Genomic DNA, 56690 nt, shown 5'->3' on the forward strand with positions numbered 1-56690 from the left:
CCCTTTAAGGATCTCCCACTCCAGCGCTTTCTGGCTGTGGTTCTGGATGATGAACTGCGTTTTCCCAGCGTTAACCGTGATCGTCATCGGCTCACACTGTTTGTCGTTAACCGTGACTTTCACCTGCGGAATATCGGCGGCTTGTGCAGAAAAAGCGGAGGCAAACAGCGCGGCAATACCCAACTGCAGCGCACTACGGCGAAAATTAAACGTCATAACCTATCCCTATAAATAAGTATGTTGTAACTAAGGAGTGTTCTGCATCGCGTTTTTATCAGGGTGCGGTACGCGATGCCGTAGTGCCTGAACGCGGCGGCAGTGCAAACATAATCAATGCCGGAATCAGGTAGATAAACCAAACGGCGACTTCACTGACGCTCGGCGCTTCCTGATAGCCGAAAATACCTTCCATCAATGTGCCAAACAGCGAATGCGTTGAAAGCACGCTGCTCATGTCAAACGCCACATCCTGAAAATGATTCCATAACCCGGCTTCGTGGAACGCGCGGATGGCCCCAGCGGCAAGACCAGCGGCCACCAGCAAAATGAACAGGCTGGTCCATTTGAAGAATGCCCCGAGGTTGAGGCGAATGCCGCCGAGGTAAATCAGATAACCCAGTACCACCGCGGTGGCCAGCCCCAGCATCGCACCTAACGGTGGCCAAATGCCTACATCCTGCTGGAATGCCGCCAGCAGGAAGAACACCGATTCCAGCCCTTCACGGGCAACGGCAAAAAAGACCATCATCACCAGCGCCCAGCCGTGATGATTGCCGCGTTGCAACGCGTTATCGACAGCCTGTTCAAGCTGGACTTTGACGTTGCGCGAAACTTTACGCATCCAGAACACCATCCAGGTGAGGATCACCACGGCAATGACCGCCACGATACCTTCAAACAGCTCCTGTTCCTTTTGCGGAAATTCACCGGTGGTTTCATTGATGAAAACGCCTAACGCCAGGCATAACACCGCCGCCAGCAGAACACCAATCCACATCACACCAATCCATCGACCACGCTGAGTCCGTTTCAGGTAGCTGGCAATCAGGCTGACTATCAGCGCGGCCTCTAACCCTTCGCGCAACATAATAAGAAATGGAACAAACATGCGAAGAACCCTTAAACGTTATTCTCAGTCAATTTATGAAAAGAAAAGTAAATTACAGTGATAGTGATTATCATTACAGTAAAGAAAAACTCAAGCAGAATGTTTTGAGAATGATGACTTAATGTAAACAGTTAGGCGGGTAACGATTAGGGCGGTTTTGCAGCGGGGACAAATAAAAAAGCCCGCACGCGGCGGGCTTATGGAGCGAGGCGGATTACTCTGCCTGTAAACGCGATGGCGGAGCTGTGTGATAATGCGCATCAGCCTCGGCAAAACGTTGCTGCATAGCGGCTGAAGGCGCTTTACCCAACAGGCTGAAGACCACAATACCGATGCTGCCGAAAATAAAGCCCGGGATGATTTCATACAGACCCAACCAGGCAAACTGCTTCCAGACGATTACCGTCACCGCACCGATGAGCATCCCGGCCAGCGCGCCGTTACGCGTCATACGCGACCACATTACGGAGAACAGAACCACCGGACCAAACGCCGCGCCAAAGCCGGCCCAGGCGTAGCTTACCAGACCAAGCACACGGTTCTCCGGGTTCGCCGCCAGCGCGATAGACACCAGCGCCACAACCAGCACCATGATGCGGCCAATCCATACCAGCTCTTTCTGGCTGGCATTTTTACGCAGGAACGCTTTATACAAGTCTTCGGTGATTGCGCTGGAACACACCAGCAGCTGGCAGCTCAGGGTCGACATCACCGCAGCGAGGATCGCAGACAGTAGAATACCGGCAATCCACGGGTTGAACAGGATTTGCGCCAGTTCAATAAACACGCGTTCGGCGTTCTGGTTAACGGCACCGGCAAGCTGTGGGTTGTTGTTAAAGTAAGCGATACCAAAGAAGCCAACGGCAACTGCACCTGCCAGACACAGGATCATCCAGGTCATACTGATGCGGCGAGCATGAACAATGCTATGGTGAGAATCAGCCGCCATAAAGCGCGCCAGAATATGCGGCTGACCGAAATAGCCTAGACCCCAGCCCATCAGGGAAATAATGGCAACAAAATTCAGCCCTTTGAACATGTCCACGTTCTCAATGCTCTTTTGTTTAATCACTTCCAGCGAATCGTCAAACCCACCCACGCCAATGACTACCATCACCGGCGTCAGGATCAGGGCGAAGATCATCAGGCTGGCCTGGACGGTATCGGTCCAGCTTACCGCCAGGAAACCACCGATAAAGGTATAAATAATCGTCGCGGCCGCCCCTGCCCACAGCGCTGTTTCGTAACTCATGCCAAAGGTGCTTTCAAACAGACGCGCCCCTGCCACAATACCGGAAGCACAGTAGATGGTGAAAAACAGCAGAATAACCAGCGCGGAGATAATACGCAGAATACGGCTTTTATCTTCAAAGCGACCGGTAAAGTAATCCGGTAACGTCAGCGCATTGTTATTGTATTCGGTATGCACGCGTAAACGTCCGGCCACCAGTTTCCAGTTGATCCACGCACCCAAAATAAGGCCAATAGCAATCCAACTTTCTGAAATCCCCGACAGGAAAATCGCGCCAGGCAGCCCCATCAGCAACCAGCCGCTCATGTCAGATGCCCCGGCGGATAACGCGGTCACGAATGGACCCAGACTGCGTCCACCAAGAATGTAATCGTCAAAGTTTTTGGTTGAACGCCATGCAATAAACCCTATCAATATCATGCCGAAAATATAGACACAGAATGTCACTAACATCGGTGTGCTAATAGCCATCAAAACTCTCCAAAATTATGTATCAGCAATGCCGTGGCTTGCCGTTTTATTACCCTGCCGGAACGTGGCAAAGATATCTATGTTTACCAGGGCGACCGTATCCTGCCGGAAGCGATGGTCATTCACAATCGATTTAACACACCATTTACATCAAATTTGATCCAGAGTAGATAGCATTTTTCTGTAGGTTGCACTCTCTCACACTTTTTTCGGTTGCACCTTTTAAAAGTGTTAACTACCGCAGAGAAAAAGATTCGGCAACTTTTATAGCCCCCGTCAAAACACACATGTTTATTAACATTTCATTCATTTCCAAGCTTGCAAACCAAGTCACATTTAACACGGTTGCACAAAGTTGCAACATAGTGGATATTTCTCGGTAACTATCAGACCCGTATTTCAGTACAACAGGAGTAAACGGCATGGGAACCACCACGATGGGGGTTAAGCTGGATGACGCCACTCGCGAGCGTATTAAAACAGCAGCATCACGAATCGATCGCACGCCACATTGGCTGATCAAACAAGCCATTTTTAATTATCTCGAAAGACTGGAAAATGACGACGCGCTTCCTGAACTACCGGCCCTGCTGGCGGGTGCTGCGAATGAGGGCGATGAGTCGACCACGCTGCAAAATGAAGCGCATCAGCCTTTCCTGGAATTTGCTGAACAGATCCTGCCGCAGTCAGTTTCCCGCGCGGCAATCACCGCCGCTTACCGCCGCGCCGAAACTGACGCCGTACCGATGCTGATGGAGCAGGCTCGTCTGCCGCAGCCTATCGCCGAGCAGGCGCATAAGCTGGCATACGATCTGGCAGACAAACTACGTAACCAGAAGACCGCTAGCGGTCGCGCCGGGATGGTACAAGGTTTATTGCAGGAATTCTCCCTTTCTTCACAGGAAGGCGTCGCGCTGATGTGTCTGGCCGAAGCCTTGCTGCGTATTCCAGATAAAGCGACCCGCGATGCGTTAATCCGCGACAAGATCAGCAACGGTAACTGGCAGTCGCACATTGGCCGCAGCCCATCCCTGTTCGTCAACGCGGCGACCTGGGGGCTGTTGTTTACCGGTCGTCTGGTTTCTACGCATAACGAAGCCAGCCTCTCACGCTCACTCAACCGTATTATCGGCAAGAGCGGTGAGCCGCTGGTGCGTAAAGGCGTCGACATGGCCATGCGCTTGATGGGCGAGCAGTTTGTCACCGGGGAGACCATCGCTGAAGCGCTGGCTAACGCGCGTAAACTGGAAGAAAAAGGCTTCCGTTACTCCTATGACATGCTGGGCGAAGCGGCCCTGACCGCCGCCGATGCACAGGCTTATATGGTTTCGTACCAGCAGGCGATCCATGCCATTGGTAAGGCCTCTAACGGGCGCGGTATCTACGAAGGGCCTGGCATTTCTATCAAGCTGTCGGCACTGCATCCGCGTTACAGCCGTGCGCAGTATGATCGCGTAATGGATGAACTCTATCCTCGTCTGAAATCGCTTACTCTGCTGGCACGTCAGTACGACATCGGCATTAATATCGACGCCGAAGAGGCTGACCGACTGGAGATCTCCCTCGATCTGCTGGAAAAACTGTGCTTTGAACCCGAACTGGCAGGCTGGAACGGGATCGGTTTTGTTATCCAGGCCTACCAGAAGCGCTGCCCGTATGTTATCGACTATCTGATTGACCTCGCCACGCGCAGCCGCCGCCGCCTGATGATCCGTCTGGTTAAGGGCGCCTACTGGGATAGCGAAATTAAACGTGCCCAGATGGACGGTCTGGAAGGTTATCCGGTCTACACCCGTAAGGTGTACACCGACGTTTCTTACCTGGCCTGTGCGAAAAAACTGCTTGCCGTACCGAATCTGATCTACCCGCAGTTCGCCACCCACAACGCCCATACGCTGGCGGCGATTTATCAGTTAGCCGGTCAAAACTACTATCCGGGTCAGTACGAGTTCCAGTGCCTGCACGGTATGGGCGAACCGCTGTATGAGCAGGTCACCGGCAAAGTTGCGGATGGCAAACTGAATCGTCCATGCCGCATTTATGCACCGGTCGGCACGCACGAAACGCTGCTGGCGTACCTGGTGCGTCGTCTGCTGGAAAACGGCGCCAACACCTCGTTCGTCAACCGCATTGCCGACACGACCCTGCCGCTGGATGAACTGGTTGCCGATCCAGTCGAGGCTGTTGAAAAACTGGCGCAGCAAGAAGGTCAGGCCGGTCTGCCGCATCCGAAAATTGCCCTGCCGCGTGACCTGTACGGTAAAGGCCGCGAAAACTCAGGCGGGCTGGATTTAGCTAACGAACATCGTCTGGCCTCGCTGTCCTCTGCCCTGCTCAACAGCGCGCTACAAAAATGGCACGCTAAACCCATTCTGGAGCACCCGGTTGCTGACGGAGAAATGACGCCAGTCGTTAACCCGGCCGAGCCGAAAGACATTGTCGGTTACGTGCGTGAGGCGACTCACGCTGAAGTAGAACAGGCGTTACAGAACGCAGCGAATAACGCGCCGATCTGGTTCGCCACACCGCCACAAGAGCGCGCCGCCATTTTGCATCGTGCCGCCGTTCTGATGGAAGGTCAGATGCAGCAGCTGATTGGCATCCTGGTACGCGAAGCGGGTAAAACCTTCAGCAACGCCATTGCGGAAGTGCGCGAAGCGGTAGACTTCCTGCATTATTATGCCGGTCAGGTTCGCGATGATTTCGATAATGAAACCCATCGACCGTTAGGACCCGTGGTTTGTATCAGCCCATGGAACTTCCCGCTGGCCATTTTCACCGGGCAGATTGCCGCCGCGCTGGCGGCGGGTAACAGCGTGCTGGCGAAACCGGCGGAACAAACCCCGTTAATTGCCGCCCAGGGCATCGCTATTTTGCTCGAAGCGGGTGTACCGCCGGGCGTGGTGCAACTGTTGCCTGGTCAGGGTGAAACCGTCGGGGCTCAGCTCACTTCCGATGAGCGCGTACGCGGCGTCATGTTTACCGGCTCAACGGAAGTCGCCACGCTGTTGCAACGCAATATTGCCACCCGCCTTGATGCTCAGGGGCGTCCAATCCCGCTTATCGCCGAAACCGGTGGGATGAACGCAATGATTGTCGACTCCTCCGCGTTGACGGAACAGGTCGTGGTCGACGTTCTGGCTTCTGCGTTTGACAGCGCCGGACAGCGCTGCTCCGCGCTGCGCGTCCTGTGTCTGCAGGACGATGTAGCCGACCATACGCTGAAAATGCTGCGCGGCGCGATGGCGGAATGTCGCATGGGTAATCCAGGTCGCCTGACCACCGATATTGGGCCGGTAATTGATGAAGAAGCCAAAACCAATATTGAACGCCATATTCAGGCCATGCGCGCCAAAGGACGCCCGGTGTTTCAGGCCGTGCGCGAAAACAGCGACGATGCGCGTGAATGGCAAACCGGTACCTTTATTGCTCCGACGCTGATCGAGCTGGAAAGCTTCGACGAATTACAAAAAGAGGTGTTTGGTCCGGTACTGCACGTCGTGCGCTACACCCGTAACAATCTGGGCAACCTGATTGAGCAAATTAATGCCTCCGGCTACGGCCTGACGCTGGGCGTACACACCCGTATCGATGAAACCATCGCCCAAGTCACAGGATCGGCACACGTGGGGAACCTGTACGTTAACCGCAATATGGTCGGCGCCGTCGTCGGCGTGCAGCCATTCGGTGGCGAAGGCTTGTCTGGTACCGGGCCAAAAGCAGGTGGACCGCTGTATCTGTATCGCCTGCTGGCTAACCGCCCAGAAAATGCGTTAGGCATTACGCTGGCCCGTCAGGATGCCGACTACCCGGTCGATGCGCAGCTTAAAGCTGCACTCGTTCAGCCGCTGGAAGCGCTCAGCGAATGGGCAACCGATCGACCCTCGCTGCATGCGCTCTGCCAGCAGTTTGGCGAACTGGCGCAGGCTGGTACCCAGCGTCTGCTGCCAGGACCCACTGGCGAGCGCAATACCTGGACGCTGTTGCCGCGTGAACGCGTACTGTGTATCGCCGATGATGAACAGGACGCGCTGGTACAGATTGCCGCCGTGGCTTCCGTTGGTAGCTTAATCCTGTGGCCAGATGATGCGTTCCATCGTGAACTGGCAAAACGTCTGCCAGCCGCCGTCTCCGGGCGCATCCAGTTTGCCAAAGCGGACAACATCACCACGCAGCCGTTTGATGCCGTTATTTTCCACGGCGATTCCGATCAACTGCGTTCACTGTGCGAAGCGGTAGCTGCCCACGAAGGGGCGATTGTATCAGTCCAGGGCTTTGCCCGTGGCGAAAGCAATATTCTGCTGGAGAGGCTGTACATTGAACGCTCCTTGAGCGTCAATACCGCCGCTGCCGGGGGGAACGCCAGCCTGATGACAATCGGCTAAGGTTGTGGTTAATTAAGGCTCCGGTAACGGGGCCTTTTTTTATGGATCCAGAGGGAAGCATGAAACGAATCGTACTGACATGTGCAGCGCTGCTGTTGAGCGGCCAGGCGCTGGCGGATGACTGCGCCAACGCGAACACTCAGATTGAGATGAACACCTGTGCGGCAGAGCAGTTTAAGGCGGCCGACACCAAACTTAATGACACTTATCAGAATGCGCTTAAGCGCGCCGCCCCGACCCAGCGCGATTTACTGAAAAAAGCGCAAATCTCATGGATAACCCTGCGCGATGCGGACTGCGCGTTAATCAGTTCCGGCACCGAAGGCGGTAGCGTCCAGGCGATGATTTCCAGCCAGTGTCTGACGGATAAAACCAACGAGCGTGAAGCGTTTCTCGCCTCACTCTTACAGTGCGAAGAGGGCGATTTAAGCTGTCCGTTACCGCCAGCCAGTTAACGCACGCGGATCCCTTCAATAATCATCCGCTGCACGCTCTCCACCGTTTGGTTAAAAAAGGCTTCATCACGCAGCGTTGCGCCCGTTACCGCCTCTACCTGTGGGGCAAAGTCGGCGTAGTGCTGGGTTGAAGCCCAAATCATAAAAATCAGATGATGCGGATCGACCGGAGCCAGTTTCCCACTTTTGATCCAACCGGCAATCAGCGCCGATTTCTCATCAATTAGCGTTTTGAGATCGCCCGTTAATTCAGCCATCAATAAAGGCGCACCTGCCAGCATCTCCATACAAAACAGTCGTGAAGCCTGAGGGTAATCGCGCGACACTTCCAGCTTAAGGCGAATGTATTCTTTAATGGCCACCAGCGGCGCAAAGTCTTCGCGAAAAGCCTTCAACGGAGCCAGCCAGACGTCGAGGATTTGCCGCAAAACGGCAATATAGAGCACCTCTTTTGACGGGTAGTAATAAAGCAGATTCGTTTTTGACACACCCGCCTGCTCAGCGACCTGTTCGAGACGCGTGCCGTGGATCCCATATTGGGAGAAGATATTTAATGCCGCGGTTAATATGGCCTGGCGTTTTGCACTGACGGCCTGCGAGCGCTTACCTGTTTTTTTCTCTGCGCGTTGGACCATGCGCCCTCTCCTTCTTGTGAGGGCGTCAGCATACCAAATCACGCGGTGAATGGTTAAATTAAAGCGACTCCGGCGGTGCCTCTTGCACTACCCCTTTTTTCTTTTTGAACTTCAGTTCGCTGACCAGCACGCCAACAATAATGAATGCTGCGCCGAGCAAAGCCAGTAGCGGTAAGCGTTCCCCCGCCAGGCGACCAAAGATCCCCGCCCACACCGGCTCACCGGTATAAATGACCGTCGCGCGCGTCGGCGAAACGCTGCGCTGTGCCCAGTTCATGGTGACCTGAATAATCGCACTGAAAATCCCCAATCCCAGCGCCACCACCAGCAATCCCGTAGACATCGGTGGTACGGTCTCTCCGGCCGGTCCCATCGCAATAAACGCCACTATCGAAGCGGTTGCCAGTTGTACCACCGTTACCCGCCGCACATCCACTTTTCCCGCCCACGCGCTAATCAGGATAATTTCTGCCGCAATCGCCACCGCGCCGGCGAGGGTGATCCACTCTCCTTCACCTAAAGCCAGCAAATTGCCTCCCGGTCCGGCGAGAAAAATCAACCCGATAAAGGCCAGCACAATGCCGACACACGGCATCAGGCCGGGCATACGCCCCAGACACAGCCATTGTAAAAGCGGGACCAACGGCACATACATCGCGGTAATAAACGCCGATTTACTGCTGGGAATAAACTGTAGCCCCCAGGTTTGCAGACTATAGCCCAACGCAATTGCGATACCGATCGCAACGCCTGCTTTGACTTCCAGCCACGTCAGTTTATGCAATGAGCGTAGTGACAAAAGCGCGACCGCCAGCGCAGCGGTGGCAAAACGCACGCCGACAAAGAAAAAAGGTCCGCTCAGGGTAACGGCATATTGCACTGCCAAAAACGTGCCACCCCAGAACATAGTGATCACAATGAGGATCGCTTCCTGAGGTTTAACAGAGAAGGAATAACGAGAAAGTAATGACATGAGACACCCGATTAACTGAATGTCGTTAGTCTGCGTTGCGTTTTGTTACAGTTCAACCTTGCAGACAAAAAAAACCGCCGGAAGAAACCGGCGGCGGTGGGTGGCTACGTAACGTCTGACTCTGATCCTCAGCCGTCACGGCATATCTGACAGCTAGCCCGGCAATTACGATTTGTTGTTGCCGTGGCTATTTTTGCCCCCTTTTTTGCCTGCCTCTGAAGCGCGTTGCGGGTCATTCTTAAAATTGCCCCCGCTGTGCTGGCCACCTTTTCGACCTGCTTCTGATGCTCTTTCGCGATCTTCCGCAAAGTTGCCGGAACCGCCTCGATGGTTTGCCATTACTGACCTCCGTCATTGATTAGACATCATATTGCATAGGTACTGAGGAGTGATACCTCACGCAGCGTTACGGGCGATACCCTGAAAATAACTGCGTGGGATTAAGCATAGTGAAGCGTGGCCTGAGCAGCCGCTAACTGTAATATCCTGCAACAGGATTGGCGGTGATAGAGAAATAATCACAGCGAGAAATCAATAAGTCTTTCTTATGACTACCAAATTCCACCCGGTTAAATATGTATCATTTTGCAACAAGAGAAGTTGTTATAAAAATTGTTATAAATCAAAGAAGTGATTGTGAAATTTGCACTCCTGACAGTACGTCATATCTTTAAAGGTAGGTAGCGAGTCGCTACGGACACGGTTAACTCGAGGAGTAGTGTAAAATGGCAAAAGTTCTGGTGCTTTATTATTCCATGTACGGACACATTGAAACTATGGCCCATGCAGTCGCAGAAGGCGCAAATAAGGTTGATGGCGCGGAAGTGATTATTAAGCGCGTACCAGAGACCATGCAGCCGGAGATTTTCCTCAAAGCTGGCGGCAAAACACAAAACGCACCAGTCGCAACCCCGCAAGAACTGGCAGATTACGATGCCATTATTTTTGGTACCCCCACACGCTTTGGCAATATGTCCGGTCAGATGCGCACCTTCCTCGACCAGACTGGCGGGCTGTGGGCTTCAGGCGGCCTGTACGGCAAACTCGCCAGCGTATTCAGCTCGACAGGAACCGGCGGCGGTCAGGAACAAACCATTACATCAACCTGGACTACGCTTGCCCACCATGGGATGGTGATTGTGCCTATCGGTTACGCGGCGCAAGAGCTGTTTGATGTTTCTCAAGTTCGCGGCGGTACCCCTTACGGCGCAACCACCATCGCCGGAGGCGACGGCTCACGCCAGCCAAGTCAGGAAGAATTATCTATCGCCCGCTATCAGGGTGAATATGTCGCAGGTCTGGCAGTAAAACTCAACGGCTAATCTTCAACAGGAGGATTCGAATGCCAACTCAAGAAGCGAAAGCCCATCGCGTCGGCGAATGGGCAAGTCTGCGCAATACATCGCCGGAAATAGCCGAAGCCATTTTTGAAGTCGCGCATTATGACGAGAAACTGGCGGAAAAAATTTGGGAAGAAGGTAGCGACGAGGTGCTCATCAAAGCCTTTAAGAAAACAGACAAAGATTCGCTCTTTTGGGGTGAACAGACTATCGAACGCAAAAACGTCTAGCGCTCAGACTCCCCCGCGAACACGGGGGAGTTTTTCTTTTACTTAGCCGCCTCATTCAACACGCTGTCGAACTTATCTATCGGGCAAAAGCCATCCGCATCTATCGGACACCCTTTCAGCTCCAGCGTTACACGCTGCGCCGGGGATTTCAGGGTCAGAACGTCTGCATTACGCAACTGCTGCGAGCTCTGATACACGTACTCGATTTTCATCAGATCACGATTCGCGTTGCTGTCATGCCAGCGCTGGAAGACAATCTTCCCGCCAATCGGCGTACGCTCGTTCTGATCGTGAAGCTGGTACGGTTTGAAATCCAGCGCGGTGAGCAGCGATGCGATGTTTGAGTCATGCCCCACCAGCACGGTTATTTTTGGCGCTTTTACGCGTTCAGTAACCAGCGCATTATCAATATACTTCACCAGCGGTTTGGCGACGTTCTGCGCCACTTCCGGGGAGGTGAACAGGCTGTCCTGATAGCCATTTTTCAGCTTCGACAGAACCTTCCACTGTTGATCGGATTTAATCTCGCCCCAGGCAACCTTATCCATCGGGAAGCCTTCGTAATATTGCAGCGTGAAGGCATCAACCAGCGAATTTCCGACCTTCAGCGGCCCCGAAACCCCAGGCTCCTGCTGATATTTCGCGCTAAACGTATCTTTGGCATCGGTCAGGGAACACTGCTGTTTTTCTTTGCAGGACGGAGAGTCTTTGTAGTCGGTCATTTGCTCAAGCAACTGATAGCTGTCGTTGAGCTGCATTTGGCTACGCTCTTTCTCCATTGCCTGAACCGCCTGCTGGCTGAAGGCGGCGGAATCATCGGTGATCACCGGGTTAAAGGTGGGATCCATGGTGCCCATTTTTTCCTGATGATGGACCGGGACGTCGCAACCCGGGAAAGCACCGGTGACAAAGAACTGCGCCGTCGCGACGGTACGCTGCAGGCTGTTAGCATAGGTATAGACCGTACCCGGCGCCGGACATTCGCCCGATTTCACCATCCCCTGCTCTGCCAGCCACTCTCGCATATAGTGGCCCATATAGATTTCCAGCACGCCGCCTTTGGTGGTGAGTTGTCCGCCGGGGACATCCCATTCTGGCCATTGTTTGGGGGTGGACTGCTCAAGAACACTGCCATTATTGGCTAAAGGTGCGCGTAAGTTATGCCGACTCATCATCAATACTTGCTGAAGCTGATAGCCTTCCGGCGCGGTCTGCGCCTGCGCGGCGGTTGACACTAATACAGCCCCTGCCACGGCTGCGGCGATTAACGATTTATTCATCCCTACGACCTCTTGTTGTTATCAATCACAACAGAGTGTGACAGAAATATGACATATTTCCCGGAACGCTTTCGCAAAACGAACCATCTACGGTGTCGTTTTAATACCGAACTCGGTTTCTAATTTGCGAATGCCAAGCGGGGTGAAGGTGACGCGGCGACCACTCAGCTCCGTTTTTATCCATCGTTTATCAATCAACCAGCGTAGCAGCGATGCGCCAAGCACGCCGCCGGGATGGTAACGTCGTTCACTCCAGTCCAGACAACCGCAGGTTAATTTCCGCCGCGATGCGCCCGCAGCCAGGACAATCCCCATTTGTGCCAGTTTTTCCTGCCCAAGAGAGGTCAGCGTTTCACCATCCGGCGTTAACCACTGACGGGAAACCAGCGTATCGAACAACCTCACCGCCACTTCGCCAGCGAGATGATCGTAGCAGGTTCGGGCATGTCGTAAGCCTGGCGGCGTCGTGATTTTTCGTGGCGTAGATGTAGCCCACGCCACGCCCATCAGGCGCTCCAGCAGTTCAGCGATATCGGAGCCTGCAAGGCGAAAATAACGATGCCTGCCCTGCGCGAGCGCCACAACAAAACGTTGTTCGCACAGACGCGCCAGATGCGCACTGGCGGTTGACGCTGATACATCCGCCACTGCGCTGAGTTCGGTCGCGGTCCAGGCGCGGCCATCCATCAGGGCGCACAACATTCGCGAGCGCGATTTATCGGCCATCGCCGCCGCGGTGAGCGCCATTCGTGACTCCAGAGCGCCCTCTTCCTCACTTAACATCACTGATGCCATAGCGACCTCTTTGACACTGAATGTCTGAATTAACGATGCCATGAATGCGTTCTAAAGTCACCGCACAGGTCACACCGCACGCAGCATCATCTCAATACCCAACCCGACCAAACAAAACAGAAAACAGCGTTTAAACACGAGCGGAGAAATAACCCGTCGTACACGGGTTCCTAACCACTGACCAATCAGCGCAGGAACAATGGCCAAAGCCGATAAGCTCAACGACTGTACGGGCAGCGCGTTGTGCCACCACAGACCAAGCGCCAAAGCCAATGTCGAAAACGTAAAAGAGATCCCGAGCGCCTGAACCAGTTCATCTTTCTCAAAACCCAATGACTGGATCCAGGGCACGGCGGGCATCACAAATACACCGGTTCCGCCAGTCAATAAGCCAGTAACAAATCCTATGACGAGGGAGTACGGTTTTTCATGCTGCGGAGCCACTGCGATTTTCTTTCCGGCCAGCGTCCAGATAGCGTAAGCCACCAGCGCCACGCCGAGCGCAAACTGGGTACGGGTGGTGTCGCCGCCGGTAATCCAGGCGCTGGCAAGCAATGTCGCCACCACCACCGTCAATAACATCGGCCACAGTCGTTTGACTAATTGACGCGTATTTCCGCCACCGCCAAACTGAAACAGATTGCTAATCAGCGAAGGCAACAGCAGCATGGCCGCCGCCGCAACCGGCGAAATAAGCGATCCGAGGATCCCCATAGCCACGGTGGGCAATCCCATACCAGTGACGCCTTTTACCATCCCGGCGAGGACAAACGTGGCGGCAATCATCATCACCAGAGCGGGCCCAAACGCTAACGAACTCGTCATGTTGCACTTTCCTGAAAAAGAGAAGATGACCCATTCTGGACGTTAATCGCGGTGCTCGCTTCGCCAGGCAACGAAATATGTCTTCCCGCTTACGGGTAATAATATAAAAAATGCCGGGTTTCCCCGGCACATTATCAGAACGTTTTTGCCCACCACAGCCGAAGCTTCATGCCCCAGTAGCTGGTCCAGCCGCTGGTTGTTGACACCACCCGACCTTGTGACACTACCACCAGCGTGGGCGTGACGCTAATCGCCCAACTGCGGGAGATTGCCCCGTTCGCATCATTGATGACCGGAAAGTTCACGCCTTTACGCGACAGCCAACGAGACACCTCAGCTTCACTGCCGGAGCGTAACGCAATGGTCATCACGTTTTCCCCTTCCGAACGCAGCCTGGCGACTTCCGGCGTTGTGAAGCGGCAAACGCCGCACCAGCTCGCCCAGAAATAAAGCAGCACCGGCTCGTCTTTGCTGAGCGCCGCCAGCGTGACGGTTTCACCATCCAGCGTTTGCAAAGGCGTGCTGTCAAAAGAGCCAGGGAGCTGCGGCGCGCGCCAGACATCCATCAGCAGCATCGCCCCTGCCAACAGCGCCAGTAAGATCAGCCCTTCGCGCAGCCAGCGGCGCAGTTTACTGAGCATTGGCCGCCGCCAGCTTTTCTTTGACCACTTCCTCAAGGGTTTCCCACGGCACCGCACCGGGAATAAGCTCATCACCAATAATCGTTGCGGGGGTGCCCTGCACGCCCACCAGTCGCGCCAGTTGCAGGTTAGTGCTTAGCGTTTCAGCGCTTTGGGCACCCAGCGTCACCGGACTGGCTCCCGATTTTTCCTGCGCCTGTTTGATACTGACATCGGTATGGTAACCCTTTTTCTGCATCAGTTTTTCATGTAGCGCCAGAAACTGCTGCGGATGCTCAAGCCAGGTGGTCAGCACGGTCCGCGCTGCCAGTTCCGAACTTTCCCCTTTAAACGGCAGCGGTTTAATCACTACCGCCACGTCAGGATATTTCTGCACAATTTTTTCCAGCATGGGATCCAGTTGCTTGCAGTACGGGCAGTTGTAATCGGTGAAGTTTATCAGGGTCAGTTTCGCCTGCTTAGCGCCAATCCGCGGGCTGTTGGGATCGTTAAACAGGGCCTCCTGGATTAATGCTTCAATTTGCTTTTCCTGTTCCGGTGTAAACGGTGCAGGCTCTTTCGCTACGCTGACGGCAGAAAACAGGGTTAACAGCAGAACAATCATTATTTTCATGGGGTTACTCCTTTGGCATCGGTCAACGTTTGCAATACCGCATCGCGGGTTAACAACGTTGGTAACGCCTGGCCTTCCGGCAGACCGGGGCCATAAATTTGGTTATACGGCACAGCAACCTGGCCGCGTTTTTTCAGAAATTCGGTGATGGCTTCAGAAGGGAGCGTCCAGTCGCCGCGCAGCGCCACTACATCCGGCTGTTGCAAAGCGGCCTGTACGTCATCTTTATGCAACACGTTGTATTTGTTGACCTTACAAGTGATGCACCAGTCGGCAGTGACGTCAATGAACACTCGCTTATGTTGCGCCAGCGCATCCTCAATCGCCTGCTCGCTAAGCGGTTGCCAGTTCACGCTCTCTTTAGCGCTAGCGTGTCCGGCCAGCCCTAAATGTGGGAGCAGCAACGTCGCAAGCCAGATAGCCGAACCCAGCATCATGACACCGAGAAGACGCCGCAAACTATTCATCCAGCGTCCCGGACGCGGCAAACGCAGCGCCAGACCGGGACGCAGAGCCACCAGCAGCCACGGCAAGCTCATCCCCAGGCCAAGTGCGATAAACAGTCCCCACAACGTTGGTAACGAAGCGGTCAATGCCACCGCTACCGCTGTTCCCAGAAACGGGGCGCTGCACGGCGTGGCGAGCAGGGTCGCAAATGCGCCTTGCCAGAAATGTCCCGACAAGCCGTTGCCACCGCGAGTCGCCAGCGTGGTGGTCATCGCCGAAGGCAGGCGGAATTCAAACCACCCGAACAGGCTGGCGCTAAACGTCAGCATCACCACGACCATGACGCCAATGAACCACGGGTTCTGAAACTGGATCCCCCAGCCCAGCGCCTGATTGGTTAAACGTAGCACTGTCATCAATAGCGCCAGGGCCATAAAGGAGACCAGGATCCCGGCTACCGATGCGAGGAACTGACGGCGGATCTGGCGACGGCTTTTTTCCTCAACCAGCAAAATAGAGCCCAGTTTCATGCCGAGAACCGGTAACACACAGGGCATCAGGTTGAGGATTAAACCGCCCAGCAGCGCCATTAGCACCACCTGCCACAATGGGAGTGAGGCGTTCTCAATAACCGGGGCTTCGCCAATCGCAAGACGACTTTCCTGGGCAACACCGTTATCTGCCAGCACCAGCGTGACCGACTTACCGCGTAAATCCGGCGCGCCTTCCCCCCAACCGTCATGAACGGGTACCGTGGCGCGTAACGTCTCACCTGCGACGTGAATTTGCGGCATGCCAAAATCAGCATCATCAACGGCGTCCAGATACAGCCCAGGCGCAGTCCAGCCTCCCGCGCGGTGAGCCTCGACGACCAGCTCGCCGGCCCGTGCGCCAGCGCGCAAAGTATCGGTCAGGCCGCTGGCAAGCGGGATCTGCCCCATTGCCTGCGCATAGTCATGCGCAAAAGTCGGGTCCTGGGTCGTGGAGGTCACGGAAAAAGGAAAATCCGTCAACAAGCAAACGTTGCTACAGGTGGATAGCGTCAAAACACCGCTAAGCGTGGCGGGCGATCTGCCGCGCACAACCATCGGGAACGTCACATTATCGTGATAGCCCTGGGTCGTGATATTAGCGACCTCAAAGCGTGCAGGGGTTGGCCAGAACCAGTCGACCGCAGGCATTTCCCCTTGCCAGGCGATAGATGGCGCGACGCCTCCCTCGCCCGGCGAACGCCAGTAGGTTTTCCAGCCGTCCTCCAGTTTAACATCCAGCAACAGACGAGTTTCGCCGCCTGAGGACGTATCAGCGCGTAACCGCACGCTGGCGTGATCGTTATCGGGTGAACGCAGCCAGCCGGGTTCAGCCGCCCAGGATACGGGCAGCCATAGCAATAACAGACAGAGCAGCGCCTGCCTGAAAACAGTCATCATATATTTTCTCCGTGAATAATTATCTAACAGTCAGCAACGGCTGTTCTGTCATTCACGGAAGACGCAAAATCGCAGATGTACCCTTAGCGTGGGCGGCGAGATGGCTCGCGGTGGGAAAAAAGGCAGACGAAACGCCCGCACTGGCGCCAGCAGCGACAGCAGCAGACACAGCACCAGAATAGCGCCTTCGAACAGTACCGGGGGCGCCGCCAGTAATGACTTCGCGCTCAGTTCACAAGGGGTAACGGACGAGGCCTCATCGGTCTGCGCTTGTGCGCTTACGACCACGCTTGTGGCAACGGTGTCCATCTGCAACGCGTGCAGGCCTGCCATGCGTTGTGCGGTACAAACCATCACCACAACACATGCCAGACAGAGGAACCACCATCCCATCCGTTGACGTTTCGCCATTATACCCTCACTGATTGATGCGAGTTATCTTAACCACTCACCAGGTTTTGGCAACCTTTGCGCTGTAAAGTTATGTCCTGTCATCAGCAGGATATACCGCGATTTCAATCAGATTGAGATCGGGATCTCTGACATAAACCGAGCGAATCGGTCCCATCGCACCGGTTCGTGCAACCGGCCCCTCAACAATATCGACCCCGTGCGTTTGAAACGTGGCAATCACCTCTTCCAGCGCACGCGTGGTGATAAAACACAAATCCAGCGCCCCCGGCGTTGGCGCGTAAGCTTTGGGTTCAAACTCCTTTCCCCGAATGTGGAGGTTAATTTTCTGATTGCCAAAGACGAAGGCTTTCCGCCCTTGCGCGAAGGTTTCCAGCCTCATCCCTAAAAGTTCGACATAAAAACGAACGCATGCCTCTTCATTATTGGAGGTCAATACCAGATGATCCAGGTGGTCAATCATAGCGATATCCATTTTGGTTGCTCATCACTGACACTTACCCTATTCATTCAAACGCTACAAGAAAAAGAAAATCTTACGGCTGCGTTGACAGAACATAGCGCAACGCGTTGCTGCTCACGTTTTATAAATTAAATGATAATTAATCATATTTTCGTTTTTATTTATTACAATATAACATTGCCAAAATAATCACGAAAATATCACGGAAGTGATCATTCACTATTTACGAAGAGTACCAAAGGATATTCGCAGAACAGTACATAAATACTGTCCCGCTACGTATTGATGCGTAAATGAAAGTAAGGGTCAGCGCATTTTTAGGTGATTATCGTATTATAGCCCGACGCAATGAAGAGCGTATTCATTCGCAGAAAATTTGTTTATTGAATGTTATTTAGAGTATATGGAAATGAAAAAATATTTATTACCCCTGATTGGGTTACTTTTTACCGTTAGCGCTCAGGCAGCACCATTTACCGACGGCAAAGAGTTTATCTCACTGGAAAAACCCGTCGCTTCAGCCCCGGCAGCGCTGAAGTTTTTCTCATTCTATTGTCCTTCCTGCTATCAGTACGATGAAGTTTTTGAAATCACTGATAACGTGAAAAAAGTTTTGCCTGCTGACGTCAAACTCACCGAATACCACGTCGACTTTTTAGGCCCTCTGGGGCAGGACATGACGCACGCCTGGTCCGTCGCCATGCTGTTGAACGTGCAAGATAAAGTTAAACCGTTGCTTTTTGATGCCGTGCAGAAAAAACAAACCATTAAATCGGCGGACGATATTCGTAACGTATTTATCAGCGCGGGCGTCAGTGCCAGTGATTATGATGCCGCATGGAATAGTTTTGCCGTGAAATCACTAACCGCCAAACAGCAAGAAATGGCTAAAGCTGTAGATTTAACCGGTGTGCCCGCCTTTTTTATCAACGGTAAATATATGATCAATCCGAAAGGACTGAAATCTGATGACCTTAACGCGTTCGTACAAAACTATGCTGATACGGTCCGCTTCCTGATCACTAAATCCTGATGTTTAGCTAATCTCACTATTCGCACCACACAACAGACGCCATAACGTCAAAAAGCGCTGTTGGTGGTGCAATGCCCGCTTCGTTTATAGCAATATCCTCCCTTCCCGGTTGGCATTCTCCGTTATCAGGATTACCCTAAACTTAGCGGTGATACCTATTGTCAGGGTTCACCTTCTGCAAGTGTTGATTTACACGAGAGAACGCTATGGAATTAAAGGATTATTACGCCATTATGGGCGTGAAACCGACAGACGATCTCAAGACAATCAAGACCGCCTATCGTCGACTCGCCCGTAAATATCATCCTGATGTCAGCAAAGAGACTGACGCGGAGGCCCGGTTTAAAGAGGTTGCTGAAGCCTGGGAAGTCCTGAGTGATGAACAGCGACGCGCCGAGTACGACCAGTTGTGGCAGCACCGCAACGACCCACAGTTCAACCGTCAATTCCAACAAGGAGAGAATCAACGCTATAACGCCGAAGATTTCGACGATATCTTCTCCTCCATTTTTGGTCAGCATGCGCAACAGTCTCGCCAGCGTCATGCCAGCCGCGGGCACGATATTGAAATTGAAGTCGCCGTATTCCTCGAAGAAACGCTTACTGAGCATAGCCGCACGATCAGTTACACCCTGCCGGTTTACAATGCGTTCGGCATGGTCGAACGTGAAATTCCTAAAACCTTGAATGTGAAAATTCCGGCTGGCGTCGGTAACGGTCAGCGTATTCGTCTGAAAGGCCAGGGCACCCCCGGTGAAAACGGCGGGCCAAACGGTGATTTGTGGCTGGTGATTCATATCGCGCCACATCCGCTGTTCGATATTGTTAACCAGGATCTGGAAGTGGTCGTTCCCCTGGCGCCGTGGGAAGCCGCGCTGGGCGCGAAAGTAACCGTTCCGACGTTAAAAGAGAGCATTCTGCTGACCATTCCTGCAGGCAGCCAGGCCGGGCAGCGGTTACGCATTAAGGGCAAAGGTCTGGTAAGTAAAAAACATACCGGCGATTTGTATGCGGTGATCAAAATCGTCATGCCGCCGAAACCTGACGACGCCAGCGCCGCCCTGTGGCAGCAGTTGGCGGATGCACAAAAGACCTTTGATCCGCGCAAAGAGTGGGGGAAAGCATAATGGCTAACGTCACCGTCACCTTTACCATTACCGAGTTTTGTCTGTACACCGGTGTGTCAGAAGAAGAGCTACATGAGATTGTCGGCTTAGGGGTGATAGAACCTCATGAAGACGAGACTTTTGACGATCATGCGCTGACCGTCATGCGTCGCGCGATACGCCTGCGTCAGGAGCTGGAACTTGACTGGCCGGGAATTGCCGTTGCGCTGACATTGCTGGAAGATAACGCTCAACTGCGGCAGGAAAACCGCCTGCTGCGCCAGCGATTGTCTCGCTTTATCAGCCATCCTTAATGTGTCAAGGCCAGCATGATGCTGGCCCTTTTATTATCCGCAACCCGCTCTTAATGACATTGCGCAGCAGATGGCATACAGTCAGCGATAAGAATTATCTCAAACAATAAGACGTTGAGCCATGCAGCTTAAGCCCCTCACAAAAGGTCGTTTTCACAATATCTGGCAGCAAGATGATGCCTTAATTGAGAAGATATTCCAGGAGTTGCTCTCTGAAACACAGATTATCCAGGAAGATGACTATCTTTACCGCCAGGGACAGGTAGTCGATCGACTAATCATGGTGCAGTCAGGGAGAATTTCTCTGCGTTATAGCGCGGAGAATGGTCGCCGTTTTCAACTGGGTGCAATGGAATGTGATGAGCAACTGTTTGGCGAAATGGAGTTTTTTACCGGGTATCGTTGCCAGCTTGATATCGTATCCGAAGAACCGCTGACCGTGGCGGTATGCAGCTGTGACCGTCTGGAGGAAGCGCTGAACCAGCACCCCAGACTGGCGATATTTTTCGCCAGCGCAATGGCCGTTGATTATCAGGATATGCTGGAAATCTTCCTGCACCGGATGCTCTACCCTATCGTACATAACGTAGCGTATGACCTGTATCGCCAGCATCAGGACAAGCAGCCAATGGATGGTTTTCATAAAAAATACCAGGAAGCTGAGCGATTCGGCACCACCGACCGGGTCTATCGGCGGGCGGTGAAAGCGCTGACGGATGCCGGGCTGGTAACGCGCACGAAGCAAGGACTGGAAATTAAGGATCTGGATGGGCTGCGTAAATTTCTCGGCAATGACATCATTGACTGACACACCAACCCTGGCAAACGGAGCATTGGTGTGTCATTTCAGCGCAATCAGAACTTATAGGTGAGGTTGAAATAGTGACCCAGCCCGGTGGTACGCCCTGCTCCACCGTGGTTTTCCATCAATGCCATGTTGCGGAAATATTTTAAGCCATAACCTACTGCATAATGCTCTGAATGCCAGTAGATGCCGTTATACCATTCAATCGCGTTATTGCTATATAACGGCTGGTTAGCAATCTTGTTCGCGGCGAACTGGTAGTCAAAGTAACCCTGATAGTTCAAATAACTGCCGTTGGCGAACGTGTAGAACGGCGTCGACCAGTTGGTCGAGAACATGTAACCATCCCACTTGCCTTCGTTATCCGCACCGTAATTTTCACGTACATAGTGCGCATAAATGTTCATTCCCACCAGACCAAACCACGGCACTTTAACATCCGTGCCGAGACCAACGTAATGCTCAAATAATTCCCGGTCACCAATGTTATTTACCGTTGCGATATAGAATTCGTTAAATGGCCCTACGGATAAATCTTTATTAAAAATGGCGTCGAGGGAAAAACGTGGAGATATCTTGGCAAAGAAGTTATCTCCCCCGTGACGATCGTCCTGCTCGCGATCCAAAATATCAAAGAAATCCACATAGCCATACAGATCGATAATCCCGGATCGTGCGCCAAATTCCAGCTCAAGATAGGTGTCATTACGAATACCATAAGGCACTTTCGCATCCACACTTTGCATTAAGTTCATCTGCATCCAGTTAAAATCATTTTTGCGGATGTTGCCATCAGCATAATCAGCCGCAAGCGCTTGCGTACAGCACATCGCAATTACCGCACCCAGAACTGTTTTTTTCATCATTGATTTATTTTTCTTCAGCATTTTCAATTCCTTTGAGCAAGGTTGAGTGTCGCCCCACCAGATAAATGGCGTGACGGCGGGCTATCTAATTAAAGAGGTAAGCGTTATTACTGTGTTTAATTACGTTTGAGTTTTAATGTACCCATCAACATAATAAAGATAATTAAATACAACACCGGTATTGCGTACATAATTTTCTGCAACCCCATAGTTTTTTCCATTAGCGCACTGATCGCCGGACTAAACATGGCGCCAGCACTACCGCTAATTAAAATATAAGAAACGTTCTGGCTACTCGCGCGCTTCACGAAAGAAACCCCGTAGGCAATAAAGGAGTTATACAGCGCTGCACAGACAAACCCGTAACTATAGGCCAGATAATCAAGCCCGGAGATATTTTCCTTCGTGACAATGATGGTGGTAATAACGCAAGCTAACAAAATAATGCTAAGCAAGAAATAATGTATCTTTACGCGGGAAACAATAACGGTTGAGACTAACGCGCCGACCAGCGCAGCACCCCAGTATTGCGTAATAATATTACCTGCTTCTTCGAAGGGAATACCAAATTTGTTCTTCACAAATAATGGTGCCCAGGTCAGGAAGGTATACAGCGCCAACATACCTAAGAACAGGCCAATGCCTCCGCTGATAATCCCTGGATTCCACTCGGATTTCACCGGGTCTGCGCTATCCGCTGCAGGAGCCGTTTCACAGGCGGTAAAGCGGGTGAGAGCCACAACGCCCAACGTGAGTAAGGCCACTATGCCTACGCTCAGATAGCTGTAACTCCACGACATATTGTGCGTCAGGGCGAAGGTGGTAATCAGCGGGAAAACTACGCCCGCGACGTTAAAGGTGGCGTCCTGCACCACCAGCATCGTACTTTGAATGCGATCCTGCCAAACCGAAACCACGATCGTTCCCGCCACGCACAGACCAATCCCGCCGCAGAAACCCACCAGGGTCATGGCGACCATCACCGGCCATAAGCCAGGGCTTAAGTGCATTGCCAGAGCGCAGAGGAACACTATCGAATAGATAATGAGCGTCATACGCTTAACGCCGATTTTCTCAATCAGGAAAAAGGCGGCGATGGTCCCGGCTAACGCCCCACCGTTAAGCAACGAAAATATCGAGGCGACGGTATTCACATCGGCACTGTAGCGTACTGCAATCGGTTCAATCAGCATACCAAACTGACTGGCAAATCCTGCCATAATAAAATTTGCCAGAAAACTAATCAGCGTAAGTGCTATTTTATTCTTCATATAATGCCATCTCTGATTGGTTCATTTAAATGCTGATGCTAAGCCGTAACAGCTGTATTTAGCGCCAGCTCTATCATATTTTTAAAGGTTAACTGCCGTTCTTCCGCCGTTGTTTCTTCTCCTGTCAGGCAATGATCGGATACGGTTAATATAGCCAACGCTTCAATATTAAACTGATGCGCTAAAGCGTATAACCCTGCCACTTCCATATCCACACCCAGCACACCAAACTTTTCCAGTGCAGGTATTAAATTTTCGTCAGGATCGTAATAAAGATCGCCACTGAAGACATTGCCGACTTTAACGTCAATACCGGCCTTCTGCGCCAATGCCCACGCCTGCTGCAATAATGGGAAATGGGCAGATGTCGCCATCGTGTAGCCCGCGCTACGTTTTAAATTTGTGACGGAATCCGTTCCGGCGGCGATGGCAAGAATAATATCTCGCATTTTGACATGATGTTGTGTTGCCCCCAGACTGCCGACACGAATAATTCGCTGTACACCGAAGTCATGTACCAGTTCATGAGCATAAAGCGTCATTGACGGAATACCCATGCCATGTCCCATCACCGAAACAGGTTGCCCAAAATAAAGACCGGTATAGCCCAGCATATTGCGTACATTGGTGACTTCGCGGTAATCCATTAGATAATTTTCGGCAATAAACTTAGCGCGAAGCGGATCGCCCGGCATAATAACGGTTGGCGCAAAATCACCCGCTTTGGCATTAATATGTGCAGTCATAACAATTCCTGAATTATGGGTATTGAAGATATGCAGGGATTGTAACCAGCGGATTGCAGAGGATTGAGGACAAAAGTCCTGCTCAGAGGATCGGCCTCTCATTTCTGAGAGTTAGTGTTGCGGGCTTGTGGCCCAGCGGAAAACTGCGCTCCCGGCAGAGTCGCTCGGATGTATCGCAAAACAAGTCTCTGCGAAAGGTAAAAGTCGAAGTGTCGATCTCGTTTTGTATCAATGTTAAACTCGCACACTTTCTATTAAACCTTTCTTAATTATGATAAAGCTACTTTCACGCTACATTTCCGTAGGGATTGTAAACACGGCATTACATTGGGCGGTGTTCGGCATCATGGTATACATCATGAAAAATGACCAGGCCGTGAGCAACGTGGTGGCGTTTTTGATAGCTGTGACATTTTCATTTTTTGCAAACGCAAAATTTACATTTAGCGCAAAAGCCACCGGCCGAGGGTATGTGCTATTTGTTGGATTTATGGGACTACTAAGCTTTATCTCTGGTCAGGTATCTGATCACTACAACATTTCCCCTCTCATAACGTTGATAGAGTTCTCCTCCATCAGCTTGGTATGCGGCTTCTTATACTCCAGGTTCATTGTTTTTAGGGATCCGAAATGAAAATTTCTCTGATTGTGCCGGTGTTCAATGAAGAAGATACAATACCTATTTTCTACAACACGGTGCGTGGACATGAAGAACTAAAAAAATATGATGTTGAAATTGTGTTTATCAACGACGGTAGCAAAGACGCTACAGAATCAATCATTAATGCTCTCGCCGTATCTGATAAGCTCGTCGTCCCCATATCATTTACGCGCAACTTTGGAAAAGAACCAGCAATCTTTGCCGGCCTTGAGCGTTCCTCTGGTGAAGCAGTTATTCCGATCGATGTTGACCTACAGGATCCAATCGAAATAATTCCATTGATGGTCGATAAGTGGCTTGCGGGTGCAGATATTGTGCTGGCAAAGCGCGCAGACCGCTCCACGGATGGAAAACTGAAGCGCAAAACCGCTGAATGGTTCTATAAATTACACAATAAAATAAGCGATCCAAAGATCGAAGAAAATGTTGGTGACTTTAGACTTATGTCCCGCGATGTAGTTGATAACATCAAACTCATGCCGGAACGTAATCTCTTTATGAAAGGTGTGCTTAGCTGGGTAGGTGGCAATACTGATGTTGTTGAGTACACACGCGCAGGACGCATTGCTGGTAAATCAAAATTTAATGGCTGGAAATTGTGGAATCTTGCTCTGGAGGGTATTACCAGTTTTTCAACGTTCCCATTGCGAATATGGACCTACATTGGTTTTTTTGTAGCCGCTGTATCCTTTTTGTTCGGTGCATGGATGATTATAGACAAGATTTTTTGGGGAAATCCGGTCGCGGGATATCCATCTATTATTGTTTCAATCCTTTTCCTTGGTGGGATTCAGTTAATTGGTATCGGTGTGCTTGGTGAGTACATAGGTAGAATCTACATCGAAACCAAACAACGGCCACGTTATATAGTTAAAAAACAAGATGGGATTTAAAATGTTCTCCAGATACGATAAAAAAGCATTGTTTATTTACTCAGGATTAGCCCTGTTGTTTATTTACCCGTTAATCCAGGCAGGCATATATTACAGAGATGATTTAGACAGGTCTATAACTGGATATTACGGCTGGCGTGGTTTAGGTCGACCTTTTGCAGATATTTTAACCAGATTTTTTTCTGCCAGTGGGCACTATAACCTGGACCTATTTCCTTATACCATGCTCGCATCGTGTATTTTCTTAGGCGCATCTGCGCTTGCGCTCAGTAAACACCTGATTAAATCAGATATTCCGAACGCAAACATGGTTGCCGCACTTTTAATATTCAACCCATTCATTTTGCAAAATATTGCGTACAGATATGATAGTCTCGGAATGTCGATTGCCTTTTTCCTTGCGGTGGTTGCATATACTTATAAAAATAAAAATCTGACGATAGAGGTTGCGACAAAATTAATCGCTGGCGTATTATCTTTAACTTTATATCAACCATGTGCCAATATTTTTATTGGTTTGCTTGCAATTGATGTAATCATCATCGCAACAAAAAAAGATGTAAAGGTCAAGGAATCAATAATTTTCTTATTCAAAAAAACAATTTTATTCGTATTATTTTTTCTTATCTATATGCTTTTTTTCTCGCCTAAAAATAACTCTCGAGCAGAATTAATACATCTAGACCAAGGGGGATTAGAGCATCTGGCCAAAACATTAATTGCCTTAAAAGAAATGGTTCTTTCTTATCTATATCATCCGGTTTACATTTACTTCGCAATCCCAATACTTATAAGTTGCGTGTTTATGCTCATTGCTTACCGTAATAATATAAAGCAAATAGCATCATTTATTTTGTACGGAGCTGTATCCTTTTTAATATTCATTATTTCACTTATGGGGCCAACATTATTACTTCAGGACGCACCAGTACTTCCCCGTACTTTAGTCTCATTTTCAGTTATATTGGTTATAATTGCTATCCCGATTATGCGTTTCGCTCCTCGTTTTAAATACGCTGCACTGATCCCAGTCATTGCTTCGCTTGCTTTTAGTGCTCAACTAAGCAACGCTATGAAGTCACAACAAGAATATGAAGATTTTGTTTTTAGCATGATTGCGCAAGACATTGCCACTCATAAAGACATCGTATCCATTGGTACTGTAGGCCAATTGAATAAAAATGAAAGAGCAAGGTTATTAATAGATAACAAACCACTTATAGGCTATTTCGTTTTTCCAGCCACTAAATTTTTAGCGTCATATCAATTGATCAACAAAGGGTTCACACAAACCCTTCATGGTTATGGGGATGAGCAAAAAAATAAAAATATATTATCTGAAATGATAAAAAAAGGTATTAAACCGGTCTCATCAAATGAGTATTATACATTATTCATTTCGGACAATAACGCCATCGTGTCTTTAGGGAAATATAATAATTAATTATTTCCAGCCCTCGCACTTAATGCTGAGGGCTTTATTTTCGAAGAGTCAGCACCAATCATATCCAGCGAAAAAGAAGTTACCCAGAGCTCGCCAGGGCTGAAGTGGTGAGTCTGATAGTTGCCGGTAATTCCATTCCCTTGCCAATTTCAGGCAACGTAACAGAACTAACTCTCACAGCAACAGGTTTCAAATTTTCCTTATAAGCAAGAATGGGTCCATCAGCCAGCTATGCCATGGAAGAGTAACCCTCTTTTTCTGGCAACCCACATCCAGCATGGTGAACCTTACAATGTCAGCAAAGCGTTGCTGAGTATTGCCATACTCACGGCTTGTCGTTAAGGGGAAGCTCTAGCCATGAAATGGTCTGAACTTAACTTTAAAATGCTGTCTGGACTATTCTGCAGAAAAAATGAAAGCCAGTCAGATGCACCGTGTACCACTGTCAAAACAGGCAATGGCGATAATTGAAAATATGCGGGGCCTGAATAAAGAGCTCGTTTTCCCTTCTCCACGTAAACAGATCGTTTTATCAGATATGGTACTGACAGCTTTTCTTCGCAGAGTCAAAGCTAAAAGCGATGTTCCAGGCCGGGTTGCAACAGCACATGGATTTGTTCGAGTTTTCGTGATTGGTGCAGTGAGCACGGATACCGGTTTTTATTTTACGTGGTGAGATGTCATTCATGACCCGTTGTCCATTTGACGTATAAGGAGCTATTGAAAGTCATTGTTTATGCGGCTTCGCTTTCTGCATATTCGAGACTCTGCAGATACTGTAGCGCCACAGGGTCAGCAATATATTCAACCAGCCCGTGGTGACGCTCCACCTCATCGATAATTCTGCTGAGCTCGACCCGGAAGAACTCCTTACGCAGGTTGATGCGGTTAATCCGGTAGCTTTCCAGATGGTCATGCAGTGTCTTTTCAAGCGCAGGAGCGTCATCGCAGGAAATCATGGCGTGGACGTCAAAATCAAACGGCACGGCTGCGCCACTTAACTCTTTCACGCGCTCCATAGGCTCCAGCCGTCGGGTCATACCAATTTTAAAAACGTTTTCACCGAAGGAGCCGATATTCGAAATCACATACACATGGCCCAGCTTCGTGAGCTGGGCCATGGATTTGGCGCGCTCATACTGCTGATGCACGTCCTGGATTTTTTGCTCCAGCTCCAGACGCTGTCGTTCCAGCTCTTCCCGGTGAGCACCTTCAGCAGCGAGCAGAGCCTCCCCCAGTAAGCGCTGCTGCTCAGCAAGGCGTTGCTCCTCCTCTTCCGCTTCGCGCTGCTGCTTCTCCAGTTCGTCCTGACGCTGTTTTTCTTCCCGCATCTGACGCTTGAGCTCTGCCTGATATTCTTTTTCTTCCTGCGCTTTTTCCAACAGGGCCACCTTATCCAGAAACTGCTGTTTTACGCTTTCCCAGTCGGCATTATCTTCAAGTTCCAGAAAGGTGATTTTCTCGCTTATAGCAGCATAAGCGTCTCTCTCTTTTCTGAGCTGGTCGTACTTGCTTTGCCAGTTATTCACCGTAGTGCCGGAAAGCAGTGTTTTGACTTTGAATTTATACGCGGAGTCCACAATACGCTGCAGTGCCCGGGAGGCTTTATTTCTGGCATTGTGAAAGTCATCCCACTGACCGGAAAGCTGTTTCTTTTCCTGATACAGGCCGCGAGCTACTTCAGTACTGACGGTTTCGTCAAAGGCTTTCTCTTTCTGTGCCAGGTCCGACGCGGCCTGTTTCGGCTATCCGATCATCGGCATCCAGGAACACCACCCATTCGCCACTGTGAATCGCCAGTGCGGCGTTACGCGCGGCATACAACCCCTGATTTTCCTGATGGATAAGGACCAGTCGCTCATCGGTGATAGCGCTGAGAATATCCTGAGCACGTTTGAGCAACTACATCTGAATAAAGGCGAGGTGTTTGAGCGCGGTGTGATAAATGTGTTCAAAGGCTTATCGTGGGATTTTAAGACCAATAGCCCATGTAAATTTGGGAAGAAGATCATCGTGACGGGGCTGGTCAAATTTGACCGGTGAGGATTTGGGCTTAACTGGGGCCGGCAGTGCGCTCGGTTAGCTGATCTTGAGCGGATGCTGATGCTTATGGATGGTCAGCCTGTCCCCGACAATCGCGCTGACGTTACCCGTCGGCTGAGCGACCATATCCATGAAAACCAGCACAGCAACCGTTACGAAGACGAGATGTTTTCAATCAAATACTTTCAGAAGGGGACGGCTCATATTACGTTCAGACGAGCAGAACTGGTTGATAAGCTGAACGACATTATCGCCCGGCACTATCCGGGAGCTCTGGCGGCAAGATGAAAGGGGTGTGACCTGTCCAATGCCTGCTCAACTGAGCCAGCGCAAGCCAGACGGTAATGGCATACTGGATGGCATACTGGAAACTGGCAGAAAAGAAAAAACCCAAGTCGCATAACGACTTGGGTTTCGTATTTGGCGGAAGCGTAGAGATTCGAACTCTAGAACCCTTTCGGGTCGCCGGTTTTCAAGACCGGTGCCTTCAACCGCTCGGCCACGCTTCCAATGAGGCGCACTATAAACATCCCGAACGGACCTGTAAAGCATCAATGCGTTCGTTTGCCTGAAAAACAGCCAAAATATTGTTAATCGACTGAAATAACAACAGATTGACCGTTTATTCAGCACAAATACTGGCTACAGCGCTTAATGTTTTTTGATGAACATATCTTTGGTGTAGTAATTTCCCCGGTTATCTGGCGCAAATCCTCCCACCCACGGCTTCACAAGATGCGTGCGGACATAGTGGTAAACCGGAATCGCTGGTACATCCTCTCCTAAAAGGTCTTCAGCCTGCTGGTAGTATTTGCCTCGCTCCTCCAGCGAAGTTGCTTTCGCCGCCTTGCGCATCGCGTCATCAAAAGCGGGATTGCTGTACCTGGTGGTATTCTCGCTATCGCCGGTACGGAAAATATTGAGGAAACTTGAGGCATCATCATAATCGGCGATCCATGCGTAGCGCACGACGTCAAAATTACCGGTGTGCATGGTATCCAGCATGGTTTTCCATTCCTGATTTTGCAGCTTCGCCTCTACGCCGAGGTTTTTCTTCCACATTGACGATGCGGCAATGGCAATACGCTGGTGCGTTTCGAAGGTGTTATAGAGCAGATTTAGGCTAAGCGGATGCTCAGGGCCATAACCGGCTTCAGCCAGCAGTTTCTTAGCCTCGGTAATGCGTTTTTCGAGCGGCCACGCCGCATATTCCGGCGCATGCAGTTGCACTCCCCCTATTTCCGGCTGGCTGATAACCCACGCCGCGCGTTGTCCCTGCCCCATCACCTTTTGTGCGATGATGTCTTTATCTAACGCCATATTCAGCGCCCGGCGCACGCGCGGGTCATTAAACGGCGCTCGAGTCGTATTGAACTGATAGTAATAGGTTGAAAGCTGAGGTGAGACATGGAGTTCATCGCCCATCGTCTTTTTCAACTGCGCGAACTGATTGACCGGGACGCTATACACAATGTCGATTTCGCCGGCCTTATAGCGGTTAACGTCTGCGGACTCTGAACTGATGGGCAAATAAGTGACCTTATCAATGACGGTGTGCCGATCGTCCCAATAATGCGGGTTACGCACGGCAACGATGCGCTCATTGACTACCCACTGCGATAACTTGTACGCCCCGCTGCAGACAAAATGTTCTGGCCGGGTCCACTTATCACCAAAGCGGCCGATCAGCACTTTATCCAGCGGAACCAGTGACGGGTGCGCCAGCATCGCCAGAAACGCCGCCGTTGGTTGCGTCAGGGTAATTTCCAGCGTGCTATCATCCAGGGCTTTGACCCCGATAGAGGCGGGATCTTTTTTCCCTTGGGCAATATCGAGGGCGTTTGCTACGTGCATATTGCCCAGATACGAGGAATAAGGTGAAGCTGTTTGCGGTGAGACCAGACGCTGCCAGCTCCAGACGACATCCTGTGCGGTAATGGCAGACCCATCTGACCAGGTTATGCCCGGACGTAAATGAAAGGTCCAGACGGTGTTGTCTTTGTTCTCCCAGGACGCGGCCAGCCGGGGTTCGATAGACCCATCCGACTTAACCGCCACCAGTCCGTCGAACATATCGCTGATTAAATTAAATTCAACGTTGCTTTCGACTTTATGCGGATCCAGCGACGCTGGCTCACTGCCATTGTTTCTGACCAGTTCCTGTTTTTCTGCAAGAATTGTTCCTGCGGGAACATTTGCCGCCATCGCCGCGCCGTTGATAGACATCAAACAGACAGTCAACAGCGTAAACGTCAATATCTTCGATTTATGTTGAATCATTCCCTTTACCTTATTGCTCTGTTTTATGTAGACACCGCTGTCACTGTCAGAGAGAAACAGGAATAACGCAATATTTTTCAGTTACCTGGCAGATATCTAACAGGCATTTTTACACATATAGTGCTAACATCTGATTCGGGAGCTTTTGTTGAAATAATATGCTTAAGCCTGGCGGGTTAAAATGCGTAAAGATGGGTAAAACCGCTGTGTCATTCCCCTTGATTTCATTATCCTCCATCATTAATTACATCTGTCATAAGAGAGTGACTCATGGATCGTATTATTAGTTCTTCACGCGATCGTACATCGCTACTCAGCACGCATAAGGTGCTGCGCAATACCTATTTCCTGCTCAGCCTGACGCTGGCGTTTTCGGCGCTCACTGCGACTGCCAGTACCGTACTGATGTTGCCCTCTCCGGGGCTTATCCTGACGCTGGTGGGTATGTATGGTCTGATGTTCCTGACCTATAAAACGGCGGATAAACCGGTTGGTATTCTGTCAGCTTTCGCTTTCACCGGCTTCCTGGGCTACATTCTGGGACCGATCCTGAACACATACCTGTCTGCGGGCATGGGTGATGTTATCGCCATGGCTTTGGGCGGTACGGCGCTGGTCTTCTTCAGTTGCTCAGCCTACGTGCTGACCACGCGGAAAGACATGTCCTTCCTCGGCGGTATGCTGATGGCAGGGATCGTGGTGGTGCTGATTGGTATGGTTGCGAATATCTTCCTGCAGTTGCCGGCTTTACATCTGGCGATCAGCGCGGTGTTTATTCTGATTTCTTCAGGCGCAATCCTGTTTGAAACCAGTAATATCATCCGTGGCGGTGAAACCAACTACATCCGTGCCACCGTCAGCCTGTACGTTTCGCTGTACAACATCTTCGTCAGCCTGCTGAGCATTCTGGGCTTCGCCAGCCGCGATTAAGCAGCATCACTGATACGAAAAAAGAGAATGCCAATGGCATTCTCTTTTTTTATACCTTATTGACCCCGGCAGATATAGGTAGGATAGCGCCGGTCCTGAATAAGCCACACAGCAGGTGAAAGTTCAGAGATCGTCAGGTAGTAGCGTGAGGTCGGATAGGCGAAACTCCCCCATTGGGCATTCGGCGTACTGTCATTGTGGCGAAGCCAGGTTTTGGTGTAGGTCAATACAATGACGTTGTCATCGTCCCGCTGCTCCCACGTAAAGTCTACATCCCTGTCAACGATAAAATTTTGCCCGCCAGCTCTTGCCGCACCTTTATAGGTGGTCAACCCTGTACCGTCCCGATGAAAATAGAACTGAGCAAGGGCATTTACCTTCACTTCACTTGCTTTTCCCTCATTGCGCGTAAAGTTAAACTCAGTGCTGCAGGCCAGCACATCACTTTTTCCCGTCGCGCCGCAATAGTAAAACAGCGCCAGCGCGCCGCCGACCAGGGCTCCGCCCAGTCCAAAAAGAAGCCTTATTTTCATTTTCCAGCCCCGTTTTTATAGCGAATGGTCTTGCACAGACGGCTTTTATTGACCGGGCAGGCCCCGATAAACAGTTCATCAGCAGTTGCAAGCGAAAAACGGGCGCTGAAAAAATAAATAGCATACTCCTCGCGCTCGCAAGCCACGTCATTGGCCTCCAGTCGCTCAGCTAATTTTGATAGCACTAACGGCCGTCCATGATCTTCGATAACCCAAATACTACAACGCGCGATTTTTTCCTGGACCGGCTTTAATTTCGCCGGAACAGTTATCTCCTGCGGGCGGCTAATGTAAAAGATCGCTCCCAACGGCACGGCAATCAATGCCCCTATTCTGAACCACTTTTTCAGGGATACTCGCCGGGGCAGAACGTCTTGTTGCGCTGAGGGGGGTTGCGGATCAACGGCTTGAATTTTCTCTCCAGGCTGAAAAATCACATCAGCATCAAAACGGAAACCATAGCGCGGGACAGTGACGATCAATTCGTGCCCCTCTCCCAGAGACTGGAAGCTTTTACGCAGTTCGCTTACCGCTTTATTGAGATTATTTCCTGATGGCGTAAAGCCAAATTCTTCCCACACGCGAGCGATCAATTCCTCCCGGCTTAAGTCGCGTCCTCGGTGTTTAATGAATTCCTGTAAAAGACGAACGGCTGGCGCCGAAAGTGTTAATACAGACTCGGGTTGTCCAACAAGACTTATTGCATGTGCTTCAGGATCAAATAACAACGAATTATTGCATATAAAAAACATCTTTTATTCTCGGCTGTTACCGCATGCTTTTTATTCCCTGGTACGTCGATATGAAAACCGCCCCCTGACCTGCTTATTTTTTCATCAGAAGGAATTTTCCTCCCATCCTTGGCCGCGGTATTTTCGCTTAACTATACAACCTTAAAGCCAGAAAAGCAGGATAAAAAACTGTATATAACGAGTTAACTAATACAAATTTTCACAAATCGCTGTTCTGGTTAAAGTTTCCCTGCCCTGAAGCGATACGAAAGCAGACGGTGTCCTGGTGTTAACGCGCCGCCTTTAAACTCAGAGCAGGCAGACTGATTGTGAAACAGAAAAAAAGAGTGAGCATGACAACCGCCTTTTATGTCGCCGCGCTGTCATTGCCATTTTTCTCAGAAATGACAATGGCCAATATGAGCGTGTATCCCATGGAGCTGAATGTAGACAGATCCGGTGCGGCGCAAATTAAGGTGGCTTCAAAAACGGATGATATTCAGTTCATTCGGGTGAGGCAAAAGAAAATTCTTAATCCCGGAACAGCCCAGGAAAAAGAAATTGACGTCGCTTCGTGGAAAGAAGGTGGCGTGGTGGTTACGCCCGAGAAATTTGCTCTGGCTGCAGGAGCGATGCGCGTTGTTCGTCTGGTATCGCTTATACCTCCGAAAAAAGAGACCACCTGGCGTGTCTATTTTGAAGGGGTAAAACAACCTGACAGCATTATTCCGGGCAAGGCAGAAACCCCTGCAGCAATGGCGACATTAGGTGTCAATGTGATCTGGGGCGCACTGGTCCACATTGCTCCAGAAGAAAACGTAATTTCACTGTCGATTGACCCTCGCCGGGGAACGTTAAAAAACAACGGCACATTGCGTGTGCCGCTCAGAGAGATTGGTATTTGTGATGCTGTTTCATCGTGTAAATGGATAAAAGAAGACGCGACGATTTATCCGGACACTGAACGGAAATTAAAAACGCTCACTATGAAACAGGGTCAGAAATATAAGTTCCGCTACTTCAACTGGGTGAATAAAACCGCTGAAGAAGCTGATTTACCCGTCGTGCAATAACATGACGGCACAGTAAAAACCCACGTAGTTTGTTTAAAGAGCCAAGGTGCTCATTTGTAAATATGGAGATATCAATGCGTAACTATATTAAACCTCTGATGATTGTTGCCGCGATGGCCTCGTCCTTTAGCGCGCTGGCGATTCAAAAAGATATTACCGTCAACGCCAGCGTTGACTCACAGTTGGATATGACTCAGGCCGATAACACGCCACTGCCGGCCAGCATCGACATGCAGTACCTGCCAGGCCGTGGGCTGGAAAGCTACCGCCTGAACACCAAGGTGTGGTCTAACTCCGCCACCAGCAATGTCAAAGTGCGCCTCGTTAGCGCAGCTAAGCTCACCAATATGGATGGCGACGAGACTGTACCGATGACGGTGATTCTGGGTGATAAAACACTGTCTACCACCGATGCCGAATTTACCGGAACTGAACTGTTCCCAGGCAGCATTGAAAACGGTTCAGCGGTACTGCCACTGACCATTTCTCAGACCACCAAAGGCATTCTGAAAACCGGTCAGTACAGCGGCGTTGTCAGCCTGATGCTGACGCAGGCGACGACCACGGAAGGCGGTGCGTAACACCACAGTACATAAGGGATAACGTCAGAGGGTGCCCACCCTCTGACGTCAGGATGATGTCGAGGCTTGGTCATGGCGTTTCACAGAAATACTCTCCTCTTAGTTGCTTTATTACCCGCATCCATCCAACTCGCCTGCGCCGAGATGGCCGTCCCGGCAGGTTTCGAAGATCTGGCAAAAACGCAGCGCCTGTGGATAGAGGTTAACCTCTATGGCGAATCGCTTGGCCTTTTTGAAACGGATATCACACTTGAATCGGTCAGTTTTGTCGCACCCGAAACCGTGGTCGCGGCTATCAAACGTCAGTTTAATGACGCTCCTGCCCTCGTTGCCACCGTGTCTGCAGCTCTCGCCGTTCCACTTGCCCGTAACGGCAACCTGGCGTGCAGCAGCAATGGCTCCGCAACGGGATGTGATTACATTGATACCCATCGTGCGGCCATTATCTATGATGAGAATAACGCGCGCATTAGTCTGTTTTTGGACAAGAAATTTCTGCCTAAACAGACCACAGAAAACCAGTGGTATCAGCCTACGCAGGGCACTGAGAATGCGTTGATCCATCAACAGAATATCAATTTTGTTGCCGACAGGGATTACCAGTCAGCCACCGTTCAGGGCAATGGCGCGCTGGCCATGACGCAGGACGGCTACTTTAATCTCGACTGGACCTGGCTGGGGCAGCGTTCAAGGCACCAGCAGCAACAAGAAATAACCGTCAACAATGCCTGGTTTCGCCAGGATATCTGGCGTCAGTACTATATTCAGTTAGGCGAGATGGATACCCGCGATCTGTTCAGTAATGCTGGTGGGAATATCAACCTCAGCCAACTGCCGCTGGGCAAAATTCGCGGCCTGCGCACAGGCTCGACAAGGGCATGGATCAATCCGGTTCAGCAGTCAAAGGGTACCCCCATCACCGTGCTGCTTTCCCATGATGCGCGTATTGACGCCCGCCGGGGCAATCAGCTGCTGGCCAGTTTTTATCTCAATGCCGGGGCTCAGACCCTGGACACGCGATCGTTCCCCGATGGGAGCTATACCGTGACGCTGTCCGTCTATGAAAATAACCGGCTGACACGTACCGAGCAGATACCGTTTACCCGCACCGGTATTACGCCGTTTGACCGCGTCGAGTGGTTCCTGCAGGCGGGCGAAACCGACAATAACAATCAAAACGATGAACGTAGCGCGGTCGCGCAGGCGGGTGTCCGCCTGCCTGTCACTCCAACGCTGGCACTCACCAGTGGCACAGCGATAAAGAAAAACCAACATTTTCTGGAAAATGCACTCGACTGGAGTCGTGGTTTCAATGCGGGTCCGATCGATGGCGTACTCTCGACCCGGTTTAGCTACCTTTACGGCAGCGAAGGACAACGCGGCAATATTCAGCAAATCAGCTATAACGACGGCTTTTCACTGAGCTTCTATCGCAACGCGTTATCAGCGGAAAACTGCAATACCCGAAGCGCGGGATATGACGCCGTAAATGGCTGTTATCGAAGCCTGTCGGTGATGTTCTCCGTCCCTGTCGGCACCTGGTACGCCAGCCTGGGATATTCGGATAACCGCAACGAAGGACGGTACGTTTCTCGTCGGGAACTCCCGGACAGTGACGATCGCCACGATGCAGGCTTGCCCTGGGAGTCGGTTTATATGACCCGCTCACGCACGCGGGCCTGGCAGGGTGGCTTGAGTACGGCTTTCAGCACGCGTGGTCTGAACATCAACAGCAGCATTAACCTTTTCATGCGTAACGATGACTCACGCGAAGGCAGGGATAAAGGCGGCTACCTGAGCGTGAGCCTGTCAATGGCGCATAACCGTCAGGGCAATGCGACAAGCTATACCTCTCTGGGCGCGACATGGCAGCACCAGCAGCATGATAAAAACCAGCTGAGCTATAACGTGGCGCACAACTGGTATGCCGACGCACGTGGTGAAAATGAGTATGGACTGAGCGCATCAGGTATTAACAGCGATTCACTCAATACCTCTGCCTACACGCGCCAGGGCGGACGATATGGCAACGGGAGCCTGACAGTCAGCGATGCCTGGGATCGTCAGGATCGGCGCCATACCCTGAGCAGCAGCGGCAATTACAACTCCACGCTTGCGCTGTCGCGCTCTGGTCTGTGGCTGGGCCGCTGGAGCGACGGACGTCCTGCTTCAGCCATCGCGGTTAACGTTGCCACACCGGAAGATTCCCAGGATCCGAGTATTGCCGTGTCGCTGGATAACGGCGGCAGTGCAGACATTCCAGGCAATAGCCGCGCCCTCTTCGCCGTGCCGGGCTATCAGCAGACTACGTTGACGATTAACGAATCGCTGGATGTCTCGCGGGGTGCCAGCAGTGAAATCACACAAGGTTCAGGCAGCAGAACGCTGTTTATGGTGCCAGGCAAACTGCTCCGCCGGGACGTGCAAACCACGGCAAGCTACACCTGGCTCGGCCAGTTAACTGACGAGCAACATTTGCCGTTTATCGGCGGCGTGCCACTGAACGTTAACGGCTGGAGCGACCTTGGCAACGGCGGGTTTAGCGCTCAAAGCGACGCTCTGCTGCATAACCTCTACCTGGTGCGTCAGCAGCAGTTTTATCAGTGCGAGCTGAATGTAAAGACTATGCGCGACGTCGTGCGTTACGTCGGGTCGATCCCTTGCCGGGAATTAACCTTCTCTGCCCTGCCGAATACTGTCCAGCAACAGGCACAGCTGATGCTCGCCGGACGATCGGTACTAACGGGTCCAACTGCCATGAATGCAGACAACGTCACAAAAGGGAAATGATGTGAACAAGCACTTAATTATTTTACTTTTTTTAAGCCTGTGGGCGGGCCAGACCCAGGCAGCGGCCCCTGCCGGAAGAAACACCAGCGTCGGTATCAGCTTCGATCGCATGGCCCCCCCCGCGCGCTTTGATATCTGGGTTCATGAACCGAGCGGCTATGATACCGCTAATCCGCAAAAGTGGGGACGTAATACTCTGACGTGTCTGTCCCGTACCGACTCTGCAGTGGGCGCCTGCATGACCGCCCCGGTCTGGTTCACGGCGAACCCGGGGACACCTTATGCCATCAATTTACGTTTTACGCATGCCCTTACCAGCAAAACGGTGGATCTTAAGGTTTATGGCGACCACTACATGTTTATCAATAATAAAGTTTTTACCTATGCCAGTTTTGTCACGGGAGGGACAGAGATTGTTGCAAACTGGAACAGAGAACCTTACTTCGATTTCTATATCGTGAAAAGCGAGCTGGAAAAGCTCGCTCTGCCGGGTATCTGGACCGCAACGCTGAAGCAGAACCTGCGTGAATGGGATACTGCCAACTGCGGCGGGAACTTCAACGACGTCAATACCGGATGTCCAGGCTATCGCGCCATTGCTAGCTGGCAGGCCACGATGCGCATTGAGGTTGTCGATCCGGGTAATCAGCAGATTTATCTGCCGGCATTTCCGCACTCAACGCCTGTCGTTAACCTCAACCTGACCAACTTCCCGGGGCGGCCGGGTGGCAGTGAAATCCAGGGTGAAAACACGCTGGATATGTGCCTGTACGACGGCAAAAACAGTACCAGCACCCGCACTTATCTTCGGTTTGAGGACGACGGACTCCCCTCAACGGACCGTGCGGAAGAGGCATTTTCAATCCGGCGACGCGGCGGAAGTCAGACCGATGCGCGGGATCGTCTCGACTATCAGGTTTTCGTCACTAATCCCGTCACGGGCGCAACCGAAACCATCGCCAACGGTAAAACCCTGGTCTGGCAAGGCACCAACGATCCGCAGCATCTGCGTCAGGTCGTCCTGCCCGGCGGACGTGAGAGCGTACTGTGCGTACCTGCCCCTATTGTTCTGAAAACTCCAGCGTTTGCAGCCAGCAGTAAAAACGCCGGGGATTACACCGGCACGCTACGCATCATCTACACACCCAGTACGTTATAAAGAGGCCGCCGTGAATTACGTCATTCTTGATAATAATCGTTTTTATGCCGAAGGGTTGCGCTACGCCCTTCTGCGCCGTAACGCTCACACTCAAGTTGAGAGTGGCGCGTTACAGTGGCACCGTTCGCTGTTGGCCTGCGACACCCTCGTTGTGCGTTGCCGCTTTTCCGTCGCGAGGACGCATCTGGCGCTGGTCGACATTCTGCTTCAACTGGAGGCCAGGCGCTGGGAGGGAACGGTTTATCTGGTGTGCAATGAAAAAGGCTGGGCACTGGCCACGCATTTACGAAAGCGTTTTGCCACGCTGACCTTACATATCATTGATGACAGAATTGCCGTCGTGGATGCGGCGTATCTGCTTGCTAAAGAGCCCCGTCGGGTACGCAGTCTGAATTGCTGCCTGACTGGCATGGAGTTCAATGTTCTCGACAGGCTGGTTAACGGTCAATCGGTAAAACATGTTGCGCAAATGACGCAGATTAGCGAAAAACAGGTTTCGACGTATAAATGCAACGCGCTGAAGAAGCTTAATGCCAACAATCTGCTACAGCTACTTCTGTAGGTCGAGGTTTCTCACGCCGCCCCTTATTTGCTAAACTAAGGGCGGTTTTTACTTTATCGACAGAGCACTATGTTCATTTTTGCAGGCCATGAAATTGAGACCGATAGCGAAGGCTATCTGAAAGACACCACGCAATGGAGCGAGCCGCTGGCGGAGAAAATCGCCGAAAACGAAGGTATCGTTCTCTCCCCCGAACACTGGGAAGTGGTGCGTTTCGTTCGCGAGTTTTATCTGGAGTTTAATACCTCCCCCGCTATCCGCATGCTGGTAAAAGCGATGGCCAACAAGTTTGGCGAAGAAAAAGGCAACAGCCGTTATCTCTATCGCCTGTTTCCGAAAGGCCCAGCTAAGCAGGCAACTAAAATTGCTGGCCTGCCAAAACCGGTGAAATGTATTTAATAGCGGATACTAAATCCCTTTAGCTCGTCGCCAGGGCGGTGCGGTTCGCTGAGAACCCGATCAACCCTGGCGCTGCGCGGTCCCCCGGCTTTCAACCACTTCATCAGTTGTTCCACCCGCTCGCTTTCACCACAGGCGACAACTTCTACGCTGCCGTCATCCATATTCTTCGCATAGCCGGTCAACCCCAGCCGTTGCGCTTCATGCTGGGTGGTGTAGCGAAATCCTACCCCCTGAACCCGGCCATAGACCCAGGCGATGATGCAGACTTTCGACATTGCGGTTCTCCTTATCAACATAAATGAAAGAACAGGTACCGATGGACAGATGACCGGCAATCTCCTGATCTGTCCATAGATTAGCAGGGGATAACTGAATAAGTTGTCGCACCTGTTCAGTGAGATTAAACCGTCGCTCGATAAGCAGAGCTCCCGCCATACCATCATGCAGTAGCGCCAGACGCTGATGATTGACCTCACCATCTGTGCTACTCTACGCGCCATTTTATTTTAATGGTTTCAGGTTGGTACTTTCATCCAACCCGCGTCACTGTTTGTGAGAGGTTGCTCCGCATGACTGAATCTACAATTCCACATTATCCTCGTTTAGTGTTAGCCAAGGGGCGCGAAAAATCATTACTTCGCCGCCATCCGTGGGTATTTTCCGGTGCTGTCGCACGTATGGAAGGTAAAGCCAACCTCGGTGAAACCGTTGATATTGTTGACCACCAGGGGAAATGGTTAGCGCGCGGTGCGTTCTCTCCGGCGTCGCAGATCCGTGCGCGCGTCTGGACCTTCGATAAGTCTGAATCCATCGACATTGCTTTCTTTACCCGTCGTCTGCAGAAGGCGCAGACATGGCGTGACTGGCTGGCGAAAAAGGACGGTCTGGACAGCTACCGTCTGATCGCCGGAGAATCCGACGGCCTGCCAGGTGTCACTATTGACCGCTTCGGCAACTTCCTCGTATTGCAGTTGCTCAGCGCGGGTGCTGAATACCAACGCGCCGCGCTGATTAATGCTCTGCAAATTGTTTTCCCGGACTGCGCTATTTATGACCGTAGCGATGTAGCCGTGCGTAAAAAAGAAGGTATGGCGCTGACCCAAGGGCCCGTCACGGGCGAACTGCCGCCTGCTCTGCTGCCTATCGAAGAGCACGGTATGAAGCTGCTGGTTGATATTCAGCACGGTCACAAAACCGGCTATTACCTCGATCAACGCGATAGCCGCCTGGCGACGCGTCGTTATGTGGAAAACCAGCGTGTCCTGAACTGTTTCTCCTATACCGGCGGCTTTGCGGTCTCAGCATTAATGGGCGGATGCCGTCAGGTGGTCAGCGTCGACACCTCTCAGGAAGCACTCGATATTGCCCGCCAGAACGTGGAACTGAACAAGCTGGATCTGAGTAAAGCCGAGTTCGTGCGAGATGATGTGTTCAAACTGCTGCGCGCCTATCGCGATCGCGGTGAGAAATTTGATGTCATCGTGATGGATCCGCCGAAATTTGTCGAGAATAAAAGCCAGTTGATGGGCGCCTGCCGCGGTTATAAGGACATCAATATGCTGGCTATTCAGTTGCTGAACCCAGGCGGCGTACTGCTGACATTTTCCTGCTCCGGGCTGATGACGACCGATTTATTTCAGAAAATCATCGCTGATGCCGCAATAGATGCTGGTCGTGATGTACAATTTATAGAGCAGTTCCGTCAGGCCGCCGATCATCCGGTGATCGCTACCTACCCGGAAGGGCTGTATCTGAAAGGGTTTGCCTGTCGCATCATGTAACTTGAAAAGTGGAATATTACCCTTACATAGAGGGTATCTATTTCCCGGGAGGTGACTATGATTGCCAGCAAATTCGGTATCGGCCAGCAGGTCCGCCATTCCCTGTTAGGTTACCTCGGAGTGGTCGTGGATATCGACCCGGAATATTCGCTTGATGAGCCGTCAGCCGATGAGTTGGCGGTTAACAGCGAACTTCGCGCCGCTCCCTGGTATCACGTGGTGATGGAAGACGATAATGGTCTGCCAGTGCATACGTATCTGGCCGAAGCACAACTGAGTAGCGAGCTACAGGAAGAACATCCGGAGCAACCGTCAATGGATGAACTGGCGCGCACAATCCGTAAACAGCTTCAGGCTCCGCGCCTGCGTAATTGATACTAACACAAGCCCGATGGCGCTTCGCTTATCGGGCCTGTGCGTTTCATCCGGCGACAGTCAAACTTTACTTCGCCAGTCCCAGTCGCGGGATCTCAATCGCCGGGCAACGATCCATCACCACCGTCAGCCCCGCATCACGCGCCAGCACGGCCGCCTGCTCGTTAATTACGCCAAGCTGCATCCATAGCGTCTTCGCGCCAATGGCGATAGCCTCCTGAGCGACGCCCCACGCCGCTTCAGAATTACGGAAGACATCGACCATATCCACTTTCTCTGGCACATCCGCCAGCGTTGCATAGCCCTGCTGCCCCAGCAGCATTTTCCCGGCAACCTTCGGTGAAACGGGAATAACGTGATAGCCCTGGTCGAGTAAATACTTCATCACGCGATAGCTTGGGCGATCGGGTTTATCGCTTGCGCCAACCAGTGCAATCGTGCGGGTAGATGTCAAAATGCCAGCAATATCGGTCTCTTTCATCGTTTTCCTCCAGGCTGTTTAACAAAGTGTACGACAAACCTGGCCCCGCAACCATTCATCCCATACTGGCGTATGAGAGCTAAACTCAAAAATATGTCTATATGTTAGTAAACGTGATTATCGAAAAATTTAGATACATGTTTGCAGCTATTTTCTGGACAGGAGAAACCTATGAAAGCCGGCATTGTGACAGCCTTAATTGCCCTGTGTTTGCCGGTAACCGTTTTTGCTACCTCATTACGCCTGTCTAATGATATTGACCTTTTGGTGCTGGACGGAAAAAAAGTTTCCAGCTCATTACTGCGTGGCGCCGACAGTATCGAGCTGGAAAATGGTCGCCACCAGCTCGTATTTCGCGTAGAAAAAACCATTCGCTTGTCCAGCCACGAAGAACGTCTGTATATTTCGCCTCCGCTGGTCATCAGCTTTGATACGCAACTCGTCAGCCAGGTTAATTTCCACCTCCCGCGTCTGAACAATGAGCGGGATACAGCGCATTTTGATGACGTTCCACGTGTGGAATTGCTGGATGGGGACTCCATGCCTATCCCCGTCAAGCTGGATATTCTGTCAATCACATCCACAGCAAAAATCGTGAATTATGAAATGGAAACTGAACGCTATAACAAAGCGGCTAAACATGCGTCATTACCGCAGTTTGCTACGATGATGGCCGATGACAGCTCGCTGCTTTCCGGGGTATCTGAACTGGATCGCGTGCCGCCTCAGTCGCAAACGCTGACCGAACAGCGCTTAAAATATTGGTACCAGCAGGCCGACGCACAAACGCGAAGTAACTTTTTGCAATGGGCTCAGAAACAGCCTCCTTCATGACATTTATGTTCGCATACGCATTTTTTTTGTCTTTCTCTTGCAGCGTCAAGAGCTTCCAGTACTCTGTAACCAGGTTAACTTGGGAGCTGTACTATGGAATTAACAACTCGCACATTGCCAGCGCGTAAACATATTGCGCTGGTTGCACACGATCACTGTAAAAAGATGTTGATGAGCTGGGTGGAACGCCACCAGCCGTTGCTGGAAAAGCACGTTCTGTACGCCACAGGCACGACGGGAAACTTAATCCAACGCGCAACGGGAATGGACGTCAACGCCATGCTGAGCGGTCCGATGGGGGGTGACCAGCAGGTGGGCGCGCTGATTTCAGAAGGGAAAATTGATGTGCTGATTTTCTTCTGGGACCCGCTTAACGCCGTACCTCACGATCCTGATGTCAAAGCCCTGCTGCGTCTGGCGACGGTATGGAACATTCCGGTTGCCACCAACGTGTCGACCGCCGATTTTATTATCCAGTCGCCAAACTTCAACGATGCAACGGACATCTTGATCCCAGATTACGCCCGCTATCTGGCAGAGCGCCTCAAATAAACGCCGGGCAGGCGGCAATTGCCGCCTGCTATTCAGGGTTTTCTTGCTACCGGAACATCCAGTTGTTTAAGTTCATCAACAAAGCACGACGGTGTTTCTTTATTAAACAGCAGCCATACCCGATGCCGTGCACGCGTTAGCGCCACATACAGCAAGCGTCTCTCTTCAGCATCCGGGAAATCCTCCACCGCCGGAAGCAACGCCTCTTCCATAATCGACTCGCGGGCCGGGGCGGGAAAACCGTCATTCCCATCATGAAGCCCCACAACAATAACGTAATCTGCCTGCTGTCCTTTACTGGCATGGATAGTCATGAAATCCAGCTGTAGCTTAGGCCAGCGGGTAGCTGCTTTCTCCAGACTGGCAGGTTTCAGATGATGGTATCGCGCCAGCACCAGAATTCTCTCTTCTGCCTTCACAAATCCCGACAGCTTATCCAGTAGCAGATCCAGCTGGCTTTCATCGAGCAACGTGACGGCTTTTTTATCGCCTGCCATCAGACTGTTGAGCGGTTTCGTAAGCTGATGAGGGTTTTGCTGGATAAACTGGTTTGCGACTTCACCAATGCGGCTATTAAAACGGTAAGTCGTATCCAGATTACAACGGTCGCCCTCGCCGAAGTTTTGCTGGAATGCGGTGGTCAACGAAAGCTGTGCTCCGCTGAACCGGTAAATTGCCTGCCAGTCATCCCCTACGGCAAACAGCGTAGTCTGTGAGTTTTGCTTGCGCAGTGCGGCTAACAGGGCGGCACGCTGAGGAGAAATGTCCTGAAATTCGTCGACCAGAATGTGTTTCCACGGACTGATAAACCGGCCTTTTTCCAGAATGACAATGGCCTGATGAATCAACCCGGAAAAATCGACGGCATTCTCATCCTTCAGGGCGCCCTTCCAGGCCTTGAGCAGGGGAGACATCAGCTTAATGCGTTTACTGAAAAGATCGCGAATCTCCTCCGGAGCATTGGCGATCATCTCAGCCTGCGCTCCGCCATGCATTCGCATCAGGCTAACCCAACGATCCAGCCGGGAAGCCAGCCGGCGCTGTAATTTTTCGTCATCCCAGAAGTTACCTTCGGGTACAGACCACTGCATCTCTTCTTCTAACCATTGCCGCCAGCCTTTGGCCTGTGCTTTTTTCTCACTGCACTGCTGACGCCAGGTCGTGATAAAAAGTTTGCTGCGCGCGGCAACATCATTTTCCAGCTTGCTAACCGTCGGGACTTTTTTGCTCCCCTGAGAAATAATGTGCAACGCCAGTGAATGAAACGTCCTCGCGGTGATCTCTTCCGTATGCAGACGTTCACGGATGCGATCGTCCATCTCCTGGGCCGCTTTGCGTCCAAACGCCAGCAGCAGGATTTGTTCGGCCGCCGCTTCCCCTCGCGCAAGTAGCCAGCCCGCACGGGCGACCAATACGGATGTTTTGCCGCTTCCGGCCCCCGCAAGAACCAGTAATGATTGTTCGCCGTTCACCACCGCCCGCGCCTGGGCCGGATTCAGCGGCGAGGACTCAATTTGCTGGAAAAAATCGGCATGTTCTTCCAGCATGGCATCGGTATACGCCTGGTTGTGCTGCAAGCGACAAGCTTCAATGTCCTTCAACCATGCCTGGCATTGACGTAACGCCTCACGGCAATTTTCAAATTCTTCCAGCCGGTTAATCGGGAGCGGCAATGCGGCAAAGGCGCGGCGGATCTGCTGCTGTAGCCCTGACGTCTGTTCGCGCGTCAGCCATTTATTCTCACTGGTGCGGGTGGCGATCGCCTCCAACTGCTGCTGTAAAACTCCCGCAGCGACGTCGCTCATTTCCTGACTCCACTGCTGCCAGAGCGAATTCAAATGGTGATGGAAGCGCTGGGTTTCAGCCCATTCTGTGCCGTGAAGACGAACCACCTTATCATCCGGGAGCACAAACTCCAGCTCCCCCCATACCAGGCCGCGTTTACAATGAATAGCCAGTAACTGATTGAAGGGAATAAGATACTCGTGACGATCGCCGGAAACCTTAATCCCGGCGTTGAGAATAACGGCCCGATCGTAAGGGTGTTGTGCCAGACGTTTTCCAAGAGAAGTTGCTTTCAGTTCCATAAGACTCAAGCGGATCCACACGAAGAGGTTTGCTTATCAGTGTAACCGCCAGAGAAAACGTGCTCCAGCCCAAAAAAACGTTACAATTGCCGAATTCACAGAAAACCAGAGTTAACCGAGGGTTTATGCGTACTGTTCTGAATATTTTAAATTTTGTGCTCGGGGGATTCGCCACCACCTTAGCCTGGTTACTGGCTACGCTGGTCAGTATTGTGCTGATTTTTACTCTCCCCCTGACCCGCTCATGCTGGGAAATTACCCGACTCTCGCTGTTTCCCTACGGTAACGAAGCGATTCATGTCGATGAGCTTAATCCAGCGGGCAAAAACGTCCTGTTGAATACCGGAGGCACCGTGCTCAATATTTTCTGGCTGATTTTCTTCGGCTGGTGGTTGTGCCTGATGCACATTGTCTCAGGTATTGCCCAGTGCATTACGATTATTGGTATCCCGGTTGGCATTGCGAATTTCAAAATCGCGGCGATTGCACTGTGGCCGGTGGGTCGCCGGGTAGTGTCAGTTGAAGTTGCTCGCGCGGCGCGTGAAGCCAACGCACGTCGTCGCTTCGAATAATCAGGACCGATGGCCTTTATGTTAAGTCCTCTGCTCAAACGCTATACCTGGAACAGCACCTGGCTGTACTACGTGCGGATTTTTATCGCGCTTTGCGGCACAACAGCGCTGCCCTGGTGGCTGGGTGACGTTAAGCTGACCATCCCGCTCACGCTGGGTATGGTCGCAGCCGCGCTTACTGACCTGGACGATCGTCTTGCAGGTCGTCTGCGCAATTTGATCATCACGCTGGTGTGCTTTTTCATTGCCTCGGCCTCGGTCGAACTGCTCTTCCCATGGCCATGGCTGTTTGCCCTTGGGTTAACGCTCTCCACCAGCGGCTTTATACTGCTGGGGGGATTAGGGCAGCGCTATGCAACCATCGCCTTTGGCGCGTTGCTGATCGCCATTTACACGATGCTCGGCACCTCGCTTTACGATCAGTGGTATCAGCAGCCAATCCTGCTGCTCGCGGGCGCGATTTGGTACAACCTGTTAACCCTGACCGGACATCTTCTGTTCCCTATTCGCCCGTTGCAGGACAATCTGGCGCGTAGCTATGAACAGTTAGCGCACTATCTGGAACTGAAATCGCGTCTTTTTGATCCCGACATAGAAGATGAAAGCCAGGCGCCGTTGTATGATCTAGCTCTTGCGAATGGGCAACTGATGGCGACTCTAAACCAGACAAAGGTGTCACTGCTGACCCGCCTGCGCGGCGACCGCGGACAGCGAGGAACACGTCGTACGCTACATTACTATTTTGTGGCGCAGGATATTCACGAACGCGCAAGCTCCTCGCATATTCAGTATCAAACGCTGCGCGACCATTTCCGCCACAGCGATGTGATGTTCCGCTTCCAGCGCCTGATGTCGATGCAGGGGCAAGCGTGTTCGCAACTGTCTCGCTGTATTTTATTACGCACGCCTTATCAGCACGATCCGCACTTTGAGCGCGTCTTCACCCATATTGATGCTGCACTTGAGCGCATGCGCGCGAGTGGTGAGCCTGCCGACCTGCTCAACACGTTGGGATTTTTGCTGTCAAACCTGCGGGCCATTGATGCCCAGTTGGCTACCATTGAGTCCGAACAGGCTCAGGTACTTTCGCGCAATGAGTCTGAAAATCAGCTTGCCGATGACAGCCCGCATGGGTTCAGTGATATCTGGTTGCGTCTGAGCCGTAATTTCACGCCTGAGTCCGCCCTGTTTCGTCATGCTGTTCGCATGTCGCTGGTGCTATGCGTCGGCTATGCCATTATCCAGATAACCGGAATGAACCACGGGTACTGGATCCTGTTGACCAGTCTGTTTGTCTGCCAGCCAAACTACAACGCCACCCGACATCGTCTGGCACTAAGGATTATCGGCACATTAGTCGGGATCGCCATTGGGTTACCGATCCTGTGGTTTGTACCTTCTCTCGAAGGGCAATTGATACTTCTGGTGATTACCGGCGTGTTGTTTTTTGCCTTTCGTAACGTCCAGTACGCGCATGCCACCATGTTTATCACGCTGCTGGTGCTGCTGTGCTTTAACCTGCTCGGTGAAGGTTTTGAAGTTGCACTTCCGCGCGTCATCGATACGTTGATCGGCTGTGCCATCGCCTGGGCTGCTGTCAGCTTTATCTGGCCAGACTGGCGTTTTCGGAATCTGCCGCGAGTGATTGAACGGGCCACTGACGCTAACTGTCGTTATCTTGATGCTATTCTCGAACAATATCATCAGGGGCGTGATAATCGTCTGGCATACCGTATCGCCCGCCGTGACGCGCACAATCGTGATGCGGAACTTGCTTCGGTGGTGTCGAACATGTCGAGTGAACCGGATGTCACGGCCCAAACACGCGAAACGGCGTTCCGCTTGCTGTGTCTTAACCATACGTTTACCAGCTATATTTCCGCCCTCGGCGCACATCGCGAGCAGTTAACCAATCCTGACGTTCTGGCATTGCTGGATGATGCCGTCTGCTATGTAGATGATGCGCTTCACCATCAACCTGCTGATGAGCAGCGCGTATACCAGGCGCTGGAAGATCTGAAGCAGCGAATTCAGCATCTCGAGCCACGTCCGGACAGTAAAGAGCCGCTGGTCGTACAGCAAGTTGGGTTACTGATTGCCCTGCTCCCGGAGATTCGGCGATTACAGCAACAAATTGCCGTGCTGCCATCTAATACCCCGGTTCCGGCGTAAGAGAACTCACCCACTCCACCAGCTCCTGGCGACGCGTCGCTGGGAGCGCGGCTTCATGCACCCCGTCAACCGCTCCTTCAAGGGCATAGAGTATTTTTACCGTTAAGGCAGGGTTATTTTGCCGAAGTTTCAACCAGCACATCTGAGCTCCCAGCGATCGCAATGTCCCCTCATCCTTAATTCCTGCTTCATTTAGCAAGGTCTCCAAATGAAACGTCATATTCGGTAATTCCCGCAGGCGATGTTGTGCAAAGCGACTCTGTTTTTCCTTAACGGCTGCATCGAGTGAAAATTGTGATAGCGATACTAACTGCTGCTGGTTCTGCCACAGGGTATCGTTCACCTGGTAATAATTGAGTACAACCGGACGTCCGCGCTTGATAAATGTTAGCCAGACAGGAGAATTTTTTACACAGTACTGGGCGCTCTGCTCACAGGCGCGAAGATATAACTCACCGCTGGCAACCATGGCAAAGACCGTATCACCAACCGTCAGACTATAGCCGCCAAACAGTGAGCGGTAGTGAATTGTTCCCAGAGAAGCCAGATATTCTTGTGATTTATAGATTCTTGCATAAGACTTTTCTTTCATAAAAATCCTTTTAAATCATAACGTAAGCAAATAATTTGCAGTAGCAGATCCGTTAATGACGAAAATAGGCAACTTATGCGTATGGGGCAAGATGAATTTTATTTTTCCAGTGATGATGACTAAAAATTGCGAACCTGTTTCCGAAAATAAGGTTGATCTTTATTGATGGCAGGGTTACTGTATATCCATACAGTAACCCACAGGGCTGGATTGATTATGTACACTTCAGGTTATGCAAATCGTTCTTCGTCGTTCTCTTCCGCATCGAGCAGCATTGCGCGCGTTTCAGCAGAGAACGCTACCGCTGGGCTTATCAGTGAAGTGGTCTATCGCGAGGACCAGCCCATGATGACGCAGCTCCTGCTGCTTCCCCTGCTGCAACAATTAGGGCAACAATCACGCTGGCAGCTGTGGCTGACGCCTCAGCAAAAATTAAGCCGTGAGTGGGTGCAGTCGGCCGGGCTTCCATTGACCAAAGTCATGCAAATCAGCCAGCTCTCCCCCTGCAATACGCTGGAATCGATGATTCGTGCGCTGCGCACAGGTAACTACAGCGTCGTCATCGGCTGGTTGACGGAAGAATTAACCGAAGATGAACATGCCGAACTGGTAAAAGCGGCAGATGAAGGTAATGCGATGGGGTTTATCATGCGTCCTGTTCGCGCTCAGTCACTTGCGGGGAGACAGCATTCCGGGCTAAAAATTCACTCGAATTTGTATCATTGAGTAAAATTAGGATTTATCCTGGAATTTTTTTTCATGTTTTAATTTGCCATTGAGCTGTAACGCGTTTTCCGGCTGAAGGCCTGTCTGAAGCGGTTTTCAGGAAATCTTCAGTACATTTATTCATCTATAAATGTTAAATATTGTGTACACAAGCCTTTTTTTTTCATATGCCTGACGGACTTCACACTTGTAAGTTTTCAACTACGTTGTAGACTTTACATCGCCAGGGGTGCTCGGCATAAGCCGCAGATATCGGTAGAGTAACTATTGAACTGGTCCCCGGGTGAAGGATTTAACCGTGTTATCTCTCTTCGGAGATATTCATGGCGAATTTTGGATGATAACGAGGCGCAAAAAATGAAAAAGACAGCTATCGCAATTGCAGTGGCACTGGCTGGTTTCGCTACCGTGGCGCAGGCCGCTCCGAAAGATAACACCTGGTACACTGGTGCTAAACTGGGCTGGTCTCAGTACCATGATATTGGTAACAACCAGATCAACAACGCTGGTCCTACCCACGAAAGCCAACTGGGTGCTGGTGCGTTCGGTGGTTATCAGGTTAACCCGTACGTTGGTTTTGAAATGGGTTACGACTGGTTAGGTCGTATGCCGTACAAAGGCTACACCGACGCTACCCATCAAAACGGCGCTTTCAAAGCTCAGGGCGTTCAGCTGACCGCTAAACTGGGTTACCCAATCACTGACGATCTGGACGTTTATACCCGTCTGGGTGGTATGGTTTGGCGTGCAGACGCTAAAAACAACGAAGGCTTCAAAGACCACGACACTGGTGTTTCCCCAGTATTCGCTGGTGGCGTAGAGTATGCAATTACTCCTGAAATCGCTACCCGTCTGGAATACCAGTGGACCAACAACATCGGTGACGCGAACACCGTTGGCGGTCGTCCGGATAACGGTCTGTTGAGCGTTGGTGTTTCCTACCGTTTCGGTCAGCAGGAAGAAGCAGCTCCAGTAGTTGCTGCTCCGGCTCCGGCTCCGGAAGTACAGACCAAACACTTCACTCTGAAGTCTGACGTTCTGTTCAACTTCAACAAAGCAACTCTGAAACCAGAAGGCCAGCAGGCTCTGGATCAGATGTACAGCCAGCTGAGCAACCTGGATCCGAAAGACGGTTCCGTAGTGGTTCTGGGCTTCACTGACCGCATCGGTTCTGACGCTTACAACCAGGGTCTGTCCGAGAAACGTGCTCAGTCCGTTGTTGATTACCTGATCTCTAAAGGTATTCCTTCTGACAAAATCTCTGCACGTGGCATGGGCGAATCCAACCCAGTTACTGGCAACACCTGTGACAACGTGAAAGCTCGCGCTGCACTGATCGACTGCCTGGCTCCGGATCGTCGTGTTGAGATCGAAGTTAAAGGTATCAAAGACGTTGTAACTCAGCCTCAGGCTTAAGTTATCGTCTTATGAAAAAACCCCGCTTTGCGGGGTTTTTTTTCACTTTTTATCAATCAAAGCAGGCCTGTACACAACACATTTAGCCATTCTGTGGTTATTCTTTTCCCAGCAGCGCCTGTAAATCCTGCTTCAAGGTCGACATTTTATTCGCGTACTTCTCTTTATGCTCTGCGTCTTCAATCAGTTGCACAATGGTTTCAGAAAGCGTTTTGCCGCGCCGCTGCGCAAGCCCCGCTAAGCGCTGCCAGACCATAAATTCCAGATCGATAGATTTCTTTCGCGTATGCTGATGCTCCGCGTTAAAGTGCCGCTTACGCCTCGCCCGTATGGTTTGTTTCATACGATTTAGCAGCGCAGAGTTCATGTGTTCTTCAATCCAGGTATTGACCCGAACCGGTTCATTTTCGAGGGTTAGCAACAAATCAACGGCTTCTTCGGCAGCGCTGGCCTCTACGTAACGGGTGATTAATTCCCCCTCACGATGCTTCTTCACCAGATACTTCCATTTCCAGCCGCTTTCAAGGTTTTCAAGTTGTTGATATTTCATTGCGATCTCAATGTTACCGTGTAACTCTTATCAGAATATCAGCTTTTTCGGCATCTGAAGAAAAGAATATCCAGCCTGTGAACTGTCGCGCGTCATCGCATTCGTTTCACAGCGCTTTCCACGTGTGCAGTGATGATGGTTACGGTATAATCTCGTTTTTTACAACAGACTAAAAAACATCAACTTTGACCATTACGAAACTTGCATGGCGTGATCTGGTTCCTGACACCGATAGTTATCAGGAAGTATTTGCACAGCCGCACGTCACTGACGACACCGATACCTTACTTAGTGATACTCAGCCACGTTTACAATTTGCGCTAGAGCAGCTTCTTCAGCACTGGACGACGTCTTCGTTCATGCTGGTAAAAGCGCCGGAGGAGCTTGAGTACATCAACCTTATTGCACAGGCCGCGCGGCCTCTGCACTCGGATGCCGGAAGTCTCACCGGAGGTCATTATGATATCTCCGGTCACACTATCCGCTATCGTACAGCTGAGACAGCAGAAGACAATTTTGCGACATTAACCCAGGTAGTCTGCGCTGACTGGGTTGAAGCCGAACAACTGTTTGGCTGTCTGCGTCAGTTCAACGGCGAAATTACCCTACAGCCAGGCCTTGTGCATCAGGCCAACGGTGGTGTGCTGGTTATTTCGTTGCGCACGCTACTGGCCCAACCGCTGCTGTGGATGCGCCTGAAAGCCATTGTCAGCCACGAGCGTTTTGACTGGGTAGCTTTTGATGAGTCTCGCCCGCTGCCCGTCTCCGTTCCACCTATGCCGCTTAAACTCAAAGTGGTATTAGTCGGTGAACGTGAATCACTGGCAGACTTCCAGGACATGGAGCCGGAGCTGGCTGAGCAGGCTATTTATAGCGAGTTTGAAGATAATCTGCAGATAGTGGATGCCGAAACCATGACGCAGTGGTGTCAGTGGGTAACACATACCGCTACGCGCAACAATTTGCCCTACCCGGCCCCTGATGCCTGGCAAGTGCTGATCCGTGAAGCCGTTCGTTATACCGGCGAACAGGATACATTGCCGCTTAACCCGCTGTGGATCACCCGTCAGTTCAAAGAAGTGGCCCCGTTATGCGAGGGCGAAACCTGCAACGCTGAGCAGTTCAGCCTGATGCTAACCCAGCGTGAATGGCGGGAAGGTTTCCTCGCCGAACGAATGCAGGATGAGATCCTGCAGGAACAGATCCTGATCGAGACGGAAGGCGAGCGTATTGGCCAAATCAACGCCCTGTCGGTGATTGAATTTCCTGGTCACCCCCGCGCGTTTGGTGAGCCTTCTCGTATCAGCTGTGTGGTTCATATTGGCGACGGCGAATTTACGGATATTGAGCGCAAAGCCGAGCTTGGCGGAAATATTCATGCGAAGGGTATGATGATTATGCAGGCGTTCCTGATGTCGGAACTCCAGCTTGAACAGCAAATCCCCTTCTCTGCCTCGCTGACCTTTGAGCAATCCTACAGCGAAGTGGACGGCGACAGCGCGTCCATGGCAGAACTTTGCGCATTGATTAGCGCCCTCGCCGACGTTCCTGTTAATCAAAGCATCGCCATTACCGGTTCTGTCGATCAGTTTGGTCGGGCACAACCTGTTGGTGGTCTGAACGAGAAAATTGAAGGCTTCTTCGCCATCTGTCAGCAGCGTGAGCTGACAGGCACACAGGGCGTTATCATTCCTTCAGCGAATGTCAGACACCTGAGCCTGCAGCCCGCTCTGCTACAGGCCGTAGAAGAAGAAAAATTCACTATCTGGGCGGTGGACGACGTGACCGATGCGCTGCCACTGTTATTAAATCTGGTGTGGGATGGTGAAGGCCAGACAACGCTGATGCAAACTATCCAGGAGCGTATTGCTACGGCAACGCAGCAGGAAGGTCGTCACCGTTTTCCCTGGCCGCTACGTTGGCTGAACTGGATTATTCCGAACTGATCGGACTTGTTCAGCGTACACGTGTTAGCTATCCTGCGTGCTTCAATAAAATAAGGCTTACAGAGAACATGGTAGATAAACGCGAATCCTATACAAAAGAAGACCTTCTTGCCTCTGGTCGCGGTGAGCTGTTTGGCGCAAAAGGGCCACAACTGCCTGCACCAAGCATGCTGATGATGGACCGTGTCATCAAGATGACCGAAACCGGCGGCAACTTTGACAAAGGTTATGTTGAAGCTGAACTGGATATCAACCCGGACCTGTGGTTCTTTGGATGCCACTTTATCGGCGATCCGGTGATGCCGGGCTGCCTGGGTCTGGATGCCATGTGGCAGCTGGTTGGATTCTATCTCGGCTGGCTGGGCGGCGAAGGTAAAGGCCGCGCACTGGGCGTAGGCGAAGTTAAATTCACCGGCCAGGTTCTGCCGACTGCAAAGAAAGTGACTTATCGCATTCACTTCAAACGCATCGTTAATCGTCGCCTGATCATGGGCCTGGCTGATGGTGAAGTGCTGGTTGATGGTCGTCTGATCTATACCGCAAACGATCTGAAAGTGGGTCTGTTCCAGGACACTTCCGCGTTCTAATCCCGGTCAGCGTAGCAGCCAGACATTAACGTTTATTCGTCTTGTCTGGTGGGCAAAAAGGCGAAACCTCCGCTCTGCGGAGGTTTCTTTTATCTAAAGAGACAGAATCAGGCCATTAAAACCCTATCCCCCATGGCTTCTCGCCAGCCTCCCAGCCAGTATGACCTCTGATTCAGCGTCTGATAGGGACACATTTCTTTTGAGCGTCCGGCAATGCCGGCCTGATATCCACGTTGATGTGCCCGTTCCAGGCGATCTCGTTTTTGTCTCTTCATGCCTCGTTTCCCTCATCTTTGGGTCTGGTGGAAAAGAAAACAGTGATTACTAAGTGTGCAATCACACTAAAACGAATACCCCTAAACATCAGGCTCGTCAATGCGCAAAATTCACGCCAGTGTCATATTTGTGAGCTACCCGCAAAATCATTTGTACAAAAATAGTCTGTCAGAACAGCTATCTCCACGGCTAAAAAAATAAAAAAAACCGCCCCGGGCAATGAACCAGGGGCGGCATAATTTACAATTATTTAAGCTTAAGGGATGCGTTTCAGCTCTTGAGCCATTGCCGTCGCTTCCTGGCTCCAGGCGTTGGCCAGAACCTTCACCATCTCATCGTAGCCGTCTTTAGTCTGTACAGCTTCGATGTGGAATGGACGCTTGATCAACTGCCCCTGGTGATTCAGCAGCCATTCACCGCTCACGATGACCTTACCATCGTACCGACCGTGGAAGCCGGTCACGGTGACGTTCAACGTGTCCTGAGTGCTTCCTAGCGGCTGCGAAGCGACAACCCAGCCAGGCAACTGCATACTGAGGTTCGTAACCAGGGTATTGCGCAATTGCTGATCTAATGGGCTGGCCCAGAGATTATTATTCGCTATCACATATTGCACATCGCTGGTCTGGTAAACCACCCCATTACCCGCCAGATAGTCCGGGACCGCAATCTGTTCAACCCACAGCAGACGGTTACCCTGGTTAGCTGAGCTCTGTACGCCCCCTTGCGCGATAGGGAGCTGGTAATAGCTTTTATTTTCTCCGCTGGAGCTGCATGACGTCAGCCAGACCGCCATCATCACCACTAGCCACTTTTTCATTGTTTCGCCCTCTTCGGCTCTGGATCTTTTTTGTCCTTCGCTTCAAATACCAGCGCATTGCTCTTATCGTTCAACGTTTTCAGTACCGGTTGCAGTTCTCGCAGCACCTGATCAAGACGCTGCATATCCGCCACCATCTTGTTGTAGGCGGCGGACCCCGGCTGGAAGCCCTGCATACTACGGTTCAGTTCGCGCAGCGTGTTCTGCATATCCGCCGGAAGATCCTGCATCGACTGACTGGACGTGATCTTATTCATGTTGTCCAGCGTGGTTTGCAGATGCTTCATCGTACGCTGGCTTTCCGACAACGTATTGGTCGCCTGCTCAATCATCGGGTTCAACGGCAGATTGTTAATCTTATCCAGCGCTTCCATCAGTCGCTGCTGGATCTGCGCCAGACCACCGCTCACGGTCGGAATAATTTGATAACCGTTAAATTCGCGCACACCGGTAATCGGCGGTTCTTTCGGGTAGAAGTCGAGATCGACATACAGAGCGCCAGTCACCAGGTTCCCGGTTTTCAGCGATGCCCGTAAGCCGCGTTTAAGCAATTCTGCCAGATGAGCGCCAACATCAGTATCTTCTCCCAGCTGTGCCTTCAGACGTTCTGGTTCGATACGTACCAGCACCGGAATGCGGTAATCATTGTTGAAGACCTGACGCATATTCGGTGAGAAGAAAGGTACTTTACTTACCGTACCCAAACGGATGCCACGGAATTCCAGTGGCGCGCCAGGCTGCAGGCCACGAATTGAATCTTTAAAGAACATCAGGTAATCAATATGATCGGTATACAGTGAATCCTGAATACTTTTTTGGTCGTCATAGAGATTAAACGCAGACTGTTGTGCGACCGGTTCGCCTTGTTCCAGCCCTTCTGGCACATCAAAACTTACGCCACCGCCAAACAGCGTGGAGAGAGATCCCATTTCCACGCGCATACCTG

Annotated in this window: 56 protein-coding genes, 1 tRNA gene and 5 pseudogenes (2 of these 62 cut by a window edge); 30 read left to right on the forward strand and 32 right to left on the reverse strand. The window is 51.4% G+C overall.

Features of this window, described 5'->3' with window-relative positions:
• The 3 genes from efeO to putP all read right to left on the reverse strand — a co-directional run.
• Positions 1-216, reverse strand: the 5' portion of a protein-coding gene (gene efeO / locus HV237_RS15115; RefSeq protein WP_016152589.1) for an iron uptake system protein EfeO. Its footprint begins 912 nt before the window's first position; the window shows 216 of its 1128 coding nt (coding positions 1-216); its start codon is at positions 214-216; its stop codon lies off the left edge, out of view.
• 58 nt (positions 217-274) lie between these two features.
• Complete coding sequence (efeU, locus tag HV237_RS15120; protein WP_047359348.1) at positions 275-1108, reverse strand: iron uptake transporter permease EfeU; 834 nt, start codon at positions 1106-1108, stop codon at positions 275-277.
• Positions 1109-1322: 214 nt separating this feature from the next.
• Positions 1323-2831, reverse strand: a complete 1509-nt coding sequence (gene putP / locus HV237_RS15125; RefSeq protein WP_016152586.1) for a sodium/proline symporter PutP — start codon at positions 2829-2831, stop codon at positions 1323-1325.
• Positions 2832-3253: 422 nt separating this feature from the next.
• Between putP and putA the strand changes: the two genes are divergently transcribed.
• Positions 3254-7216 carry a trifunctional transcriptional regulator/proline dehydrogenase/L-glutamate gamma-semialdehyde dehydrogenase gene (gene putA / locus HV237_RS15130; RefSeq protein WP_047359349.1) on the forward strand — a complete coding sequence of 1321 codons (3963 nt, stop codon included), beginning with the start codon at positions 3254-3256 and terminating at the stop codon, positions 7214-7216.
• A gap of 59 nt (positions 7217-7275) precedes the next feature.
• The gene (locus HV237_RS15135) at positions 7276-7671 is read left to right on the forward strand and encodes a lysozyme inhibitor LprI family protein (RefSeq protein WP_016152584.1); all 396 of its coding nucleotides are present in this window, start codon (positions 7276-7278) and stop codon (positions 7669-7671) included.
• On the opposite strand, the gene rutR is transcribed toward HV237_RS15135, so the two are convergent.
• From rutR to HV237_RS15150, 3 genes are all read right to left on the reverse strand, one after another.
• Positions 7668-8306 (reverse strand): HTH-type transcriptional regulator RutR, encoded by a 639-nt coding sequence (gene rutR / locus HV237_RS15140; RefSeq protein ID WP_016152583.1) that lies wholly within the window; start codon positions 8304-8306, stop codon positions 7668-7670. The genes HV237_RS15135 and rutR overlap by 4 nt on opposite strands.
• A gap of 58 nt (positions 8307-8364) precedes the next feature.
• On the reverse strand, positions 8365-9279 hold the full coding sequence (locus tag HV237_RS15145; protein WP_047359350.1) for a DMT family transporter: 915 nt from the start codon (positions 9277-9279) through the stop codon (positions 8365-8367).
• Positions 9280-9444: 165 nt separating this feature from the next.
• The gene (locus HV237_RS15150; RefSeq protein WP_003036022.1) at positions 9445-9618 is read right to left on the reverse strand and encodes a general stress protein; all 174 of its coding nucleotides are present in this window, start codon (positions 9616-9618) and stop codon (positions 9445-9447) included.
• 386 nt (positions 9619-10004) lie between these two features.
• Between HV237_RS15150 and wrbA the strand changes: the two genes are divergently transcribed.
• Positions 10005-10601, forward strand: a complete 597-nt coding sequence (gene wrbA / locus HV237_RS15155; RefSeq protein ID WP_003832057.1) for an NAD(P)H:quinone oxidoreductase — start codon at positions 10005-10007, stop codon at positions 10599-10601.
• A gap of 20 nt (positions 10602-10621) precedes the next feature.
• Positions 10622-10849: a YccJ family protein gene (locus tag HV237_RS15160; protein ID WP_016152581.1), complete on the forward strand. Its 228-nt coding sequence runs from the start codon at positions 10622-10624 to the stop codon at positions 10847-10849.
• Between the two features lie 38 nt (positions 10850-10887).
• Here the strand turns inward: HV237_RS15160 and agp are convergent, their stop codons facing one another.
• The 8 genes from agp to HV237_RS15200 form a co-directional block, all read right to left on the reverse strand.
• Positions 10888-12129, reverse strand: a complete 1242-nt coding sequence (gene agp / locus HV237_RS15165; protein WP_115190720.1) for a bifunctional glucose-1-phosphatase/inositol phosphatase — start codon at positions 12127-12129, stop codon at positions 10888-10890.
• 87 nt (positions 12130-12216) lie between these two features.
• Complete coding sequence (locus HV237_RS15170) at positions 12217-12924, reverse strand: winged helix-turn-helix domain-containing protein (protein ID WP_047359352.1); 708 nt, start codon at positions 12922-12924, stop codon at positions 12217-12219.
• A 69-nt stretch (positions 12925-12993) separates the two neighbouring features.
• The gene (locus HV237_RS15175; protein WP_016156161.1) at positions 12994-13749 is read right to left on the reverse strand and encodes a sulfite exporter TauE/SafE family protein; all 756 of its coding nucleotides are present in this window, start codon (positions 13747-13749) and stop codon (positions 12994-12996) included.
• A gap of 134 nt (positions 13750-13883) precedes the next feature.
• Positions 13884-14390, reverse strand: a complete 507-nt coding sequence (locus HV237_RS15180; RefSeq protein ID WP_047359354.1) for a protein disulfide oxidoreductase — start codon at positions 14388-14390, stop codon at positions 13884-13886.
• A complete protein-coding gene (locus HV237_RS15185) occupies positions 14380-15003 on the reverse strand; it encodes a DsbA family protein (protein WP_016152576.1) in 624 nt (207 codons plus the stop codon). Before HV237_RS15185 ends, HV237_RS15180 begins: the two co-directional genes overlap by 11 nt.
• Positions 15000-16880, reverse strand: a complete 1881-nt coding sequence (locus tag HV237_RS15190; protein ID WP_047359355.1) for a protein-disulfide reductase DsbD domain-containing protein — start codon at positions 16878-16880, stop codon at positions 15000-15002. Before HV237_RS15190 ends, HV237_RS15185 begins: the two co-directional genes overlap by 4 nt.
• A gap of 48 nt (positions 16881-16928) precedes the next feature.
• Entirely contained in the window at positions 16929-17291 is a 363-nt protein-coding gene (locus HV237_RS15195; RefSeq protein WP_016152574.1) for a hypothetical protein, read from the reverse strand.
• Positions 17292-17361: 70 nt separating this feature from the next.
• Positions 17362-17766, reverse strand: coding sequence for a VOC family protein (locus HV237_RS15200; RefSeq protein ID WP_016156158.1), 405 nt, complete (start codon positions 17764-17766; stop codon positions 17362-17364).
• A 397-nt stretch (positions 17767-18163) separates the two neighbouring features.
• Between HV237_RS15200 and dsbA the strand changes: the two genes are divergently transcribed.
• The 4 genes from dsbA (at position 18164) to HV237_RS15220 (ending at position 21015) form a co-directional block, all read left to right on the forward strand.
• Entirely contained in the window at positions 18164-18787 is a 624-nt protein-coding gene (gene dsbA / locus HV237_RS15205) for a thiol:disulfide interchange protein DsbA (protein WP_047359508.1), read from the forward strand.
• Between the two features lie 206 nt (positions 18788-18993).
• Complete coding sequence (gene cbpA / locus HV237_RS15210) at positions 18994-19914, forward strand: curved DNA-binding protein (RefSeq protein WP_016152571.1); 921 nt, start codon at positions 18994-18996, stop codon at positions 19912-19914.
• Positions 19914-20207: a chaperone modulator CbpM gene (gene cbpM / locus HV237_RS15215; RefSeq protein WP_047359356.1), complete on the forward strand. Its 294-nt coding sequence runs from the start codon at positions 19914-19916 to the stop codon at positions 20205-20207. Before cbpA ends, cbpM begins: the two co-directional genes overlap by 1 nt.
• A gap of 121 nt (positions 20208-20328) precedes the next feature.
• Positions 20329-21015, forward strand: coding sequence for a Crp/Fnr family transcriptional regulator (locus tag HV237_RS15220; RefSeq protein ID WP_047359357.1), 687 nt, complete (start codon positions 20329-20331; stop codon positions 21013-21015).
• 47 nt (positions 21016-21062) lie between these two features.
• On the opposite strand, the gene HV237_RS15225 is transcribed toward HV237_RS15220, so the two are convergent.
• The 3 genes from HV237_RS15225 to deoD form a co-directional block, all read right to left on the reverse strand.
• Entirely contained in the window at positions 21063-21899 is an 837-nt protein-coding gene (locus HV237_RS15225; RefSeq protein ID WP_016152568.1) for an outer membrane protein OmpK, read from the reverse strand.
• Positions 21900-21994: 95 nt separating this feature from the next.
• Complete coding sequence (tsgA, locus tag HV237_RS15230) at positions 21995-23149, reverse strand: MFS transporter TsgA (RefSeq protein ID WP_016156155.1); 1155 nt, start codon at positions 23147-23149, stop codon at positions 21995-21997.
• 38 nt (positions 23150-23187) lie between these two features.
• The gene (gene deoD / locus HV237_RS15235) at positions 23188-23895 is read right to left on the reverse strand and encodes a purine-nucleoside phosphorylase (RefSeq protein WP_016156154.1); all 708 of its coding nucleotides are present in this window, start codon (positions 23893-23895) and stop codon (positions 23188-23190) included.
• Positions 23896-24166: 271 nt separating this feature from the next.
• On the opposite strand from deoD, the gene HV237_RS15240 reads away from it, so the two are divergent.
• From HV237_RS15240 to HV237_RS26210, 4 genes and pseudogenes are all read left to right on the forward strand, one after another.
• On the forward strand, positions 24167-24529 hold the full coding sequence (locus HV237_RS15240) for a GtrA family protein (protein WP_046274453.1): 363 nt from the start codon (positions 24167-24169) through the stop codon (positions 24527-24529).
• The gene (locus tag HV237_RS15245; RefSeq protein ID WP_046274452.1) at positions 24526-25449 is read left to right on the forward strand and encodes a glycosyltransferase family 2 protein; all 924 of its coding nucleotides are present in this window, start codon (positions 24526-24528) and stop codon (positions 25447-25449) included. The genes HV237_RS15240 and HV237_RS15245 overlap by 4 nt, the downstream gene beginning before the upstream one ends.
• Position 25450: 1 nt before the next feature.
• Positions 25451-26893, forward strand: a complete 1443-nt coding sequence (locus HV237_RS15250; protein ID WP_047359358.1) for a glucosyltransferase domain-containing protein — start codon at positions 25451-25453, stop codon at positions 26891-26893.
• Between the two features lie 219 nt (positions 26894-27112).
• Positions 27113-27547 (forward strand): annotated as a pseudogene (locus HV237_RS26210) (tyrosine-type recombinase/integrase); the annotation flags it as partial.
• A gap of 80 nt (positions 27548-27627) precedes the next feature.
• On the opposite strand, the pseudogene HV237_RS15260 reads toward HV237_RS26210, so the two are convergent.
• Positions 27628-28635, reverse strand: a pseudogene (locus tag HV237_RS15260) (GIY-YIG nuclease family protein); the annotation flags it as partial.
• Positions 28634-28774, reverse strand: a pseudogene (locus HV237_RS15265) (glycosyltransferase); the annotation flags it as partial. The pseudogenes HV237_RS15265 and HV237_RS15260, both read right to left, overlap by 2 nt.
• On the opposite strand from HV237_RS15265, the pseudogene HV237_RS15270 reads away from it, so the two are divergent.
• Positions 28772-29224: pseudogene (locus HV237_RS15270) on the forward strand (DUF4942 domain-containing protein); the annotation flags it as partial. The pseudogenes HV237_RS15265 and HV237_RS15270 sit on opposite strands and share 3 nt — an antisense overlap.
• A gap of 133 nt (positions 29225-29357) precedes the next feature.
• Here the strand turns inward: HV237_RS15270 and HV237_RS15275 are convergent.
• Both HV237_RS15275 and HV237_RS15280 read right to left on the reverse strand, forming a co-directional pair.
• A tRNA-Ser gene (locus tag HV237_RS15275) sits at positions 29358-29445 on the reverse strand.
• Between the two features lie 142 nt (positions 29446-29587).
• A complete protein-coding gene (locus HV237_RS15280) occupies positions 29588-31216 on the reverse strand; it encodes an ABC transporter substrate-binding protein (RefSeq protein WP_047359360.1) in 1629 nt (542 codons plus the stop codon).
• Between the two features lie 270 nt (positions 31217-31486).
• Here HV237_RS15280 and yccA point away from each other — a divergent pair, with 270 nt between their 5' ends.
• Positions 31487-32146: an FtsH protease modulator YccA gene (gene yccA, locus HV237_RS15285; protein WP_016152501.1), complete on the forward strand. Its 660-nt coding sequence runs from the start codon at positions 31487-31489 to the stop codon at positions 32144-32146.
• Positions 32147-32202: 56 nt separating this feature from the next.
• Here the strand turns inward: yccA and HV237_RS15290 are convergent, their stop codons facing one another.
• Positions 32203-32679 (reverse strand): hypothetical protein, encoded by a 477-nt coding sequence (locus HV237_RS15290; RefSeq protein WP_047359361.1) that lies wholly within the window; start codon positions 32677-32679, stop codon positions 32203-32205.
• Positions 32676-33431 (reverse strand): winged helix-turn-helix domain-containing protein, encoded by a 756-nt coding sequence (locus tag HV237_RS15295; protein ID WP_047359362.1) that lies wholly within the window; start codon positions 33429-33431, stop codon positions 32676-32678. Before HV237_RS15295 ends, HV237_RS15290 begins: the two co-directional genes overlap by 4 nt.
• Positions 33432-33739: 308 nt before the next feature.
• On the opposite strand from HV237_RS15295, the gene HV237_RS15300 reads away from it, so the two are divergent.
• From HV237_RS15300 to tusE, 6 genes are all read left to right on the forward strand, one after another.
• Positions 33740-34483 carry a fimbrial protein gene (locus tag HV237_RS15300; RefSeq protein ID WP_047359363.1) on the forward strand — a complete coding sequence of 248 codons (744 nt, stop codon included), beginning with the start codon at positions 33740-33742 and terminating at the stop codon, positions 34481-34483.
• A gap of 74 nt (positions 34484-34557) precedes the next feature.
• Positions 34558-35064: a CS1 type fimbrial major subunit gene (locus tag HV237_RS15305; protein ID WP_016152497.1), complete on the forward strand. Its 507-nt coding sequence runs from the start codon at positions 34558-34560 to the stop codon at positions 35062-35064.
• Positions 35065-35136: 72 nt separating this feature from the next.
• Positions 35137-37854: a TcfC E-set like domain-containing protein gene (locus tag HV237_RS15310; protein WP_047359364.1), complete on the forward strand. Its 2718-nt coding sequence runs from the start codon at positions 35137-35139 to the stop codon at positions 37852-37854.
• 1 nt (position 37855) lies between these two features.
• Complete coding sequence (locus HV237_RS15315; RefSeq protein WP_052951302.1) at positions 37856-39013, forward strand: CfaE/CblD family pilus tip adhesin; 1158 nt, start codon at positions 37856-37858, stop codon at positions 39011-39013.
• 10 nt (positions 39014-39023) lie between these two features.
• The gene (locus tag HV237_RS15320) at positions 39024-39575 is read left to right on the forward strand and encodes a LuxR C-terminal-related transcriptional regulator (RefSeq protein WP_016156140.1); all 552 of its coding nucleotides are present in this window, start codon (positions 39024-39026) and stop codon (positions 39573-39575) included.
• Between the two features lie 69 nt (positions 39576-39644).
• Positions 39645-39974, forward strand: coding sequence for a sulfurtransferase TusE (gene tusE, locus HV237_RS15325; RefSeq protein ID WP_016152493.1), 330 nt, complete (start codon positions 39645-39647; stop codon positions 39972-39974).
• On the opposite strand, the gene yccX is transcribed toward tusE, so the two are convergent.
• Positions 39971-40252: an acylphosphatase gene (yccX, locus tag HV237_RS15330; protein ID WP_016152492.1), complete on the reverse strand. Its 282-nt coding sequence runs from the start codon at positions 40250-40252 to the stop codon at positions 39971-39973. The two genes, tusE and yccX, sit on opposite strands and share 4 nt — an antisense overlap.
• Positions 40251-40433 (reverse strand): annotated as a pseudogene (locus tag HV237_RS26215) (hypothetical protein); the annotation flags it as partial. The gene yccX and the pseudogene HV237_RS26215, both read right to left, overlap by 2 nt.
• 113 nt (positions 40434-40546) lie before the next feature.
• Here HV237_RS26215 and rlmI point away from each other — a divergent pair.
• Together rlmI and hspQ are read left to right on the forward strand one after the other, a co-directional pair.
• Positions 40547-41758, forward strand: coding sequence for a 23S rRNA (cytosine(1962)-C(5))-methyltransferase RlmI (rlmI, locus tag HV237_RS15335; protein WP_047359366.1), 1212 nt, complete (start codon positions 40547-40549; stop codon positions 41756-41758).
• A gap of 57 nt (positions 41759-41815) precedes the next feature.
• Positions 41816-42133, forward strand: coding sequence for a heat shock protein HspQ (hspQ, locus tag HV237_RS15340; RefSeq protein ID WP_016152490.1), 318 nt, complete (start codon positions 41816-41818; stop codon positions 42131-42133).
• A gap of 67 nt (positions 42134-42200) precedes the next feature.
• On the opposite strand, the gene HV237_RS15345 is transcribed toward hspQ, so the two are convergent.
• Positions 42201-42614, reverse strand: a complete 414-nt coding sequence (locus HV237_RS15345; protein WP_016152489.1) for a CoA-binding protein — start codon at positions 42612-42614, stop codon at positions 42201-42203.
• A gap of 171 nt (positions 42615-42785) precedes the next feature.
• Here HV237_RS15345 and HV237_RS15350 point away from each other — a divergent pair, with 171 nt between their 5' ends.
• The gene (locus tag HV237_RS15350; RefSeq protein WP_019076417.1) at positions 42786-43448 is read left to right on the forward strand and encodes a DUF2057 family protein; all 663 of its coding nucleotides are present in this window, start codon (positions 42786-42788) and stop codon (positions 43446-43448) included.
• 93 nt (positions 43449-43541) lie between these two features.
• Positions 43542-44000: a methylglyoxal synthase gene (mgsA, locus tag HV237_RS15355; RefSeq protein WP_016152487.1), complete on the forward strand. Its 459-nt coding sequence runs from the start codon at positions 43542-43544 to the stop codon at positions 43998-44000.
• A gap of 32 nt (positions 44001-44032) precedes the next feature.
• Here the strand turns inward: mgsA and helD are convergent, their stop codons facing one another.
• Entirely contained in the window at positions 44033-46087 is a 2055-nt protein-coding gene (helD, locus tag HV237_RS15360) for a DNA helicase IV (protein ID WP_047359367.1), read from the reverse strand.
• A 125-nt stretch (positions 46088-46212) separates the two neighbouring features.
• On the opposite strand from helD, the gene HV237_RS15365 reads away from it, so the two are divergent.
• Together HV237_RS15365 and yccS are read left to right on the forward strand one after the other, a co-directional pair.
• Positions 46213-46659, forward strand: coding sequence for a YccF domain-containing protein (locus HV237_RS15365; RefSeq protein WP_016152485.1), 447 nt, complete (start codon positions 46213-46215; stop codon positions 46657-46659).
• An 18-nt stretch (positions 46660-46677) separates the two neighbouring features.
• Positions 46678-48831: a YccS family putative transporter gene (gene yccS / locus HV237_RS15370; protein WP_016152484.1), complete on the forward strand. Its 2154-nt coding sequence runs from the start codon at positions 46678-46680 to the stop codon at positions 48829-48831.
• Here yccS and HV237_RS15375 read toward each other — a convergent pair.
• Positions 48809-49423 carry a TfoX/Sxy family DNA transformation protein gene (locus HV237_RS15375; RefSeq protein ID WP_016152483.1) on the reverse strand — a complete coding sequence of 205 codons (615 nt, stop codon included), beginning with the start codon at positions 49421-49423 and terminating at the stop codon, positions 48809-48811. The genes yccS and HV237_RS15375 overlap by 23 nt on opposite strands.
• A 216-nt stretch (positions 49424-49639) precedes the next feature.
• On the opposite strand from HV237_RS15375, the gene sulA reads away from it, so the two are divergent.
• Together sulA and ompA are read left to right on the forward strand one after the other, a co-directional pair.
• Complete coding sequence (gene sulA, locus HV237_RS15380; protein ID WP_046275730.1) at positions 49640-50149, forward strand: SOS-induced cell division inhibitor SulA; 510 nt, start codon at positions 49640-49642, stop codon at positions 50147-50149.
• 357 nt (positions 50150-50506) lie between these two features.
• Positions 50507-51565, forward strand: coding sequence for a porin OmpA (gene ompA, locus HV237_RS15385; protein WP_046275731.1), 1059 nt, complete (start codon positions 50507-50509; stop codon positions 51563-51565).
• Positions 51566-51662: 97 nt separating this feature from the next.
• Here the strand turns inward: ompA and matP are convergent, their stop codons facing one another.
• Positions 51663-52115 carry a macrodomain Ter protein MatP gene (matP, locus tag HV237_RS15390; RefSeq protein WP_016152480.1) on the reverse strand — a complete coding sequence of 151 codons (453 nt, stop codon included), beginning with the start codon at positions 52113-52115 and terminating at the stop codon, positions 51663-51665.
• Positions 52116-52300: 185 nt separating this feature from the next.
• Between matP and HV237_RS15395 the strand changes: the two genes are divergently transcribed.
• Positions 52301-54061, forward strand: coding sequence for a Lon protease family protein (locus HV237_RS15395; RefSeq protein ID WP_016156136.1), 1761 nt, complete (start codon positions 52301-52303; stop codon positions 54059-54061).
• 68 nt (positions 54062-54129) lie between these two features.
• Positions 54130-54648 carry a bifunctional 3-hydroxydecanoyl-ACP dehydratase/trans-2-decenoyl-ACP isomerase gene (gene fabA, locus HV237_RS15400; RefSeq protein ID WP_003035875.1) on the forward strand — a complete coding sequence of 173 codons (519 nt, stop codon included), beginning with the start codon at positions 54130-54132 and terminating at the stop codon, positions 54646-54648.
• A gap of 107 nt (positions 54649-54755) precedes the next feature.
• Here the strand turns inward: fabA and rmf are convergent, their stop codons facing one another.
• The 3 genes from rmf to pqiB form a co-directional block, all read right to left on the reverse strand.
• Positions 54756-54923, reverse strand: a complete 168-nt coding sequence (gene rmf / locus HV237_RS15405) for a ribosome modulation factor (RefSeq protein ID WP_003035871.1) — start codon at positions 54921-54923, stop codon at positions 54756-54758.
• Positions 54924-55180: 257 nt separating this feature from the next.
• Positions 55181-55744: a membrane integrity-associated transporter subunit PqiC gene (gene pqiC / locus HV237_RS15410; protein ID WP_047359369.1), complete on the reverse strand. Its 564-nt coding sequence runs from the start codon at positions 55742-55744 to the stop codon at positions 55181-55183.
• Positions 55741-56690 carry the 3' portion of an intermembrane transport protein PqiB gene (pqiB, locus tag HV237_RS15415; RefSeq protein WP_003836843.1) on the reverse strand. The gene runs 691 nt beyond the window's last position, so the window shows 950 of its 1641 coding nt (coding positions 692-1641); the start codon falls outside the window, past its right edge — the gene reads right to left on this strand; it ends in the stop codon at positions 55741-55743. The genes pqiC and pqiB overlap by 4 nt, the downstream gene beginning before the upstream one ends.

This window comes from Citrobacter sp. RHBSTW-00570, from assembly GCF_013739755.1.
Lineage (GTDB): Bacteria > Pseudomonadota > Gammaproteobacteria > Enterobacterales > Enterobacteriaceae > Citrobacter > Citrobacter braakii.

What these genes read in the sequence shown, in the direction of transcription:
- efeU (WP_047359348.1), bottom strand. Translation starts at nt 1,108, where the DNA reads ATGTTTGTTCCATTTCTTATTATGTTGCGCGAAGGGTTAGAGGCCGCG.
- putP (WP_016152586.1), bottom strand. Translation starts at nt 2,831, where the DNA reads ATGGCTATTAGCACACCGATGTTAGTGACATTCTGTGTCTATATTTTC.
- putA (WP_047359349.1), top strand. Translation starts at nt 3,254, where the DNA reads ATGGGAACCACCACGATGGGGGTTAAGCTGGATGACGCCACTCGCGAG.
- HV237_RS15135 (WP_016152584.1), top strand. Translation starts at nt 7,276, where the DNA reads ATGAAACGAATCGTACTGACATGTGCAGCGCTGCTGTTGAGCGGCCAG.
- rutR (WP_016152583.1), bottom strand. Translation starts at nt 8,306, where the DNA reads ATGGTCCAACGCGCAGAGAAAAAAACAGGTAAGCGCTCGCAGGCCGTC.
- HV237_RS15145 (WP_047359350.1), bottom strand. Translation starts at nt 9,279, where the DNA reads ATGTCATTACTTTCTCGTTATTCCTTCTCTGTTAAACCTCAGGAAGCG.
- HV237_RS15150 (WP_003036022.1), bottom strand. Translation starts at nt 9,618, where the DNA reads ATGGCAAACCATCGAGGCGGTTCCGGCAACTTTGCGGAAGATCGCGAA.
- wrbA (WP_003832057.1), top strand. Translation starts at nt 10,005, where the DNA reads ATGGCAAAAGTTCTGGTGCTTTATTATTCCATGTACGGACACATTGAA.
- HV237_RS15160 (WP_016152581.1), top strand. Translation starts at nt 10,622, where the DNA reads ATGCCAACTCAAGAAGCGAAAGCCCATCGCGTCGGCGAATGGGCAAGT.
- agp (WP_115190720.1), bottom strand. Translation starts at nt 12,129, where the DNA reads ATGAATAAATCGTTAATCGCCGCAGCCGTGGCAGGGGCTGTATTAGTG.
- HV237_RS15170 (WP_047359352.1), bottom strand. Translation starts at nt 12,924, where the DNA reads ATGGCATCAGTGATGTTAAGTGAGGAAGAGGGCGCTCTGGAGTCACGA.
- HV237_RS15175 (WP_016156161.1), bottom strand. Translation starts at nt 13,749, where the DNA reads ATGACGAGTTCGTTAGCGTTTGGGCCCGCTCTGGTGATGATGATTGCC.
- HV237_RS15180 (WP_047359354.1), bottom strand. Translation starts at nt 14,390, where the DNA reads ATGCTCAGTAAACTGCGCCGCTGGCTGCGCGAAGGGCTGATCTTACTG.
- HV237_RS15185 (WP_016152576.1), bottom strand. Translation starts at nt 15,003, where the DNA reads ATGAAAATAATGATTGTTCTGCTGTTAACCCTGTTTTCTGCCGTCAGC.
- HV237_RS15190 (WP_047359355.1), bottom strand. Translation starts at nt 16,880, where the DNA reads ATGATGACTGTTTTCAGGCAGGCGCTGCTCTGTCTGTTATTGCTATGG.
- HV237_RS15195 (WP_016152574.1), bottom strand. Translation starts at nt 17,291, where the DNA reads ATGGCGAAACGTCAACGGATGGGATGGTGGTTCCTCTGTCTGGCATGT.
- HV237_RS15200 (WP_016156158.1), bottom strand. Translation starts at nt 17,766, where the DNA reads ATGGATATCGCTATGATTGACCACCTGGATCATCTGGTATTGACCTCC.
- dsbA (WP_047359508.1), top strand. Translation starts at nt 18,164, where the DNA reads ATGAAAAAATATTTATTACCCCTGATTGGGTTACTTTTTACCGTTAGC.
- cbpA (WP_016152571.1), top strand. Translation starts at nt 18,994, where the DNA reads ATGGAATTAAAGGATTATTACGCCATTATGGGCGTGAAACCGACAGAC.
- cbpM (WP_047359356.1), top strand. Translation starts at nt 19,914, where the DNA reads ATGGCTAACGTCACCGTCACCTTTACCATTACCGAGTTTTGTCTGTAC.
- HV237_RS15220 (WP_047359357.1), top strand. Translation starts at nt 20,329, where the DNA reads ATGCAGCTTAAGCCCCTCACAAAAGGTCGTTTTCACAATATCTGGCAG.
- HV237_RS15225 (WP_016152568.1), bottom strand. Translation starts at nt 21,899, where the DNA reads ATGCTGAAGAAAAATAAATCAATGATGAAAAAAACAGTTCTGGGTGCG.
- tsgA (WP_016156155.1), bottom strand. Translation starts at nt 23,149, where the DNA reads ATGAAGAATAAAATAGCACTTACGCTGATTAGTTTTCTGGCAAATTTT.
- deoD (WP_016156154.1), bottom strand. Translation starts at nt 23,895, where the DNA reads ATGACTGCACATATTAATGCCAAAGCGGGTGATTTTGCGCCAACCGTT.
- HV237_RS15240 (WP_046274453.1), top strand. Translation starts at nt 24,167, where the DNA reads ATGATAAAGCTACTTTCACGCTACATTTCCGTAGGGATTGTAAACACG.
- HV237_RS15245 (WP_046274452.1), top strand. Translation starts at nt 24,526, where the DNA reads ATGAAAATTTCTCTGATTGTGCCGGTGTTCAATGAAGAAGATACAATA.
- HV237_RS15250 (WP_047359358.1), top strand. Translation starts at nt 25,451, where the DNA reads ATGTTCTCCAGATACGATAAAAAAGCATTGTTTATTTACTCAGGATTA.
- HV237_RS15280 (WP_047359360.1), bottom strand. Translation starts at nt 31,216, where the DNA reads ATGATTCAACATAAATCGAAGATATTGACGTTTACGCTGTTGACTGTC.
- yccA (WP_016152501.1), top strand. Translation starts at nt 31,487, where the DNA reads ATGGATCGTATTATTAGTTCTTCACGCGATCGTACATCGCTACTCAGC.
- HV237_RS15290 (WP_047359361.1), bottom strand. Translation starts at nt 32,679, where the DNA reads ATGAAAATAAGGCTTCTTTTTGGACTGGGCGGAGCCCTGGTCGGCGGC.
- HV237_RS15295 (WP_047359362.1), bottom strand. Translation starts at nt 33,431, where the DNA reads ATGTTTTTTATATGCAATAATTCGTTGTTATTTGATCCTGAAGCACAT.
- HV237_RS15305 (WP_016152497.1), top strand. Translation starts at nt 34,558, where the DNA reads ATGCGTAACTATATTAAACCTCTGATGATTGTTGCCGCGATGGCCTCG.
- HV237_RS15310 (WP_047359364.1), top strand. Translation starts at nt 35,137, where the DNA reads ATGGCGTTTCACAGAAATACTCTCCTCTTAGTTGCTTTATTACCCGCA.
- tusE (WP_016152493.1), top strand. Translation starts at nt 39,645, where the DNA reads ATGTTCATTTTTGCAGGCCATGAAATTGAGACCGATAGCGAAGGCTAT.
- yccX (WP_016152492.1), bottom strand. Translation starts at nt 40,252, where the DNA reads ATGTCGAAAGTCTGCATCATCGCCTGGGTCTATGGCCGGGTTCAGGGG.
- rlmI (WP_047359366.1), top strand. Translation starts at nt 40,547, where the DNA reads ATGACTGAATCTACAATTCCACATTATCCTCGTTTAGTGTTAGCCAAG.
- hspQ (WP_016152490.1), top strand. Translation starts at nt 41,816, where the DNA reads ATGATTGCCAGCAAATTCGGTATCGGCCAGCAGGTCCGCCATTCCCTG.
- HV237_RS15345 (WP_016152489.1), bottom strand. Translation starts at nt 42,614, where the DNA reads ATGAAAGAGACCGATATTGCTGGCATTTTGACATCTACCCGCACGATT.
- HV237_RS15350 (WP_019076417.1), top strand. Translation starts at nt 42,786, where the DNA reads ATGAAAGCCGGCATTGTGACAGCCTTAATTGCCCTGTGTTTGCCGGTA.
- mgsA (WP_016152487.1), top strand. Translation starts at nt 43,542, where the DNA reads ATGGAATTAACAACTCGCACATTGCCAGCGCGTAAACATATTGCGCTG.
- helD (WP_047359367.1), bottom strand. Translation starts at nt 46,087, where the DNA reads ATGGAACTGAAAGCAACTTCTCTTGGAAAACGTCTGGCACAACACCCT.
- HV237_RS15365 (WP_016152485.1), top strand. Translation starts at nt 46,213, where the DNA reads ATGCGTACTGTTCTGAATATTTTAAATTTTGTGCTCGGGGGATTCGCC.
- yccS (WP_016152484.1), top strand. Translation starts at nt 46,678, where the DNA reads ATGTTAAGTCCTCTGCTCAAACGCTATACCTGGAACAGCACCTGGCTG.
- HV237_RS15375 (WP_016152483.1), bottom strand. Translation starts at nt 49,423, where the DNA reads ATGAAAGAAAAGTCTTATGCAAGAATCTATAAATCACAAGAATATCTG.
- sulA (WP_046275730.1), top strand. Translation starts at nt 49,640, where the DNA reads ATGTACACTTCAGGTTATGCAAATCGTTCTTCGTCGTTCTCTTCCGCA.
- ompA (WP_046275731.1), top strand. Translation starts at nt 50,507, where the DNA reads ATGAAAAAGACAGCTATCGCAATTGCAGTGGCACTGGCTGGTTTCGCT.
- matP (WP_016152480.1), bottom strand. Translation starts at nt 52,115, where the DNA reads ATGAAATATCAACAACTTGAAAACCTTGAAAGCGGCTGGAAATGGAAG.
- fabA (WP_003035875.1), top strand. Translation starts at nt 54,130, where the DNA reads ATGGTAGATAAACGCGAATCCTATACAAAAGAAGACCTTCTTGCCTCT.
- rmf (WP_003035871.1), bottom strand. Translation starts at nt 54,923, where the DNA reads ATGAAGAGACAAAAACGAGATCGCCTGGAACGGGCACATCAACGTGGA.
- pqiC (WP_047359369.1), bottom strand. Translation starts at nt 55,744, where the DNA reads ATGAAAAAGTGGCTAGTGGTGATGATGGCGGTCTGGCTGACGTCATGC.